Below are 57,671 nucleotides of genomic sequence, written 5' to 3' on the forward strand. Positions count from 1 at the left end.
CGACCTGTTCGCGGTTGTCGAAGCCAAGTGATTTTGCGGGACGGACCGCGCCGGTGCGAAGCGCCGGACTGCTCTGTCCCCAGGTGATTAATTAAATTCTGGAGTAATTCAACATGGCAGCAAAAGACGTAGTCTTCGGCGGCGAAGCCCGCGCACGCATGGTCGAGGGTGTCAACATCCTGGCCAACGCAGTCAAAGTGACCCTGGGCCCCAAGGGCCGCAACGTGGTGCTCGAGCGTTCGTTCGGCGCCCCCACGGTGACCAAGGACGGCGTGTCCGTCGCCAAGGAAATCGAACTCAAGGACAAGCTCCAGAACATGGGCGCCCAGCTCGTGAAGGAAGTGGCCTCCAAGACCAGCGACAACGCTGGTGACGGCACCACGACCGCCACGGTCCTGGCACAAGCCATCGTTCGCGAAGGCTTCAAGCTGGTCGCAGCGGGCATGAACCCGATGGACCTGAAGCGCGGCATCGACAAGGCCGTCACGGCCCTGGTCGCCGAGCTGAAGAAGGCTTCGAAGGCCACCACCACCTCCAAGGAAATCGCGCAAGTCGGCTCCATCTCGGCCAACAGCGACGAAACCATCGGCCAACTCATCGCTGACGCGATGGACAAGGTCGGCAAGGAAGGCGTGATCACCGTGGAAGACGGCAAGTCGCTGGACAGCGAACTTGACGTCGTCGAAGGCATGCAGTTCGACCGCGGCTACCTGTCGCCCTACTTCATCAACAACCCGGAAAAGCAATCGGCGATCCTGGAAAACCCGTTTGTCCTGCTCTTCGACAAGAAGATCAGCAACATCCGTGACCTGCTGCCGACGCTGGAGCAAGTCGCCAAGGCTGGCCGTCCGCTGCTGATCATTGCCGAAGAAGTCGAAGGCGAAGCCCTGGCTACTTTGGTCGTGAACACGATCCGCGGCATCCTGAAGGTCGTGGCCGTCAAGGCTCCTGGTTTCGGCGACCGCCGCAAGGCCATGCTGGAAGACATCGCCATCCTGACAGGCGGCAAGGTCATCGCCGAAGAAGTCGGCCTGACGCTCGAGAAGGTCACGCTGGCCGACCTGGGCCAGGCTGCACGCATCGAAGTGGGCAAGGAAAACACGATCATCATCGACGGCGCCGGCGCTGCTGGTGACATCGAAGCCCGCGTCAAGCAAGTGCGCGTCCAGATCGAAGAAGCGACCAGCGACTACGACCGTGAAAAGCTGCAAGAGCGCGTGGCCAAGCTGGCTGGCGGTGTTGCCGTGATCAAGGTTGGCGCTGCCACCGAAGTCGAAATGAAGGAAAAGAAGGCTCGCGTCGAAGACGCCCTGCACGCCACCCGCGCTGCAGTGGAAGAAGGCGTCGTGGCTGGCGGCGGCGTGGCGCTGCTGCGTGCCAAGCAAGCTGTGGGCGACTCGATCAAGGGCGACAACGCTGATCAGGAAGCCGGCATCAAGCTGGTGCTGAAGGCCATCGAAGCGCCCCTGCGCGAAATCGTGAACAACGCCGGCGGCGAAGCCTCGGTGGTCGTGAACGCCGTGTTGGCCGGCAAGGGCAACTTCGGCTTCAACGCTGCGAACGACACGTACGGCGACATGCTCGAACTGGGCATCCTGGACCCGACGAAGGTCACCCGCACCGCACTGCAAAACGCAGCATCGGTCTCCTCGCTGCTGCTCACGACCGAAGCCATGGTCGCCGACGCACCGAAGGACGAAGCCGGCGCTGGCGGCGGCATGCCTGACATGGGTGGCATGGGCGGCATGGGCGGCATGGGGATGTAACTTTCGCTCGCCCCCAGGCTGCGGCGCACGCTGTGCGCCTCCGCCAACCCCCCTACCGGGGGCGACACCAGAGGCCCGGCAAAGCCGGTTCCTCGGTGTCTTGCGAAAAGAAAAAAAGAGGTCGCTTCGGCGGCCTCTTTTTTTTGTGATCGATGATCCGGTCTTCGATGCGGCAATCGGCAACGGCTCAGGCCAAGCGCCCGCGGCCCGAGTCTGGGGGCACATCGCTTTCCGGCCGCCGTTTTAGCGCTTGATCGATGGCATTCACGTCAAGCCCTTGTGCATTCTGTGATACCGACTTGATCAACTCCTGATTCATATTGTTCAGGAGCGGGCGAAGTTCCTTGTTGACTCGTGCGGCAAGCGACAGCCAATCGCCATTCCTTCTCTTCTGATCGTCAATGATCTTTTCGTAGAAGTCGATCTGATCGCGCAGCATGCTTGCGAGGTGAAGGAGTGCGTTCAATCGACTTTCCTGCTGCATTGCGGCCCTTTGGAGCCTCAACTGCCAAAGAGCAACGCCCAGCGCAAAGACGGCAATGGTGAGTTCCATGTGGACACCATCAGGAGGCAGCGCCGCCCGCCAACGCACCCTTGGCGCCACGCGTCACGAAGTACATCCCCACCGACACTGCGAAAGCCAGCAAGCTCAGATAGAGCTGCGAGGCAGTCTCGGGGTCCGCACCCATCTGCACCAGCAGGCCCACCATCGCAGCAATCGTCGCCAGCGTGAGCCAGGGGAAGAGCCACATCTTCACCAGCCGCGTCTTCTTGGGCTCCCGCATCCGCAGGATGAGTTGCGAAAGGGCGATGATGATGTAGACAAACAGGATGATCGCGCCCGACGAATTCAGCAGGAACATGAACACCGTATCGGGCGAGATGTAGGCCGCGATCACGCACAGGAAGCCGCCGATGCTGGAGACCAGGATCGCGGTCGTCGGCACGCCCTTGGCGTTGACGGCCGTGAAGCTCTTGGGCGCCTGGTTGCGGCCCGACAGCACGAAGAGCATGCGCGACGCGGTGTAGATGCCCGAGTTCAGGCACGACAGCACGGCCGTCAGAACCACGGCGTTCATGATGTGGTCGGCGCCGGGTATGCCCATGACCTTGAAGGCGCTCACGAAGGGTGAGGCGCCGAGCACCAGCGAATCCCACGGCAGGATCACGGCCAGCAGGAAGATCGAGCCCACGTAGAAAGTGCCCAGCCGCACCACCACCGAGTTGGTCGCGTGCTTGATGGCCTTGACCGGGTCGTCCGACTCGGCAGCGGCGATGGTGGCGATCTCGGCGCCCACCATCGAGAACACCACCACGACGACGCTGCTGAAAATCGCCAGCCCTCCCTTCGGCAAAAGCCCGCCATTGGAAACGAGGTTGCTGAAGTCCATCTTGTGGTTGGGCCACGCGCCGAAGACGTACAGGCCGCCCAGCACGATGAAGACCACGATCGCCAGCACCTTGATGCCCGCAAACCAGAACTCGAACTCGCCAAAGGATTCGACAGAGAACAGGTTGGTGGCCACCATCACGATCATCAGGCCGAAGGCCAGCGGCCACAGCGGCACGTCGCCCAGCAGTAGGTGAGGATCTTGGCGCCGGCGACGGCCTCGAAGCCGACGACCACCACCCAGAAGTACCAGTACAGCCAAGCCACCGAAAAGCCGGCCCAGCCGCCCAGCGCATCGTTCGCATAGTCGCAGAAGGAACCCGTCGATGGCTTGGTGGTCGCCATCTCGCCGAGCATGCGCATCACCATGACGATGAGCAGGCCGGTCACGGCATAGGTCAGGAAAGCGGCTGGCCCAGTGTTCTTGATGACCGCGGCGGACCCCACGAAAAGCCCCGCACCGATCACGCCCCCGATGGCGATCATGGTGAGATGGCGTTGCTTGAGCCCCTTCTTGAGCTCTGGCGAACATGTACTCATGTCTGTCTCCCTGATGTTGTTGCAGTCGCAGGCATTTCCGTTCGATGCGGAAAATCGATCGTCTGCGACCGTCAAGGGCCGACTCTAAGTACTCTGGGCTTTTGGGCAATATGCCCGGATCTTTTTTACGCGTGCGGTTGTGTTTGACCAAGGCGATGGAATGTCACCCTGGACCGCCCGCCGTGCTCCAGGCGCAAGCGCTGTCAATGCGCGCCGCTGAAGCGACTGTCGGACTGCCGCCGGAATTCGGTGGGCGTCATGCCCTTGATTTCCAGAAAACGGCGATTGAAGTTGGCGACGTTGTTGAAGCCGACCTGATAGCAGATGTCGGTCACGAAGTGATCGGTCTGCATCAGCAGATGGCAGGCGCTGTTGATGCGCACGTGGTTGACGAAGTCGGTGAAGCTGTTGCCCGTTGAGCGCCTGAAAAAGCGGCTGAAGCGGCTTTCGCTCATGCCCAGTTCGGCCGCCACATCCGCCATGCTGATGGGCTCGCCGACGTTGGCGACGATGCGGTTGACCACGCCATTGATCTGGTCGACTTGCGCATCGCCCTCCGCGCCCTGCATCTGCACGTTGGACAGGAGCCGGTAGTCCGTGCATTGCGCCAGGTCGGCAAGGAACTCGCAGAACAGGCCGAAGCGACGCAAGCCGCGCGAGCCCTTCACGTGGTCCCAATGCGCCCGCGCACGTTCGGACATGCCGAAGAATTCGATGCCGTTGCGCGCGCGTTCCAACAGTTGCATTACCTCGCGCAGTTCGGGGATGTCGCCCGCGGCCCGCTCGAAGGGCTGATGATGAAACTGGATGACAAGGTCGCGTTCTGCCACACCGCTTTCGGGCACGTCGAAAGACACCCAGTTGTGCGGCAGCCGCGGACCGCACAGCACCAGATGTCCCGGCTGGAAGGGACCGATCCAGTCGCCAATGAAGGCCTTGCCCGAGGTCTCGGTGATGAGGTGCAGTTCGTATTCGTCATGAAAATGCCAGCGCGCGAGCGGCGTCGGGTAGCCATGCACCAGGCAACGCACGAGGCCGGCTTCTTCCGGCGTTTCGTAGCCCAGCGCAGGCGAGCGCGAACAGTCGCGCTCCATCTCGGGCTGACGCTGGCGGGGCACTTGGCGATGACGCGCGGCGATGGTCATGGATACGACGGCTTTCAGCTCATGACATTACCACCGTCGACATTCAGTGTCTGCGCGGTGATGTACCGGGCCTCGTCGCTCGCCAGGAACACGGCCGCGTCCGCAATGTCGGCAGGCGTGCCCATGCGGCCCAAGGGCACGTCGAGGCCCACCTGGCGCTTCTTCTCGCCGGGCTTCAGGTTCTCGTATTTGGCGAACAGGCCGTCGACCTGGTCCCACATCGGGGTGTCGACCACGCCGGGCGAAATCGCGTTGACGCGGATGCCGTGCGGCGCCATCGCCAGCGCGGCGCTTTGCGTGTAGCTGATGACGGCTGCTTTGGTGGCGCAATAGTGAGCGACCAGCGCTTCGCCGCGCCGGCCTGCTTGCGAGGCAAGGTTGATGATGCTGGCTCCGGCCGTTCCCACGTCGGTCATGTGACGAAGCACCGCCTGCATCACGAAGAACATGCCCTTGACGTTGACGGCGAACAAGCGATCGAAGGACGCTTCGTCCGCCTCCAGCAAGGGCGCCATCTCGAACACGGCCGCGTTGTTGACCAGCGTGTGCACGTCGCCGAATCTTGCGAGCGCCGACCGCAGCATGCCGGCAATGTCCGAAGTGCGCGTCACGTCCGCGGCGATGTAGTGCAGCGCCTCGGGGTACGCTTGCGCGAGCGTTCGAACATCCGGGGGCGCCCCGGCGTTGCGATCGACCACGCTGCAGCGCGCGCCCTCGGCAATGCACGCCCGGGCGATGGCCAGGCCGATGCCGCCTCCGGCGCCGGTCACCAGCACGTGGCGGTCTTTCAGTCGATGGCTCATGGCGCGTCGTCTCCCATCAATGCCGCATTGCGGCGGCTCGCTTGTCGTATGGCGTCCACCAGTCGCGGGTCACTTGCGTTCGCGCCCCACAAGGACGCGTTGGCGCAAAAAGCCGCCACTGGATCCGCCGCTTCGCAGATGGCATGCGCCGCGGCCGGGTCCATGGCCTGGTCTTCATAGGCATAGGGCAGCGCACCGCGATGCCAGCGGCGCAGGAAGGCGAGGAACAGGGCCGGCAGCACCGCGACGCTGGCAACGGATCCACCGGCCGCGAGCCGCTCGCGCACCGTCGGCGCGATGAAACCCGGGATCTTGGAAAAGCCATCCATCGCCACGCGCTGGTTGGTGTCGCGCACGGCGGCGTTGCCGAAGCGTTCGAGCACCACGTCGCGATAGGCCGGCAGGTCGACCGGGCTGGGCGCGCCCGGCACGTTCAGGCAGGGAATCACGTCGTCGGTGACGTAGGCGTACGCGAGCCGCCGGATCGCAGGTGTGAGCGCACCCTCGTGGATGTATTGCATGCCGGCAAGCGTGCCGGCCCATGCAATGCAACTGTGCGAGGCGTTGAGCACCCGGATCTTGGCCTCTTCATAGGGCTGGACCGATTCGACCATCTGCACGCCGACGCGCTCCCACGCGGGTCGGCCGGCGATGAAGTTGTCTTCGATCACCCACTGGATGAAGCTTTCGCCGCTGATGGGCGCAGCGTCGTCCCAGCCCGTGGCCTGGCGAACGCGCTCACGCAACTCGGGCGGTGGCCGTGGCGTGATGCGATCGACCATCGCGTTGGGACTGGTCGTGTTTGTCTGGACCCATGCTTTCAAGGCGGCGTCGCCGCTGCGCTCGATGAACTCGAGCAGGCCCTTGCGGGAGCGCTCGCCGTTGTGGCGCAGGTTGTCGCAGTTGAGCAGCGTCACGGGGCCGCTGCCCGCCGCCATGCGCGCACGCAGGATGGCGCAGATCGCACCGTAAATGGTCGTGCCCGGCTCTCCCTTTCGCGCGCGTTCGATGTCGCCGGCCAAGTCGGCGAAGCTCAGGTCGAGCTGATCCTTGGCGTCGAGGTAGTAGCCCGCCTCGGTGACGGTGAAAGAGATGATGCGCGTGGACGGGTCGGCGCCGCGCTCGATGACGGATGCCAGCGTCGGCTCGAAGGGCAGCACCTCGCGAATCGATTCGATGCGCTGATAACGGAACTGACCCGCGGGCGACACTGTTTCGAGCGTGTACGCACCTCCTTGGGCTTTCAGCGCAGCCAACACATCGGCCATGTCGGGCCGAAGGTTGGCACCGCTGATTGCCCAGGTCTTGTCGCCGGTGTCGCGCAGCGCTTGCACATAGACCGCCTGGTGTGCACGGTGGAAGGAGCCGAGGCCCAAGTGGAGCACCACGGCGTTCGTGTCCGGGACTGCTGGGAGTGTCACTTCAGGCTTTCGTGTGGAGGGTCAGGCGGCGAGCGTCTGGCCTTCGCGATTGAACAGATGCAGCACCGACGGGTCGAGCTCGACCGCCACGTCGTCGCCCACGCGCAGCGGCGTGCGTTCGTTCTGCCGCGCGATGAGCGGCACACCGCCAACGTCGACGTGGATGAGCGTGTCGGCGCCCAGTGCCTCGATCAGGTCCACCTTGCCCGCCACGCCATTGCCGCTTTGCGGATGCACGACGAGGCCCTCCGGGCGCACGCCCAGGAAGCCATCGCTCGGCAGCTTGCCACCGGTTTGCGAAGAGAAGCTGGGAATGGCGGAAGCCGGCACCAAGTTCATCGACGGCATGCCGATGAACTGTGCGACAAAGCGATTCACCGGACGGTCGTAAAGCTCCATCGGCGTGCCGACCTGCTCGATGAGGCCGTCCTTCAGCACCACCACGCGATCGGCCAGCGTCATGGCCTCGACCTGGTCGTGCGTCACGTAGATGCTGGTGGCGCCCAGTGAGACGTGCAGCTTGTGGATCTCGACGCGCGTGTTGCCGCGCAAGGCTGCATCGAGGTTGGACAGCGGCTCGTCGAACAGGAACACCTTCGGCGCGCGAACGATGGCGCGGCCGATGGCCACGCGCTGCCGCTGCCCGCCCGACAGTTCCTTGGGCGTGCGCGTGAGGTACTGCGTGAGGTTCAGCTGCTTCGCGGCGTAGTCGACCTTTTTCTTGATCTCTTCCTTGTTCACGCCGGCCAGCTTGAGCGCGAAGGACATGTTGTCGGCCACGCTCATGTGCGGATACAGCGCGTAGCTCTGGAACACCATCGCGAGGTCGCGCTTGCCGGAGGCGAGGTTCGTGATGTCCTTGCCGTCGAGCATGATCTGCCCGCTCGTCGTCGGCTCCAGCCCGGCGATGAGGCGCAGCAGCGTCGATTTGCCGCAACCCGACGGGCCCACGAACACGATGAACTCGCCCTTCTGGATCTCCAGGTTGACGCCCTTGATGATGTGCGCGTCGCCAAAGCTCTTGGTGATGTTGCGCAGTTCGAGGTAAGCCATGTTGTGTCTCTCCTTGATTTCTTACTTGACCGCGCCGAAGGTGAGGCCTTGCACCAGTTGCTTCTGGCTGAACCAGCCGAACACGACGATGGGCGCGATGGCCATGAGCGATGCCGCCGACAACTTGGCCCAGAACAAGCCTTCAGGGCTCGAGTACTGCGAGATCAGCGTGGCCAGCGTGCCCGCCTTGGCCGACACCAGGTTCAAGGCCCAGAAGGCTTCGTTCCAGCTCAGCACCAGGCACAGCAGGCCGCAGGATGCGAGCCCCCCCACCGACAGCGGCATCACCACATGGCGGAACTCGGTCCAGATGCTGGCGCCGTCCATGCGCGCCGCTTCGAGGATCTCGTTGGGAATGTCCTTGTAGCTCGTGTAGAGCATCCACACCATGATCGGCAGGTTCGACAGCGTGAACACGATGATGAGCGCCGGGATCGAGTCGAGCATGCCGGCGGTCTGCGCCAGCACGTAGATCGGCACCAGTGCGCCGACGGCCGGCATCATCTTGGTCGACAGCATCCACATGAGGATGTCGCGCGTGCGCTTCGTGCGAAAGAAGGCCATCGAATAAGCCGCGGGCGCCGCGATCAGCAGGCCGAGGATGGTCGAGCCCACGCTCGTGATGAGCGAGTTGCGCGCATACAGCAGGTAGTCGCTGCGGCGCTGAACTTCGCTGAAGTTCTCCATCGTCGGCTCGAAGATGAAGAGCGGCGGCACGTGGATGGCCTGCAGCTCGGTCTTGAACGCGGTGAGGAAGAGCCAGCCCAGCGGAAAGAACAGCAGCAGCGCCGCGCCCCAGGCCCCAACGGCGCGCAACACGGTGAACAACGGATTGGGTTGCATGATGTTGTTCTCCGCTCAGTCGAGGTTCTTGCCGATGATGCGGACCAAGAAGGCCGCCACGATGTTCGCCAGGATCACCGCGAACAGCGCCCCTGCCGAAGCCACGCCCACGTCGAAGTTCATCAGCGACTGCTTGAAGATCATGTAGGTGAGGTTGGTGCTCTCGTTGCCCGGCCCGCCGTTGGTGGTGATGGCGATCTCCGCGAACACGCTCAGCAAGAAGATCATCTCGATCATGATCACGACCGCCATCGGCCGGCCGAGGTGCGGCACCGTGAGATAGAAGAAGCGCTGGAAGGCATTGGCGCCGTCCATGCGCGCCGCTTCCATCTGCTCGCGGTCGAGCGACTGCAGCGAGGTGATGAAGATGAGGCAGGCAAAGGGCAACCATTGCCAGGCCACCATGATGATCACCGACAGCAGCGGCACGTCGGTGAGCCAGTCGATCGGCTGCGCGCCGAAGGCTCGCCACACGTCGGCCAGCACGCCGTAGATCGGGTTCATCATCATGTGTTTCCACAGCAGCGCGTTGACCGTGGGCATGACGAAGAAGGGCGAGATCAGCAGCACACGCACGATGCCGCGTCCCGGAAAGGGCTCGTTCACCAGCAGCGCCAGCAGCACGCCGAAGATCACGGTGATGAGGATGACGCTGCCGATCAGCGTCATCGTGTTCGCCACCGCCGGCCAGAAATCCGGGTCGGTGATGAAGTAGTGGAAGTTCTCCAGGCCAGCGAACGGGCGGTCGCCGGGTTGCATGAGGTTGTACGTCACGAAGGAGAAGTACAGCGTCATCACGAGCGGCACGATCATCCACAGGAAGAGCGTGAGCACGGCTGGCGCCATCAGCGCCCGGGGCAGGAGTCTTGTCATTTTTCGATCCCTTGGTGTGGTCTCTGGCTCCTTCCCCCTCCGGGGGAAGGCAGGGATGGGGGCTGCGCGTTTTTTACCGCTGCATCGCATTGGATGCGCAGCGCGCCCCCACCCCGACCCTCCCCCGGAAGGGGAGGGAGAGGGAAGAAGTCGGGCTACTTGTAGTAGCCACCCTTCTTCATCTCACGCTCGGCCGCGGTCTGCGCCGTCTTCAGCGCCTGGTCGACCGTGACCTTGCCCGACAGCGCCGCACTCATCTGCTGGCCCACGGCCACGCCAATCGCCTGGAACTCCGGAATGGCCGCGTACTGCACGCCGACATACGGCGACTTGGGCAGCGTGCTGTCGTTAGGGTTGGCCGAGTCGATCGCCTTCTTCTCTGCATCCGCAAACTTGGCGACCTTCTGGAATTCAGGATTCGCATAGGTCGACTTGCGCGTGCCAGTGGGCACCGTGTTCCAACCGGTTTCCTTGGCAACGAGCTGGATGTATTCCTTCGACGTGGCCCACTTGATGAACTTCTGCGCCGCTTCGTCCTTGGTGGAACTGGCCGGGATCGCGAGGTTCCACGACCACAGCCAGTTCGCACCCTTGGGCGTGACAGCAACCGGTGCCTGCGCGTAGGCCACCTTGTCGGCGACCTTCGACTGCTTGGGATCTGAAATGAACGAGGCCGCGATGGTCGCGTCCACCCACATCGCGCACTTGCCTTCGTTGAACAAGGCCAGGTTCTCGTTGAAGCTGTTGGCCGACGCGCCGGGCGGGCCGTTCTTCTTCATGATGTCGACGTAGAAGGTGATCGCGTCCTTCCACGGCTTGGTGTCGATCTGCGGCTGCCACTTCATGTCAAACCATTGGCCGCCGTTGGTGTTGACCAGCGTCGTCAGGAAGGCCATGTTGTCGCCCCAGCCCGGCTTGCCGCGCAGGCACATGCCGTAGACGCCGGCCTTCGGGTCGTTGGCCTTGTCGGCAAATTCCTTGACCTGCGCCCAGGTCGGCTGGTCGGGAATCTTGATGCCGGCCTTGTCGGCCAGGTCCTTGCGGTACATGAGCATCGAGCTCTCGCCGTAGAACGGTGCGGCGTACAGCTTGCCGTCCATCGACAGGCCACTGCGGATGGCCGGCAGCAGGTCGTCCACGTCGTAGGCGGCGTCGGTGGTGATGGGCTTGAGCCAGCCCTTCTTCGACCAGATCGGCGTCTCATACAGGCCGATGGTCATCACGTCGAACTGGCCGCCCTTGGTGGCGATGTCAGTGGTGACACGCTGGCGCAGCGTGCCCTCCTCCAGCGTCACCCACTTGATCTTGATGTCAGGGTTGGCCTTTTCGAAGAAAGGCGTGAGCTTCTGCATCTCGATCATGTGGCCGTTGTTGACGGTCGCGATGACGAGTTCGGTGGCGGCGTTGGCAGCGAAGCCGGCGCCGGCGATCGCGAGCGCAACACTCGCCTTCAGGAATTGCTTCATGGACTGGTCTCCTTGTTGTCGGCGGCTTCGGTGAACGCCGTGGCCGAATTCTGGAGACTCGTCCTTCAGGATTTGGTACTTACATGGTCAATGCCGATACTTCTATGCACCGATTGACTAGTGAATTCCCTGATGTCAGCAATACAGGATGTGACAAGGGGCATCACGGGGGCAGCGCACCGAAGGCGTTGCCCTCGGCTTGCGCGGGCTGCACCCAGAAATAGATCAGCACCAGGATGCCGATGACCGGGACCAGGTTGATCAGCAGGAACCAGCCACTCTTGCCGATGTCGTGAAGCCGCCGCGCTCCGACCGCCAGCGAAGGCAGCACCAGCGCCAACGCGACGATGGTGTAGATCGCTTTTCCCAGGAAGGAGGCGATGACCAGCACGATGAACTGGAACAACGCGAACCACCAGAACTCGGGCCGGGACGCTCGCCCGGAAAAATCAACGTACTTGCGCAAGCAGGTCTGGACGGCCTGAAGATAGTTCATGTGCCAACTCCTCTTTTTGATTCCCCAGGGGCAAATCCCCCGGGTCATCATATCGGCGCAGACACAATATTTGACAAAGTCTTTAAGCCGCGGCGCAGGCGGCTGCGGCCGGTCAGGCCTTGCGAAGGCGCGCCAGGAGGCCCGCGGTTGACGCGTCCAGTCCGGAGACATCGCCGGAACCCAGCCGCGGCTCGATGTTCGTGGCGAGCACCTTGCCGAGTTCCACACCCCACTGGTCAAAACTGTTGATGCCCCACAGCGCGCCGCTGGTGAACACGCGGTGTTCGTACATCGCCAGGAAAGCGCCCAGCGATTCCGGCGTGAGTTTCTCCAGCACGAAGAAGGTGCTCGGCCGATTGCCGGGAAAGTTGCGGTGGCCGCCTGCGTCGTGCTTCCCGACCATCAGCGCCTGCGCCTGCGCCAGCGCATTGGCCAGCAACTTGGGGTGATGGCCCGGCAGGTCATGCGCGGCGTCTCGCACGGCCACGAATTCCAGCGGCACCACGTCCGTGCCCTGATGCAGCATCTGGAAATAGGCGTGCTGGCCATTGGTGCCAGGCTCGCCCCACAACACCGGCGAGGTGCCGAAGGGCAAGGCATCGCCATTCAGGTCGACGCGCTTGCCGTTGCTTTCCATTTCAAGCTGCTGCAGGTAGGCCGGCAGGCGCTTGAGTGCGCTGTGGTACGGCGCAATGCTGCGGCTCGTGAAGCCGTGGAAGTTGCGATACCAGACGTCGAGCAGGCCCAGGCGAACGGGCAGGTTCTGCTCCAGCGGCGCGGTGCGGAAGTGCTCGTCCATTGCGTGGGCACCAGCCAGCAGCGCCCGGAAGCCGTCCGCGCCAATGGCCAGCGCGATGGGCAAGCCGATGGCGGACCACATGGAATAGCGCCCGCCCACCCAGTCCCAGAAGCCGAAGGTGGTGTCGATGCCGAATTCGTTGGCCGCTGCCACGTTGGTGGTCAGGGCCGCAAAGTGGCGGGCGATGTCGGTGCCGCCCGACTGCTCGAACCAGCGCTTGGCCGAACGCGCATTGGTCATGGTTTCGGCCGTGGTGAAGGTCTTGGAGGCGATGAGGAACAGCGTGTGCTCCGGCGCCAAGCCCTTGAGCACGCCAGCCAGTTCATGGCCGTCGACGTTCGAAACAAAGTGAAAGCGCTTGCCCGGCGCCACGAACTCGTCGAGCGCCAGCACCGCCATCTGCGGGCCCAGGTCGGAGCCGCCAATGCCGATGTTCACCACGTCGGTGATGGTGTGGTCGGCGCGCACCGTTTCCGCGTAGGCCAGCATGGCATCCAGCGTGGTACGCACCTGGGTCAGATCTGCGCCCAGGCTCTTGATCGTGCCGTGGGCGAGGCTCGTCGGAAGGGCCGCCTCGGCGCGCAGCAAGAAATGCATGACGGCACGGTCTTCCGTAACGTTGATGTGCTCACCGGCAAACATGGCGTCAATGCGCGCCTGCAGGCCGGACTGCCGGGCCAGCTTGAACAGCAGGTCTTGCGCCTTGCCGTCGATCAGGTTCTTCGACAGGTCGGCGAAAACCTGGGGCGCCTTCTGGCTGAAGGCGTCGAAACGCGATGCTTCCGCCTTGAAGGCCTCTCGCACGTCAAAGTCTTTGGCCGTTTCATCGAAATGGGCGCGCAATTCTTTCCATGCGGGGGTGCGGTCGCATCGAACGGTCATGAAGCCTCCATCAGCTTTTCAAGTTTGACGGCGTCCGCCGCAAAGGCCCGGATGCCTTCGGCGAGCTTTTCGGTCGCCATCGCGTCTTCGTTGAGCGCGAAGCGGAATGATGCCTCGTTCAGATCGACGCGGGCAATGTCCTGATCCTTGGCCGCCTGCGGGTCGAGGGCGTGGGTCAGGGGCGCGTTGCTCGCCGCCAGTTCCGCCAGCAGTTCGGGGCTGATGGTCAGCAGGTCGCAGCCGGCCAGTGCCGCGATCTGGCCCGTGTTGCGAAAGCTCGCGCCCATGACTTCGGTCGCGATGCCGTGGTGCTTGTAGTAGTCGAAGATCTGGCGCACCGACTTCACGCCGGGGTCGTTGGCGCCGGCGCTGGCCGCTTCGTCCCACTTGGCACCCGCGGACTTCTTGTACCAGTCGTAGATGCGCCCCACGAAAGGCGAGATGAGCTTGACGCCCGCCGCGCCGCACGCCACGGCCTGCGCAAAGGAGAACAGCAGGGTGAGGTTGGTGTGGATGCCCTTCTTCTCGAGCATGCGGGCCGCCTCGATGCCTTCCCAGGTCGATGCCACCTTGATGAGCAGGCGCTTTTGCGTATCGATGCCCTCGGCGCGATAGAGCGCCACGATGCGCTCGGCGCGCGCCATGGTGGCCTCTGTGTCGAAGCTCAGGCGCGCATCGACTTCGGTGGACACGCGGCCGGGAATGATCGAGAGGATTTCGGTGCCGAATCGGACCAACAGGCGGTCGATGATCTCGTCCATCGGCTCGCCGCGGTGTTTCTTGAGCGTTTCATCCAGCAGCGGCCGGTAGTCGGCCTTCTGCACCGCCTTGAGGATGAGCGACGGGTTGGTGGTCGCATCCTGCGGCTTGAAGGCGTCGAGTTGGCGAAAGTCACCGGTGTCAGCAACCACGGTGGTCCATTGGCGGAGGGCTTCGAGCTGGTTCATGCGAACCATTATCCCGCCGCAAAACTACAGCGCGTGTCGTCCCCGGCTGACGACCCTGAGACGGGCCGGCAGATACCTTGAAAGCTTGCATTCACCGGGAGATTGATCCATGCCTTTCTACAAGCAAGACCCCCTGATGCTCGCGCACGACGACAAGCCTGTGGCGCGGGGCGCCTCGATGGGCACGCTGGCCACGGCCTTCGCCGTGGGCGGAGCCGTGGCACTGGTGGCGCTGGGCAGCAGTCGGGCCGCAGCGCGCAGAGCTGTCGACCCCGTGGGCCCCGCCGACGGTTCACCCTTGATGCGGGCACCTCTGCAAGCTGTCGCGCCGGTGGACCTCATCCGCTACGCCGGGCTCTGGCATGAGCAGGCGCGGCTGCCCAATCGCTTCGAAAAGCAGTGCGCAGGGTCCGTGACGGCCGAATACACACCGCTGCCCGATGGCACCGTGCAGGTGCGCAACCAGTGCGTCGTCGATGACGCGGGAACCGTGGACGAATCCGTGGGCGTGGCGCGCGTCGTGCGCGTTCCGGGACAACCGGGCGCAGGCCAGTTGAAGGTGCGCTTTGCGCCTTCGTGGCTGGGCTGGGTGCCGATGATCTGGGGCGACTACTGGATTCTCAAGCTCGACCGCGACTACCAGGTCTCGCTGGTGGGCACGCCCGATCGGGAGTACCTGTGGGTGCTGTCGCGCGTACCTCAACTGGATGAAGCAACGATTTCCGCCGAACTCGAATACGCGCGGACGCTGGGTTTCGACGTGGACAAGGTCATTCGCACGGGTCGATAGCGTTTTGCCCGGCGCTAATGGGCGAGAGTGTCGCCTCCGGGGAACAGGTTAGCCCGCTGCTACGGGTCAGGGCGTCGGCGCAAGTACCATTGCGCCGACGCGGCTACGCGAAAGCTGGAAGCCGGCCCCCTGACGACGACACAACGGATGACCCGCATGAGTTTCGATCTCGTTCTCTTTGGTGGTACCGGCGACCTTGCATGGCGCAAGCTGATGCCGGCCTTGTTCCAGGCCTTTCGCCACGGCAGCTTGCCCGAAGGTGGGCGCATCATCGGCGTGGCGCGCGACGATCTGTCCGACGACCAATACCGCGAGCTGATTCAGTCGCGCTTCAAGGCCGTCGAAGGCTCCAAACGGCCCAGCCCGGAGGAGTTCAAGGCATTCGCCTCGATGTTGTATTTCCTGCGACTGGACGTGACCAAGCCGGAGGACTTCGCCCATCTTGCGGAGATGCTCAACTCGCGCAATGCCGACACGGTGGTGATGTATGTGGCCACCGCACCCGCCTTGTTCACAGCGGTGGTCGAGCAAGTGGCCGCGGCTGGCCTGAACACCGCACGCACGCGCGTCGTGCTCGAAAAGCCGCTGGGCCACGACCTGAGGTCCAACCGCCAGATCAACGACACCGTGCAACGGGTGCTGAGCGAAAACCAGATCTTTCGCATCGACCACTACCTGGGCAAGCCGTCTGTCCAGAACCTGTTTGCCATGCGATTTGGCAACGCCTTGTTCGAGCCCATCTGGCGGCGCGAGCACGTTGCCAACATCCAGATCACCATCGCCGAAGACCTCGGCGTGGAAAAGCGCGGCGCGTTTTATGACCAGACCGGCGCCTTGCGCGACATGGTGCAAAACCACGCGTTGCAGCTGGTGTGCGCGATCGGCATGGAGCCGCCCATCAATTCGCACGCCGATGCCATTCGAGACGAGAAGCTCAAGGTGCTGCGCTCGCTGCGGCACTGGACCCCGGAATCGATTGGCCTGCACGCCATTCGCGGTCAGTACGCGACGGGCACGGCCTACGGCGAGCGCGTGGTCGGCTACCGCGAAGAACCCGGCGTCGATCCTGAAAGCAAGACTGAAACCTTCGTGGCCTTGCGCACGGAAATTTCCAACTGGCGCTGGGCGGGCGTGCCGATCTACATCCGCACCGGCAAGCGTCTGGCGTCGCGCGATGCGCGCATCGAGGTCAACTTCCGTGCGGCGCCGCACGCCATTTTCCGGGTGCCCACGGGCAACGCCAATAAGCTGGTCATCAACTTGCAACCGAAGGACGGACTTGAACTGCACCTGCTGGCGCAAGCACAGGACAACCGGCAACGGAGCGGCCGCAGCGCAACGCCGCCGCTCGCGCCAGTGCAACTCGACCTGGACTTCGACAAGCGCTTCGGCGGCGAGCGCGTGGGCGCCTACGAGCGCCTGCTGCTGGACGTGATCGATGGCCGCCTCAATCTTTTCGTTCGCCGCGACGAACAGGAAGAAGCGTGGCGCTGGGTGGAACCGCTGATCGATTCGTGGGGTGTGGATGGCGGTCCGCGGCCGTATGCGGCGGGGACCTGGGGCCCCAGTGCGTCGAGCGCGATGATTGCGCGCGACGGGTTCGCTTGGGGCGAAGAACAGTAGGACCTGCTGGGCCGCTTGGGCAGACGCCTTAGATTCGGCCTTCTTCCACCGCGTGACAGGCCACGCGAACGCCGTCGATCGTCAGCAACTGCGGCCGCTCGGCTGAGCAGCGTGTGTTCGCGTGCGGGCAGCGCGGATGAAACGCGCAGCCCGTGGGCGGCGACAGCGGATTGGGCACCTCGCCCTGCACGGGCGTCCGTGCCTCGCCGGTGGCGTGCATCTTCGGAATGGCCGCGAGCAGCATGCGCGTGTAGGGGTGGCGCGGCGTCGTGAACAGGTCATTCTTGGCCGCGATCTCGACCACGCGCCCGAGATACATCACGCCCACGCTGTCGCTCACGTGGCGCACGACCGCCAGGTTGTGCGAAATGAAGAGGTAGGTCAGGCCGCGCTCGCGCTGCAGGTCCTTCATGATGTTGAGCACCTGGGCCTGCACGCTCACATCCAGGGCAGACGTCGGCTCGTCGCACACCAGGAACTCCGGCGCCGTGGCCAGCGCACGGGCGATGGAAATGCGCTGGCGCTGCCCGCCCGAGAACTGGTGCGGGTACTTCGCCATGTCCTGCGGGCTGAGGCCGACGGATTTCAACAGCGCGCCCACGCGCGCACGCAGGGCCTCGCGTTCGGTCACCAATCCATGCTCGATCAGCGGTTCCGCGACGATGTCCTGCACCTTCCAACGCGGGTTGAGGCTCGCGTAGGGGTCCTGGAAAATCATCTGGATGCGCTTGCGCAACGCGCGTCCCCTGGGTGACGCAAAGGTTGCATGCGCATCCATGCCGTCGAACTGCACCGTGCCTCTTGATGGCGCGTACAAGCCGACCAGCAAACGCGCCACCGTGCTTTTGCCGCAACCGGATTCGCCCACCAGCGCCAGCGTCTTGCCACGTTCGATGGAAAAGCTGACGCCGTCCACCGCGTGCAGCAAGGCGCGCGGGCGCCGCTCGATCACGCGGTTGAGCCAGGGCGGCGAGACGTCGAAGGTCCTGGAGAGGTCGTCGACCTGCACCAGCGATTGCGCGTTGCTCATCGGGCTCCCACCTGGTTCCCCAGGCTCTCGTGGCCATGCTCCGCATCATGCAGCCAGCACGCCGCGCGCGTCGCGCCGGCGTTCATCAGGTCGGGCCGCTGCTGGGTGCATCGCTCGAAGACGCGCGGGCAACGCGGGTGGTAGGCGCAGCCCGCCGGAATGGCATTGAGGCGCGGCATGGCGCCATCGATCTGGTTGAGGCGCTCACGGTCCACGCCCAGATCGGGAATGGACGCCATCAGGCCTGCGGTGTAGGGATGGGCCGGCGCGTGGATGACCTCGCGCACCGGCCCCATCTCGGCAATGCGCCCGGCATACATCACAGCCACGCGATCGCAGGTTTCGGCGATCACGCCCATGTCGTGCGTGATGAGCATCACCGCTGCGCCGCGCTCGCTGCACAGGCGCTTGAGCAGGGCAATGATCTGGGCTTGGATCGACACGTCCAGCGCCGTGGTGGGCTCATCCGCGACGATGAGCGTGGGCTCGGCCGCCAGCGCCAACGCAATCACGACGCGCTGTCGCATGCCGCCGGAAAACTGGTGCGGGTAGTGATCGACGCGCTGCGCCGCGGCGGGAATGCCGGTGTCCTCCAGCAGGCCGATGGCACGCCGGCGCGCTTCGGCAGGCGTCACCGGCAGGTGGGCACGGATGGTTTCTTCCAGCTGCCGCCCGATGGTGTAGAGCGGGTTGAGCGAGGTCAGTGGATCCTGGAAGATGGCGCCAATGCGCTTGCCTCGGATGTGGCGCATCTGCGCGTGGCTGAGTCGGTCGATGCGCTGGCCTTCCAGCCAGATCTGCCCGTCCGCGATGCGGGCCGGCGGCTCCAGCAAGCCGATGATCGCCGCGCCGGTGAGCGACTTGCCGGCACCCGATTCACCCACCACGCCCAGCACTTCACCCGGCTCGATCGACAGCGAGATGTCATCGATGGCGCGCAAGTTGCCGCGCCGCCCCGGTATGTCGACGACGAGGTTGCGCACTTCAAGCAGGGGCATGGGGACGTGTTCGATGGAGGGTCAGCGCAGGCGCGGATTGAGCGCGTCGCGCAACCAGTCGCCCAGCAGGTTGACGCTCAGGGCGATCAGCACGAGCGTGGCACCGGGAAACACCGTCATCCACCACTCGCCTGAAAAAAGAAACTGGTTGCCATTGCTGATCAGGGTGCCCAGCGACGGCGATGTCGGCGGCACGCCCACGCCCAGGAAAGACAGCGTGGCCTCGGTGATGATGGCCGTGGCCACCTGAATGGTCGAGAGCACGAACACCGGGCCGAGCACGTTGGGCAACACGTGCTTGCGCATGATGCGAAAGGACGAGACGCCGGTGACGCGCGCCGCCTGCACGTACTCCTTGTTGCGCTCCACCATGGTCGAGCCGCGCACGGTGCGCGCGTAGTCCACCCACTTGGTCAGCGAAATGGCCAGAATCAGCACACCGAAAGCCACGGTGTTCGGCGCGTTGGGAAACAGCGCGCGCCCCACGCCCGCGATCAGAAGTGCAACGAGGATCGGAGGGAACGACAGCATCACGTCGCACAGCCGCATCAGGAAGGCGTCGACCCAGCCGCCCCGAAAGCCCGCCAGGAGCCCCAGCGAAACGCCGGCGACCATCGACAGGAGCACAGACACGATGCCCACGACCAGCGAAATGCGGGCGCCGTACATGAGCGTCGAAACGATGTCGCGGCCCTGCTCGTCGGTGCCGAGCAGGTACTTGCGCGAACCTTCGTCGAACCACGCGGGCGGCAGGCGCGCGTCCGACAGCTCGAGCGTCGAGAGGTCATACGGATTGTGCGGCGCCACCCATGGCGCGAACACCGCACAGAACAGGCACACGAAGCCGATCACAGCCGCCGCCATCGCCACAGGCGACGTGCGGAAGCTGTAGCCGATGTCGCTGTCGAACCAGCGAAACAATGCGCCCTTCACCGCAACAAGCCCCGCGGTGAAGTCAGTCCGAAGACTTGATGCTCATCCACTTGAAAGGCATGTAGTTGTCGGCCAGTTGCGTCAGCGAGACCTTCTTGCTCACACCCCAGGCCAGGGATTGTTGATGCAATGGCAGATGGCCCACGTCGTCGGCATGCACGGCGAAGGCTTCCTTGATCATCGCGTTGCGCTTGGTCGTGTCGGTCTCCGACTGGATCTGCCTGGTGAGCGCATCCAGTTTCGGATTGCAGTACGCACCGAGGTTGAACTGCCCCGCACCCTTGTCGTCCACGCAGGCCATCAACGCATTGAGCGCGTTGTGGGCGTCGTAGGTCGAGGGTGTCCAGGCCAGCATGTAGAAGCTCGTGTCGCGACGCAGGATCTTGGGGAAGTACGTGCCCTTGGTCTCCACCACCAGGTTGACCTTGACGTTGATCCGCGCCAGGTTCGCAGCCACCGCCTGGCAGATCTGCGCGTCGTTCACGTAGCGGTCGTTGGGGCAGTTCATCGATACTTCGAAACCTTGCGGATATCCCGCGTCAGCCAACAATTTCTTGGCCGCCTCCGTGTCGAAGGGCAGGCGCTTGTCCTGCGCTTCGGTGAAGCCATTGATGCCGGGGCCCACCATCAAGGCCGTCGGCCGCGAGGCGCCGCGCATGACGGTGCGCTTGATGCCTTCGACGTCGATCGATTGATAGAAGGCCTGGCGAACGCGCTTGTCCTTGAATGGGTTCTTGCCCTTCACGCTGGAGTACTGCAGTTCGTCGCGCTTCTGGTCCATGCCGAGGAACACCGTGCGCAATTCGGGGCCGACGATGACGCGGGCTGTGGTGGTCGCGTTGACGCGCGCAATGTCCTGAACCGGCACCGGTTCCATGACGTCGATCTCGCCCGACAGCAAGGCCGCCACGCGCGTGGCGGGACTGGCGATCGGCGTGAAGATGATTTCCTGTGCGTTGCTTTCGACCTTGCCCCAGTAGCTGGGGTTGCGCACGAAGACCGTGCGCACGTTGGGCTGCCGTTCACGGACGCGGAACGGACCGGTGCCGTTGGTCTTGAAAGAGGCCGTGTTCTCGATGCCCTTGCGGCGGTCGACCGGCTTGGTCGCGCCATTGGCCTCGCACCACTTCTTGCTCATGATCGCCACTTGCGACAGCACATCCGGCAGGATGGGGAACGGCGCCTTGGTCTCGATGTCGACCGTGAGGTCATTGACCTTGCGCACTTCCTTGATGTCGTTGGTGTAGCTGTTCATGTCCGAGCCTTCGCCGGCGGCGCGGGCCAGGCTGAACAACACGTCGTCCGCCGTGAAGGGTGTGCCGTCATGAAACTGCACGCCCTTGCGCAATTCGAATCGCCAGACCGTGGGGCTCGTCTGCTTCCAGCTGGTTGCGAGAAGTGGCGCCAGGCTCAGGTCCTTGTTGCGTCCAGCCAGCGTCTCGTAGACGTTCTGCGTGGAGCTCAGCTGCATCGCCTCGTTGAGGGAGTGCGGATCGAGCGACAGCATGTCGCCCTGGTTCGCGACCCGTATGGTCTGTGCGTGGGCCGCCATGCCGGCGGCGGCGAGGGCTGCAAACAAGGACGCAGCAAACAGTTGTCGCTTGAAACTCATACAAGTCACTCCTCGGGTTGAAAACACGAAAGGCTCAAGTCCCTCGCGCGATCATGCGGGCATTCCTGATGCGTGCGCGTCGGCGTTTTCCTGTGCCTGTGCAGGTGTGCCCAATGGCATGCCCTGCTCGATCAGGCTGGCGTGGATGGCTGCCCCCAAAGGCAGGATCTCATCGTTGAAGTCGTATTTGCTGTTGTGCAGGAAAGCGCCGCCCTTCGCACCCTGGCCGATGCGCAGATACGCGCCCGGTTTCTTCTGCAGCATGAACGAGAAGTCTTCCGCACCCATGCTCGGGTCCATGTTGCGATCGACGTTGCGCCCGCCGACGAGGGCCTCCGCGACGTCGCCGGCGAACATGGCCTCGGTGGCCGTGTTGATGGTGGCGGGATAGATGCGCTCGAACTTCACGGTTGCTGTGGCGCCAAAGCCCGAAGCCACGGCCGTGCACAACTCGTGCAGGCGCCTTTCGATCTCGGCCTGCAGGTTCACGTTGAAGGTGCGCACCGTGCCTACGAGCGTCGCCTTGCCGGGCACCACGCTCATGGCGCCAAGGTCGCCGGCCTGCACGGCGCAAACGCTGATCACCGCCGCATCGATCGGCCGCACATTGCGCGAGACGATGGTCTGGATCGCCGTGATGATGTGCGCCGACACGACCACGGGATCGACGGTGAGATACGCATGCGCGCCATGTCCGCCCTTGCCCACGACCTCGATCGTGACGCGATCGGCCGCCGCCATCATCGGACCCGAATTGATGCCGACGGTGCCCGCGGGCATGGCCGGCCAGTTGTGCATGGCGTAGATCGACTGCACCGGAAAGCGGTCGAACAGTCCGTCTTCGATCATGACGCGGGCGCCGGCAAAGCCCTCTTCGCCGGGCTGGAAGACCAGCACCGCCGTTCCGTCGAACTGCCGCGTTTCGGCGAGATAGCGCGCCGCGCCCACGAGCATGGCGGTGTGGCCGTCGTGACCGCAGCCGTGCATCAGGCCGCCCTTGCCCGAGCACCAGGCGAAGTCGTTGTCCTCGTGCATTGGCAAGGCGTCCATGTCGGCGCGAAGGCCGATCATCCGGCCGCTGGCGGTCGAACGGCCGCGAATCACGGCAACCACGCCGGTCTTGCCGATGCCGGTATGGATCTCATCGACGCCACAGGCCTTGAGCGACTCCTGCACGCGGGCCGACGTGTAGACCTCCTCGAAGCCCAGTTCCGGATGCGCATGCAGGTCGCGCCTGAAGGCCGTCATCTCCGGATAGAAACGCGCAATGTGGGCAAAGGCCCGACCCGAAACCTGCAAGCGTGGCAATGACATCAATGACCTCCCCGCGCCGAGATGCGCAGCCGCGGATCAACGGCGAAATAAAGCAGATCGACGATCAGATTGATCGTCACGAAAATGAGCGCGATGAGGCACAGGTAGGCCGCCATCACCGGGATGTCCGCGTAGTTCACCGCCTGGATGAAGAGCAGGCCCATGCCGGGCCACTGGAACACCGTCTCGGTGATGATGGCAAAGGCAATCAGCGAGCCCAGTTGCAGACCGGTGATGGTGATGACCGGCACCATCGTGTTGCGCAGTGCGTGGCCGAAGTGAATGGCGCGATCCGACAGGCCCCGTGCGCGCGCAAACTTGATGTAGTCAGTGCGCAGCACCTCCAGCATTTCGGAGCGCACCAGCCGCATGATGAGCGTCAGTTGGAACACCGCCAGCGTGATGGCCGGCAGCACCATGTGGCTCCATCCATCGCGCGTGAGCAGCCCCGATTGCCATCGGCCGACGTTGACCACTTCGCCGCGCCCGAAACTGGGCAGCCAGCCAAGCCACACCGAGAAGATGAGGATCATCAGGATGCCGATCAGGAAGGTCGGCAGGGAGACGCCCAGCAGCGAGAGCGCCATGAGGGTCTGGCTGAAGAAGGAGCCGCGACGCAGGGCCGCATACACGCCCATCGGAACGCCCACCGCGAGTGCGAGGACGGCTGCGACGATCGACAACTCCAGCGTCGCCGGCAGCCTTTCGACCATGAGGCGAGACACCTTTACGCCTTGGCGCAGGCTGAGGCCGAACTCCCCTTGCGCCGCCTGCACAAGGAAGTGCCAGAACTGCACATAGAAGGGGCGATCGAAGCCCAGATCGGCCCGCAGCTGTGCGATCTGCTCGGGCTTGGCGTCCTGCCCCAAAAGGAACACCACGGGATCGCCAACGTACTGGAAGAGCAGAAACGCAATGAACGCGACGACCACCATCACGATGACGGCTTGGACCAGGCGACGCAGAACAAATGCGAACATCGCTTCAAATTGTGTCTATTGATGCTAACAGAGCAAGGCTTGTGCCGCGGCCCTTTGACACCTCACGCGTGCATGGAAATGAAAAAAGCCACCCGACTTTCGTCGAGTGGCTTTTGATCATTCGATCTGAACTGGCTAGGCCAGCATCAGATTAGAACGAGTGACGGATACCGAAGTCGTAGCCCCACGACTTTTCGACCGGCAGGCCCAAGGCCGTGTTGGTGGCGATCGCTGGGCTGCCACCGATCGTCAACGTAGCGCCGTTCTTGTTCTTCAGGTAAGCAGCGGTAGCGTACAGAGCCGTGCGCTTCGACAGGTTGTGGACATAGCCCAGTGCGAACTTGTCCGAAGCCGGATCATCAACCACAGCCGAATTGGTGTCGATGTCGGTGTGCGAATACGCCACGCGGATCAAACCAGGGCCGACCGGGAAGGTCGCGCCGATCAGGTAACCACGGTAGGTCTGATCAAGAGCCAGCAACGGCAGATTCGACTTCGCGTCGACTTGAGAATACTCACCCATCAGCTTCATGAAGCCGAAGTCCCACGATGCACCCAGGTTGCCAGTGTTGACCTCTGCCGAACCGCCACCCTGGAAGTTCGAAGCGACCGTGTTCTCGCCGTAGGCAACAGCAACGTCCAGAGGACCGTTGGCGTAGCCGAAGCGGCCACCAGCGTAGCGACCACCGAGGAACACGCCAGTCGGGGTGGCGGAGGCCGGATCGAATTCGGTGCGCTCAGCAAGCCCAAACATCACTTGACCATAGAAGCCACCCAGGTTGGACGGCAGGAAGTAGCCAATGGTGTTGTTTGCGCGAACGTAGTTGGGAGCGTTGCTTGAGCCGCCGGCGGCAACAGCACCCACCGCGCTGGAGATAGCGTTCGTGCCCACGCCGTTCGTGCCGAACGGATCGAAAATCGTGTCGTTCCAGAAGGTCGGCACATAGTCGCGGCCAAGGCGGACTTCACCGAAACCACCCGACAAGCTCACCGTCGAACGACGATTGAACAGCTGACCCGTGATGGGGTTCGTCGCACCCGGATTCGCACCAGCGCCGCCAACGTCATTGGCCAAACCGGCTTCGAGCCAGAAGCTGGCAGCCAAGCCACCACCGAGGTCTTCCGTGCCACGGAAGCCAAGGCGGCTCGAGTTGTAGCCCGAGTTCGACAGAGCCGTCTGGTTGGCCTTCACGCCGTTGTAGCTTTCGTTCGAGTAGTAGCTGACTGCCGCGTCAACAATACCGAACAGCGTGACCGACGACTGAGCCGAAGCAGCACCGGCAACAGCCAGGGCAGCCAGAGCAACTAGAGATTTTTTCATTGCAAGTTTCTCCAAGGTTAAACATAGGGCTCCGGTGCAGAGGGCTCACTGTGACTGGCACTTTTGTGCTCCCACCGGACCCCGGGCCAACCTCCTTTTGGGAAGTTGATGCTATTGCACCAGAGCAGGTGGCTCAGGGCAAAGCAATTCAGCTGAAATATCTATGGGTTGCGGCGTTTCGTTGCAGTGGTGCAACAAAGGGCAGTTATCGACAGATCATTCACGATGTGGAATGCCTCTCGTCTCGAAAATCGCAGCCACGGAATGGGTTCAAATCGCATCATGAACCGCCCGATCGACACCCTTCTCACCCTCGCTGATGAGGCCCTGCGAACTGTTTTTGTGCGGCCTTCAGCCTCTCGCCCGATACCAAGGCCGGAAGCGCGCGATGAACCGCTCAGCGAAGCGCAGCGTCGCGAGGCTGGGGCCCTCATGCGGGTGAATCATGTCGGGGAGGTGTGTGCCCAAGCCCTCTACACGGCACAGGCGGCGGTTACGCGTGACCCGGCGCTTCGAAAACACTTCCTGGAGGCGTCCCGCGAGGAAACGGATCACCTCGCCTGGACGCGCAGTCGGCTCGACGAGCTGGGTGCACACCCCTCGCTACTCAATCCGCTTTGGTACGCGGGAGCATTCGGCGTTGGACTTGTCGCCGGACGGCTCGGCGACAAATTGAGCCTTGGATTCGTCGCTGAAACCGAGCGCCAAGTCGAAGCGCACCTGGATGGGCACCTGGACCGACTGCCGCGTGAAGACCAATCATCCCGCGCCATCGTCCACCAGATGAAACTGGATGAGGCCCGTCACGCCGCCCAAGCATGGAGCGCAGGCGCGGCCGAGTTGCCGGGCGTGGCCAAATCGCTGATGCGCGTTGCCTCCCGAGTGATGACGACGGTCGCGCACCGCATCTAGCCTGGGAAGCACTCGGATTCAGGACTCAATGAGTTCGTAGCTCGTCGTAATTTCAGCGGTTTTACCGAGCATGATCGTTGCCGAGCAATAGGTTTCGTGGCTAAGGGCAATTGCCCGCTCCACTGCAGTGGGGGGGATGCCCTTGCCGGCAACGACGAAATGCATGTGGATCTTTGTGAAGACTTTCGGGTCTTTTTCGGCGCGTTCGCTGGTGAGTTTGACGCTGCAACGCTCGACCTGATGACGGCCCCGCTTGAGGATCAAGACCACGTCGTACGCCGTACAGCCCCCTGCGCCGGCCAGCACGGTTTCCATTGGGCGTGGCGCCAGGTTGCGCCCCCCGTTCTCAGGCTTGACCGTGTCCGGCGCGCCGTCCATGGCCAGGACATGTCCCGTTCCGGTTTCGGCGATGAAGCCCATGGACGATTGGGCTCCGGACGCGCCCGTCCAGCTGACTGTGCATTCCATATTGCGATTTCGTGAGTAACGACGTGGGAAGAGTCGTCGATTTGTTGGCAAAAAAGCACGTGTAACTTGTTGCAATGCAGCAAGCACTGGGTATACTTTATTTCATCGCACAGCCAGTCGCTGTGCCCCAGTTGTCTCCTCCACCCTCCCAATTGGTGGATTTAGCCCCCGAACCGCAAGGTCCGGGGGCTTTTTTCTTGGCGCGCCCGCGTCTATCCCGATGCCTCTTAATATCGCTGGCTCACCATGAAAACTCCTCCCACGAAGAACGCGCCGCAGCCGGTCGATGCCGCGGCACTCACGCCCGCCGACTACCTCAAGAAAATCCTCACGGCCCGCGTCTACGACGTGGCTGTCGAATCACCGCTTGAACCGGCCCGTGCATTAAGTGCGCGCTTGGGAAACACGGTGCTGCTCAAGCGCGAAGATCAACAGCCGGTGTTCAGTTTCAAGTTGCGCGGAGCCTTCAACAAGATGGCGCAACTTTCGGCCGAGCAACTTGCGAATGGCGTGATCTGCGCATCGGCTGGCAACCATGCGCAAGGCGTTGCCTTGGGTGCTCACAAACTTGGCGCGCGTGCGGTCATCGTGATGCCCGTGACGACGCCGCAACTCAAGATTGACGCTGTGCGGGCGCTGGGTGGCGAGGTCCACTTGCATGGCGACAGTTACTCCGATGCATACGTCCATGCGCTCGAGCAACAGAAGCTGCACAACCTCACTTTCGTGCACCCATTCGATGACCCGGATGTGATCGCCGGACAGGGCACGATCGCGATGGAAATCCTGCGGCAACACCAAGGCAAGCTCGACGCCGTGTTCGTCGCCATTGGTGGCGGTGGATTGATCTCCGGCGTCGCCAACTACATCAAGGCAGTGCGTCCAGAGATACGCGTTGTCGGCGTTCAGATGAACGATTCCGACGCAATGATCAGATCGGTCGCAGCAAAAGAAAGAATTTCCCTGGCCGACGTCGGCTTGTTTTCCGACGGTACGGCGGTCAAGCTGGTTGGCGAAGAGACCTTTCGAATCGCGAGCAATCTCGTCGACGAGTACCTCACGGTCGACACCGACGCCGTGTGTGCCGCGATCAAGGACGTGTTCATCGACACGCGCAGCATCGTCGAGCCTGCGGGCGCTCTCGCCGTCGCGGCGATCAAGCAATACGTCGAAGCGCGCGGCACGCGTGGCGAGACCTATGCGGCGATCCTTTGCGGCGCCAACATGAACTTCGACCGGCTCCGCTTCGTGGCCGAACGCGCCGAAGTGGGCGAGGAACGCGAGGCGCTGTTTGCCGTGACGATTCCCGAAGAGCGCGGCAGCTTCAGGCGCTTTTGCGAACTGATCGGCGAGTTGCCCGGCGCCTCACGCAACGTGACCGAGTTCAACTACCGCATCAGCGACGCGTCGCAAGCCCATGTGTTCGTCGGCCTGACCACCACCACGCGCGGCGAGTCGAGGACCATTGCCGACACCTTCACGGCACACGGATTCGGCGCACTGGATCTCACGCACGACGATCTTGCCAAGGAACATTTGCGCCACATGGTCGGCGGGCGAACCGGCCTGGCACACGAAGAACGCCTGCTGCGCTTCGTGTTTCCGGAGCGGCCGGGCGCGCTGCTCAAGTTCCTGAGCCTCTTGCGGCCGAACTGGAACATCAGCCTCTTCCACTACCGCAATCAGGGCGCGGACTACGGCCGCATCCTCGTCGGCCTGCAGGTGCCGCCGGCCGATCACGATGCGTTCACGAGCTTCCTCGAAGCATTGGGCTATCCGTTCGTCGAGGAAACGGACAACCCGGCTTATCGCCTCTTCCTCCAAGCGTGAAGCCCTGCGGGCGCGAAGACCTGCGGGCGTGAAGGCCTGCGGGCGTGAAGGCCTGTGAGCCTTGAGGGTCAGCCCCCGTCCGCAGGCAACGTGGGCGTCGCAGGCACCACAGGCGCGATGGCCGGTCCGACGCCGGGCCCCATGTTCGGCACGACCGATGGCACCGTGCCCGGCGCCATTCCGGGCGCCATGACCGGCGCGAAGTTGGGCACCCTGGGCGGTGACGCAGCCAAAGAGGCCGACGAAACACCCGTCGCCGCAGCGGGCTTGGGCAGCTGAAGCGTCAGCGACGTGGGCGCACCCACGCGCGTGCCGAGCGCAGCTGCACGCTTGTTCACCGATTGCAGCACATAGCCATCGCCTATCACCTGGCCGACACGGAAGGGCCGCGGCGGCTTGCCGTCGACCGCGATCAATGCCGCGCCACGCTGGTCGCCATCGGACACCACGCCCAGCAGGACGAAGCGACTGCCCGCTTCAGGCGCAAGCGCAGTCGGGCCGCGCGTCACCGCACCAAGGCCCTTGGCCACGTCGGCTGAATCCACCGCCACCGGCCCATTCGCCACTGCAGGCGGCGCCGCTGAATCGGGCGGTGCGCCGAGCTTCAGCCCCCAATAGGCGACGCTGGCCGCGGCAAGGGCCCAGACAAACGCCGTCGCAACGGGCGCTGGCCAACGGGCGGGAACATAAGATGCCGACATGGGGCCGGATTATCATTCAGCGCGCCCGGCGCTTCATGCGTCGCCATCACCTTTTGTTGCCTCCCTACCCGCCACCCATGACTTCAGCTACACGCCCACAGCGCCGCACCTTGCAACGCGGCTTCACGCTCATCGAGTTGATGGTGGTGCTGGTGATCATCGGCGTCCTTGCGGCATTGATCGTGCCCAACGTGATCGGGCGGGCTGACGACGCGCGCGTCACCGCCGCCAAGACCGACGTCAACAACCTGATGCAGGCCTTGAAGCTCTATCGCCTGGACAACCAGCGCTACCCGACTTCGGAACAAGGCCTGCAAGCCCTCCTGGCGCGACCCACCACCGGCCCCGCGGCGCCCAACTGGAAGCCCTACGTCGAAAAGCTCCCCAACGACCCTTGGGGCCGCCCCTATCAATACCTGAATCCGGGCATCAAGGGCGAGATCGATGTGTTCTCGTTCGGTGCCGACGGCCAACCCGGCGGCGAAGGCAACAATGCCGACATCGGCAGCTGGCAATAACCATCACCAGCGCTGCGCCCAAGCCCGCGCGAGCGTCTGGCGCGCGCCGCAAGACCCAGCCGGCCCCGGTCGGAAGACGCGCGGTTTCACACTCATCGAACTGCTGGTCGTGATCGCGATCATCGCGCTGGCCATGTCCGGCGTGGGGCTGGCGTTGCGTGACAGCGGTCAGGCCACCATCGACCGCGAGGCCGAGCGCTTGGCCGCCCTGTTCGAGTCCGCCCGCGCCCAGTCGCGCGCCAGTGGCATGCCGGTTCGCTGGCATGTGACGGAGGACGGCTTCACTTTCGAGGGCGTCGACCCGGGCGCGTTGCCAAGCCAATGGCTCGCCAGCGGAATGAGCGCGCAGGCCGCCATGGCCAACGGCCGGCGCGTGCCGGCCATTCAGCTCGGGCCCGAGCCCATCATTGCCGCGCAGCAGGTCGTGCTCACGTCGGACGGACCGCCTGCGCGCACCCTCGTGATCGCCACGGATGGCCTGCGGCCCTTCGCCGTGACGAACCCACCTTGAACCCAAGGCCCATGAACCGCGGCAGGCAATTTGGCTTCACGCTGATCGAGGTGCTCGTGGCGCTTGGCATCGTCGCGATCGCCCTTGCGGCGGCATCGCAAGCCACCTCGGCGCTGGTGCGCAATGCGCAACGCGAATCCGACATGCTGTTGGCCCAACTGTGCGCGGAAAACGAGCTCACCAAGGCGCGGCTGGCGGTGCAGATGCCCGCCATCGGCGAGGCCGGCATGGTGTGCTCGCAAGTCAACACCGACTTCAACCTGACGGTGTCGACCACGCCCACGCTGAATCCGAATTTCCGCCGCGTCGACGTGCAGGTGCGCGACATGGCAGATGCGCCGATCCTGCGCCTGTCGACCGTCGTGGGGCGCTATTGAACATGACGCGCCATCGCCGCAGCCGCACCCGCCTTCGCGGCTTCACGCTCATCGAGCTGCTGGTCGCCATCGCCGTGATGGCGCTGCTGGCGATCATGAGCTGGCGCGGACTTGATGGCATGGCACGGACGCAGTCCCAGTTGAAGGGGCGCGCCGACGCCGTGCTGACGCTGCAAGCCACGCTGTCGCAATGGGGCGCCGACCTCGACGCGGCCGTGCCCTTGGCTTCAACGCTGCCGATCGACTGGGACGGCAGGGCCTTGCGCATCACCCGCCGCGGCAGCGACGGCCCGGCGGCAACCGTCTTCGTCGTCGCATGGACCTTGCGCACGGACGACACTGGCACGCGCTGGCACCGCTGGCAATCGGCTCCGGTGACGACGCGGGGCGATTGGCGGCTCGCATGGAACCAGGCCGCGGCGTGGGCGAACAACAGCGCCGAAAACGCGCAAGGAACCGACGTCGCGCTCATGCCGGTACAGGAGTGGCAGATCCAGTATTTCCGCAATGGGCAATGGGGGCCGGCGCAGAGCAGCGACGCCACGTCGGGCACGGCGTCTGCTCCAGCATCGACCACGACAAACGCCCTGCCCGACGGCATTCGACTGTTGCTCGTGCTCCCACCGGGCCCCGCGCTCAGCGGCACGCTGACGCGCGACTGGGTCCGCCCCACCCTTGCGACTGCAAAATCATGAGGACGTCGCCACCCAAATTGCGCGAGCGCGGCGCGGCGCTGCTGACGGCCATGCTCACCGTCACCCTCGTGGCGACCTTTGCCGCCGCAGCAATGTGGCAGCAGTGGCGCGCCGTCGAGGTCGAGGCGGCCGAGCGCTCGCGCGTGCAATCGGCATGGGTGCTGGTTGGCGCGTCGGACTGGGCGCGCCTGATCCTGCGCGAAGACGGCCGCGCGGGTGGCGCGGATCATCTTCAGGAGCCATGGGCCATTCCGCTGGAAGAAGCGCGCCTTTCCACCTTTCTGGCGGCCGACAAGAACATCGCGAGCGACGCGCTCGAAGGGCTTCCTGACGCCTTCATGTCGGGGCGCATCATCGATGGGCAGTCCAAGCTGAACGTCACCAACCTGGTGGTCGGCGGAAAACCGGTGCCCACGGCTGTCGCTTCATTTACGAAACTGTTCGAGTTGATCGGCGTGCCGACGCAGGAAGTCGCGGTGCTGGTCGCGAATCTGCAGCGTGCGACTGCCGGCCTTGCCCCTTCGAACCCAACTGGCGCCACCAATCCGGCAGCAGGTGCAGCAGTTTCCGGCACCACTCCATCGACCGGCACGCAGACCACTTCCAGCATGTCGGACAGCGATTCCGCCGGTGCGCCGCTGATGCCCCAGCAACTCGAGCAACTCACGTGGCTGGGCCTCTCCGCATCGACCGTCGCGGCCATCACGCCCTATGTGACGGTCCTGCCCGTAAGCACACCGCTCAACATCAACACGGCCACCGCCGAGGCCTTGTCGGCCAGCCTGCCTTCTCTGGACCTCGCGAGCGCGAAGCGATTGGTCGCGCAGCGCACCAACCGTTTCTTTTCGAGCCTGGCAGACGCCCAGAAGCTGATGCCCGAAAGCAGCGCGCAGTTCGCTGAAGGACAGCAAAGTGTGAGCACAAGCTATTTCGAATTGCACGCACGGCTGCGCCTGGACAAGATCTGGGTGGAGGAACACTCGCTGCTCCGGCGTGACGGCATGCAGGTTTCCGTCGTGTGGCGCAACCGTGGCGCCGGCGCCACGTTTACGCAGGCCAAACCCTGAAACTATAGGGAACGGTTCACATTTGTTGAATATATAGGGGCTGCAACGCGCACCCTGCTTGTCGACCACGCTATCAATTCTGTAGCGACGTGAATGGTCGGAACCTACAATAGCCACCCCTTCGCCTGCCAAAAAATGCCCTTGATGCTCGTTTGCCCCCCGCTGTCGCCGGCCTCCTCCGGCGCGGAATACGGCTGGGTGCGCGCCACGGATGACGGCCATGGCGTGGCGGCCCACGGCAGTGCGCCGCTGGCGCTGCTGCCCGCGGCCAGCGAGGTCGTAATGCTCCTGCCGGCCGCCGCGCTGTCATGGCACAGCGTCACGCTGCCGCAGGGCACGCTGGGCAATGCCGTGCGTGTACGTTCCGTGCTCGACGGCCTGCTCGAAGACCGTTTGCTCGACGAGCCGGAAAGCCTTCACTTCGCGCTCGAACCCGGCGCCAAGGTCAACGAGCCCATCTGGGTGTCGGTGTCCAGCCGCATTGCGCTGCGCGCTGCCGTGCAGGCGCTGGAAGGGTCGGGGCGTCGCGTGGTGCGCATCGTTCCGGAATTCGCGCCGCAGCCCGACGGTGCGCCGGCCCAAGTTTTTGCCACCGGCGATGCGGAAAACGCGCAACTCACGGTATGCGATGCCAATGGCGTACTGAGCTTGCCGCTGGGTGCCGCCAGCCTGGCGGTGGCCGTCAACGCCCCGATCGACACCGTCATTGCCAGCGCCGAGCCCGCGGTCGCGCAGCAGGCGGAAGCGCTGTTGGGCATGCGCCTGCCCATCGTCCAGACGGCAGAGCGGTGGCTGCAGGCCACACGTGGCCCTTGGGACCTGGCGCAGTTCGACTTGGCCAGCAGCAACCGCGTGCGTGCCGGCAAGAAGTTCGCCTCCCTCCTCCAGACGCTGCGTCACGCGCCGCAATGGCGCGCCGCCCGATGGGGCGCGGTGGTGCTGGTGCTGGCGCAACTCATCGGCCTCAACGCGTGGGCCTGGAAAGAGCGAAGCGCACTCGAGTCCAAGCGCAGCACGGTGAACAGCATCCTGACCCAGACCTTTCCCTCGGTGAAGCTGGTGGTGGATGCGCCGGTGCAAATGGCGCGCGAAGTCGCGATGCTGCAGCAGGCCACCGGCGGCGTGGCGTCGCTCGACCTCGAACCCATGCTCGGGGCCTTGGGTCCCCACCTGCCGCCGGGCCGCGTGCCGACAGCCATCGACTACAGCGGCGGCCAGTTGCGCCTTCGCGGGCTTGGCTTGTCGCCTGAACAAATCACCGAACTGGCCACCAAGCTGGCACCGCGCGGCTACCAGGCCCGCGGCGAAGGCGACATCCTGCTGGTGCAATCGGAGGCCGCACGATGAATACCGCGCAACTGCGCACGTACTGGACGGAGCTTGCCCCGCGCGAGCGCCGCATGGTGAGCATTGCCGTGACGGTGATCGTCGTGGCCTTGCTGTGGTGGGTGGCGCTGGCGCCGGCGATTCGCACCCTGTCAGCCGCCCCCGCCGAGCACGCCCGGCTCGACACCCAGCTTCAGCAAATGCGCACGCTGCAGGCGCAGGCCAAGGACTTGCAGGCGCAACCGCGGGCCAACCGGGCCGATGCGGTTCGCGCGCTGGAAACAGCGGTGAGCGCTGGCCTCGGCCCCACGGCGCAAGTCCAGAATTCAGGCGGTGGCGAAGCCGTCAGCGTCAGCGTGCGTGGCGCGTCAGCGGAAGCACTGGCCCAGTGGCTGGCCCAGGCGCGCGGCAACGCGCGTGCGGTGCCGCGCGAAATCCACCTCACCCGCTCGAAAGAAGCGCCAGCTGCCACAGCCAAAGACGCAGCTGCGGATGACAGTTCCTCCTCCAAAGTTCGCTGGGACGGCACGCTCTCCATGAGCCTGCCGGCGGCGCGCTGAACAACGCAAAGATGGCATCGCGCGCTCCACGCTCCTCCGGCACAGCCAGCCACGGCTGGCGCTGGGCTGTCGTAGGCGCCATCGTCGGCGCGCTCGCCACGCTGACGCTCTTCGCACCCGCGCGCTGGCTGGCGGATGTGCTGCGCGAACAAACCCAAGGGCATCTCGTGCTCGTCAATCCGCGCGGCACGGTGTGGAACGGTGTTGCCGGCGTGGTGTTTTCCAGCGGTGTGGGCGGCAATGAATCGATTTCGCTGCCCGGCCTGCTCACATGGAAGCTGCGCCCCGCATGGAACGGCATGTCGGCTGCGCTCGACCTGCCCTGTTGTGCAACGCAGCCCCTGGGCTTCGTGGCGCAGCCCCAAGCCAGCGGCTTGCGACTGGCCTGGCGCGATGGCCAGTCGCGCTGGCCGGCGGCCATGCTGACGGGTTTCGGCGCGCCTTTCAACACCCTCAAGCCCGAGGGCGTGCTCGACCTGTCGACGCGGGCCTTCACGATGCAGGTCAAGGCGGACCAGCTCGCACTGGACGGGCGCGCCACGCTGGACGCCACCGACATTTCCTCCAGCCTTTCAACGCTCAGGCCGATGGGAAGCTATCGCCTCATCCTCGAAGGCGGACCCGCGCCAAGCCTGATCCTGGCCACGCGCGAAGGCAGCCTGCAATTGAGCGGCAGCGGGCAATGGAATGGCAGGGCATTGCGTTTCAGCGGCGAAGCCAGCGCCGCACCGGGCCGCGAAGCGGCGCTTTCGAATCTCTTGAACATCATCGGGCGGCGCGACGGCGCACGCTCGCTCATCACACTGGGTTGAACATGAAGCCTCTGTCACACGGCGTTCGCATCGGCGTTCTCGCACTCGCGGCGCAACTGCTGATCGCCACCTGCCTGCCATCGGCCATTGCGCAGGAACCCGCTGCGGCGCCCCAGCGCGGCGAGCCGATCACGCTGAACTTCAGCAACGCCGAGATCGAATCCGTGGCGCGCACCATGGCGGTGGTCACCGGGCGCGACGTGGTCGTCGATCCGCGCGTCAAGGGCACCATCAACCTGGTCACCGACCGCGCCGTGGCGCCGGCGGTTGCCTTCAACCAGTTCGCCGCCGCGCTGCGCCTGCAGGGCTTTGCCATCGTCGAAGCAGACGGCCTCTACAAGATCGTGCCCGAAGCCGACGCCAAGCTGCAGACCAGCACCGTCACCACATCGACGGGCGCCACGAACCGCGTGGCGGGCAACCAGATCGTCACGCAGGTCTTCAAGCTCAACTACGAATCGGCCAACAACCTGCTGCCGGTACTGCGTCCGCTGATTGCGCCCAACAACACCATCAACGTGAACCCGGGCAACAACTCGCTCGTGATCACCGACTACGCGGAAAACATGCGGCGGCTGGCGCGCATCGTGGCGGCACTGGACGTGCCCAATGCGTCCGACGTGGAAGTGATCCAGTTGCGCAATTCCATTGCCACCGACCTCGTGCCGCTGATCACGCGCCTGATCGAAGGCGGCAGCACGGCGGCACCCGGCGCCCCGGCGCCCGGTCAGGCCGATGCGTCGTTCCGCACCACGCTGCTGGCCGAGCCGCGCAGCAACACGATCATCCTGCGCGCGGCCAACCCGGCACGCGCGCAACTCGTGCGCACGCTGATCGACAAGCTCGACCGTGCACCGCTGGAAACGCCCAACGGCGCGGCGGGCAACATCTACGTCGTGTACCTCAAGAACGCGGACGCGGTGCGCCTGGCCACCACGCTGCGCGCTGCGATGGCCAGCGGCGGCACGGCCGGTGCAGCGGGCGGAGCCGGCGCGACGGCGCCAGGCCAGGCCCAGCAACAACAGAACCAGCAACTGGGCAACCTGCAAGGCAGTGGCGGAACCACGCCCGGCAACACGCCCCTGAACAACGCCAACCAGCCCTCGACCGGCGGGCAGGTGCAGGCCGACCCTTCGACCAACTCGCTGATCATCACGGCGTCCGAGCCGCAATACCGGCAACTGCGCGCCGTCATCGACAAGCTCGACGGACGGCGCGCACAGGTGATGGTCGAGTGCCTGATCGTCGAGGTGAATGCCGACAAGGCGGCCCAGTTCGGCATCCAGTGGCAGGGCTTGCTCGGGGGCAGGTCCAACCAGCTCATTGGCAGCAACTCCAGCGTGACGGGCGCCAATATCCTTGGCGTCACCCTGGGCGCCAATGGCACTCCCGTCGGGCTCGCCCCCGGTTTGAACATCGGCATCACCGCCACGCTCAACGGCCAAACCATCCTTGGCTTCCTGGCCAACTTCCTCCAGAGCAACGACGAAGGAAACGTCCTCTCGACGCCCAACCTGCTGACGCTGGACAACGAAGAGGCCAAGATCGTGATCGGCCAGAACGTGCCCTTTGTGACCGGCCAGTACACCAACACCGGCAGCTCCACAAACACGGTCAACCCGTTCCAGACGATCGAGCGCAAGGACGTGGGCCTGACCCTGCGGGTGCGCCCCACTATCAACGAAGACAACACCGTGAAGATGCAGATCTTCCAGGAGGTCTCGACGATCCAGGCCAACACCACGAACAACATCAACGGCCCGACCACCAACAAGCGCTCGATCGAATCGAACGTGCTGGTCGACGACGGCAACATCATCGTGCTGGGCGGCCTGCTGCAGGACGAATACGGCAACCAGACCGACAAGGTTCCGCTGGCCGGCGACATCCCGGTGGTGGGCGCCCTGTTCCGCAACGAATCGCGCACGCGCAAGAAGACCAACCTGATGGTGTTCCTGCGGCCGGTGGTCGTTCGCGACACCGCCGTCGGCGACACGCTGACCTACGACCGGTACGACACGATCCGCTCGTTGCAGCAGAAGACGCAGCCCGACCAGAACATCTTCCTGCGCGGGGTCAGCGAGTCGGCCGTCTTGCCGCCGATGGTGGGGGCCCCTCCAGCCGCGCTCAAGCCAACGACCCCGGGCACAGGCAGCAGCGACCGCCGCATCGAGGGCACCCGCCTGGTCCCGCCGCCAGAACCGCTGTCGACCGGCGATGTCACGCCGCTGCGCCCCAGCCCGCTCAAGGGCGCGCTGCCGCCCACCGCAGACCCGTCTTCGCGACGCGAACTGCCCTAAAGTATTGGCGATGCGCTATCCCCTGCCCTACGCCTTTGCACGCGGCCAGCAACTGTTGCTCGAACAGTCGGACGACGGCACCTGCACGCTGTGGATGCCGCAGTCGCCGGCCAAGAGCGCGCTCAGCGAGGTCGCGCGCAAGTACAAGGTCACGGCCTTCGAACCCCTGCCGCCCGCGGCCCTGGCACAACGCATCAGCGCCGCTTATGCGCAAGGCGAATCGAACGCGGCCGCCGTGGTCAGCGAGGTGCAGAGCGACGCCGACCTCTCGCGCATGATGCAGGAGTTGCCGGCCGTCGAAGACTTGCTGGAAAGCGCGGGCGACGCGCCCATCATCCGCATGCTGAACGCGCTGCTCACGCAGGCGGCGCGCGACGGCGCGAGCGACATCCACATCGAGCCGTATGAACGCACGTCGTCCGTGCGCTTCCGCATCGACGGCACATTGCGCGAAGTGGTGCAACCCAATCGTGCGCTGCACGCGGCGCTCATCTCGCGCCTGAAGATCATGGCCGACCTCGACATCGCCGAAAAGCGGCTGCCGCAAGACGGCCGCATTTCGCTGCGCATCGGCACCCGCGCGGTGGACGTGCGCGTGTCGACGCTGCCCAGTGCACACGGCGAGCGCGCGGTCCTGCGCCTTCTGGACAAGAACGAAAGCCGGCTCACGCTCGAGGCCGTTGGCATGCAGGGCGACACGCTGTCGCGTTTCGAAAGCCTGATCGGCCAGCCGCACGGCATCATCCTGGTGACGGGGCCCACCGGCTCGGGCAAGACGACCACGCTCTATGCCGCGCTGAGCCGCCTGGACGCCACGCGCAGCAACATCATGACGGTCGAAGACCCGATCGAATACGAGCTGTCGGGCGTCGGCCAGACGCAGGTCAACGCCAAGATCGACCTGACCTTTGCCAAGGCCCTGCGCGCGATCCTGCGGCAAGACCCGGACGTGATCATGATCGGCGAAATCCGCGACTTCGAAACCGCGCAGATCGCCATCCAGGCCTCGCTCACCGGCCACCTGGTGCTGGCGACGCTGCACACCAACGATTCGGTGAGTGCCGTGACGCGCTTGACCGACATGGGCGTGGAGCCTTTCCTGCTGAGTTCGTCCTTGCTGGGCGTGCTGGCGCAGCGCTTGGTGCGCAAGGTGTGCACGGTGTGCCAGGGTGCGGGTTGCGACACCTGCGGCCTGACGGGCTACCAAGGGCGCACCGGCATCTTCGAACTGCTGGTGGCGGACGACCAGGTGCAGTCGCTCATCCACAGCCGTGCGCCGGAGAGCCAGCTCTTTGTCGCGGCCGAGCGTGGGGGGCTGCGATCCATGCGGGAAGACGGCGAGCGGTTGGTGCAGGCCGGCGTCACATCGCGCGCCGAATTGCTCCGCGTCACGCGCGACTGAAACCTGTCTTCACTCCTTCCCCCTCCGGGGGAAGGTTGGGATGGGGGCATGGGCGGTGGATGCGCTGTCGCAGCGCAAAGGCCCGGTGCCCCCACCCCAGCCCTCCCCCGAAGGGGAGGGAGAAAAACCCAGTCAGCGCTGCGCCTTGTCCTTCGCGTTCTGCGCCTCGATGCGTTCACGCGCCGCCTGCCAGTCGGCGTCGTTCCACTCACGCAGCGCATAGAAGTTGCCACCCGTGGCCGCGGCCTGGCCGCCGTCCATCATGATGCTCTGGCCGGTCAGCCAGTCGCATTGACCCGGCGACATGAGGAAGGTCGCAAGGTTCTGCAGTTCGCTCATCTCGCCGGTTCGCGCCATCGGGTTGCTCTCACGCGTGCGCTGCCCCGGCTCTTCACCCGGATTGAGCCGCTTGCTCATGCCTTCAGTCGGAATCTCGCCCGGCCCGACGGCGTTGAGCCGGATGCCATAGCGCGCCCACTCGAGGGCCAGCGACTTGGTCATCACCTCGATGCCGGCCTTGCTCATGGCCGAGGGCACGACATAGGGCCCGCCGTTGTCCACCCACGTCACGATGATGCTCATGACGCTGCGGAAGGGCGATCCGGCCTTCCACTTGCCGGCACGCGCCTCCTCGATCCAGCGCTTGCCCACGGCTTGCGTCACGTAGAACGTACCGTGGAAGACGATGTTGGCAATCGCGTCGAATGCGCGCGGCGACAGGCTTTCCGTCGGCGCGACGAAATTGCCGGCTGCGTTGTTGACCAAGCCCGTCAGGCCACCCGATTCCCACAGGCTCGTCACCATCTCGTCCACGCTCTGCGCGTTGCGGATGTCGACGCCGAAGGTGTCGATGCGACGCTCTGGAAACTGGCTGCGCCACTGCGCCGCGGTCTCTTCGCATACCGACACACGCCGGCCGCAGATGGCGACGTCAGCGCCCAGCCCAAGAAAGCGCTCGGCCATCGAACGGCCCAGGCCGGTGCCGCCGCCCGTCACCAGGAAGCGCTGGCCGGCCAGAAGTTTGTCCTGAAACATCTGCTGTCTCCTCTAAAGTAATGGAAACCCGCCCGACGGCGAAGCTTGCGGACCGTCGACAATGCGGCAGACAGCCATTCTGGCGCCAGATTCCATGCCCGCCTATTCCTTTGAAGCCATCGATCAACAAGGCCAGCCACGCAAGGGCGTGCTCGAGGCCGACACCGCACGCGCAGCGCGTGGGCTGCTGCGCGCGCAGGCGCTGATTCCGCTCTCGGTCGAATCGGTCGGCAGCGAGCGCGACACGGGCGTCAAGCCCGGCGGATGGCAACGCCACTTTGGTGGCGGCCGGGTCTTCAACGCCACGGGCCTTGCCGTCTGGACGCGCCAGCTCGCCGGGCTGGTTTCCTCGGGCTTGCCGCTGGAGCGGGCCCTCACCGCCCTCACGGACGAAGCGGAAACGGAGAACCAGCGAAACCTGGTGGCATCGCTGCGCGCCGAAGTCAACGCGGGCTCGCCGTTTGCACGCGCCATGTCGGCGTTCCCGCGGGAGTTCTCGCCCATCTACACGGCGGTGATCGGCGCGGGCGAGCAAAGCGGCAACCTCGGCCTCGTGCTGGAGCGCCTGGCGGACGACCTCGAACAGCGCCAAGCCTTGCAGCAGAAGCTGGTGGGCGCAGCGCTGTACCCGGCCATCGTCACGCTGGTGGCCATTGCCATCGTCGTGTTCCTGGTGACCTATGTGGTGCCGCAGGTCGCGAACGTGTTCGCCGGAACGAAGCGGGCCCTGCCCTTTCTCACGGTGGCGATGCTGGGGCTGAGCAGCATGGTGCGCAACTACGGCTTCCTGATTTTGGGGGTGCTCATCGTCTTCGCAATTGCGGCGCGCGTGGCGCTGGCGCGGCCCGCCTTTCGCGAGAAGTTCGACGCCGTGTGGCTGACGCTGCCACTCATTGGCAAGCTCGCGCGTGGCTACAACGCGGCACGCTTTGCCAGCACGCTCGCCATGCTGGCCACGGCGGGGGTGCCGATCCTGCGGGCGCTGCAGGCGGCGTCGGAAACGCTGGGCAATCGCGCCATGCGGGCCGACGCGCTCGACGCTCTTGTGCTCGTGCGCGAAGGAGCGCCGCTGGCCTCTGCGCTGGCGCAGAAGAAGCGCTTTCCCGGCCTGGTGTCGATGTTCGCGCGCTTGGGCGAGCAGACCGGCCAGTTGCCGCTGATGCTGCAGCGTGCCGCCAATCAGTTGGGCGCCGAAGTGCAGCGCCGCGCGATGCACCTGGCCACGATCCTCGAGCCATTGCTCATCGTCGCGATGGGCGCGGTGGTGATGATGATCGTGCTGGCGGTGCTGCTGCCCATCATCCAGCTCAACCAGTTCGTCAAGTAACACCATGCCCGTCACCCTGGACGACAAGCTCGTGGTCGCGATTTCCTCGCGGGCGCTGTTCAATCTGGAAGAAGAGAACAAGCTGTTCGAGACCGGCGACAACGAGGGCTACATGAAGCTGCAGCTCGAGCGGCTCGACACACCGGCCGCACCGGGCATTGCCTATTCGCTCATCCGCAAGCTGCTGCGCTTCAACGACGACGGCGTTCAGCGGGTGGAGGTCGTCATTCTTTCGCGCAACGATCCGGTGTCGGGCATGCGCATCTTCAAGTCCAGCGAGGCGGCGGCCATCAAGCTGCAGCGCGGCGTCTTCACGCAGGGCCGGCCGCCTTTCGGCTATCTGCGGCCGTTGCGGGCGCACCTGTTCCTGTCAGCCAATGCGCAGGATGTGACCGAAGCATTGCGGGCCGGCTTTCCAGCGGCACGCGTGCTGGTCGAATCGGTGCACGCCAGCGACGCCTACCCCAACGAAGTGCGCATCGCTTTCGACGGCGACGCGGTGCTGTTCAGCGACGAAGCCGAGCGCGTGTTCCAGTCGCAAGGCCTGGACGCCTTTCAACTGCACGAGTCCAGCAAGGCCGCGCTGCCCTTGCCGGAAGGACCCTTCAAGCCGCTGCTCACCGCCTTGCAACGGTTGCAACAGGCGGGCAATGCCGACATGCGCATCCGAACGGCCCTCGTCACGGCCCGCAGCGCGCCGGCCCATGAACGCGCCATCCGCACGCTGATGAACTGGAACATCAAGGTCGATGAGGCCATGTTCCTGGGCGGCCTGCCCAAGGGCGAGTTCCTGCGCGAGTTCGAGCCCGACTTCTTCTTTGACGACCAGACAGGCCACGTCGACGCCGCGGCGCGGCACGTTCCCTCGGGCCACGTGTCCAGCGGCATCAGCAACCCTTCCTGAGCGCCTTCGCGGCTTTGCCAGCAGCCGGGCAAGTCCTGGAGTTGCGTCGCGCGCCGCAATTTCTTCAGCGCCATTTAAGCGCCACGTCAGCCGCGCCGATACGATCGGCGCACAGCGCCCGGCGCGCGCCAACCCACGCTCACACCCATGAATGCTGTCTACACACGATCCAGGAGCATGCTCGCGACGCTGCGCCGCGTCGGTGCCCTCTCGGCCCCCTACTTTCGATCCGAGGAGAAGTGGAAGGCCCGAGGCCTGCTCCTCGCCGTTGTCGCGCTCAACCTTGGAACGGTGTATGTCACCGTGCTGCTCAACGACTGGAGCCGCGTCTTCTACGACGCCTTGCAGAACAAGGACCAGCCCGTGTTCTGGACGCAACTGTTGCGCTTCACGTACATCGCGATGGCCGGCATCGGCGTGGCGATCTTCAAGTTCTACCTGACGCAACTGTTGCAAGTGCGCTGGCGCGCCTGGATGACGCGCAGCTACATGAGCCGCTGGCTGGAAAACCGCACCTTCTACCGGATCGAGCTCGCGCGCTACACGCAGCGTCCGCAGGAAGGCGGCACCTCGCAGGGTGCCAATCCGGACAACCCGGACCAGCGCATCCAGGAAGACATGCAACTGTTCACCGACTACACGGTGACGCTGTCGATGGGCATCCTGAATTCGGTCGTGACGCTGGTCACCTTCATCGGCATCCTGTGGGGCCTGTCGGGCGCCTTTGCGTTCAACATCAGCGGACACGAGTTCAGCATCCCCGGCCTCATGGTGTGGGCGGCTGTGGTCTATTGCACCGTCGGCACCGTCATCACGCACTACATCGGACGGCCGCTGATCGGGCTGAACTTCCAGCAGCAACGCTTCGAGGCCGACTTTCGCCATCACCTGGTGCGGGTGCGCGAATACAGCGAGGCCATTGCGCTGGACAAGGGCGAAGCCGTTGAACACAAGCAGCTCGACACGCGCTTTTCCAGCGTGCTGCGCAACTACCTGGCCCTCATCAAGCAGCAGAAGAACCTGGTGGCCTTTACTGCTTCGTTCGGGCAACTGGCGGTGGTGTTTCCCTTCTTCCTGGCCGCGCCGCGCTTTTTCAGCGGCGCCATCCAGTTCGGCGAGGTGATGCAGGTCGCCCGCGCCTTCAACACGGTGCAGGACGCGCTCTCCTGGTTTGTCGACAACTACGACCGGGTGGCAGTGTGGCGTGCCACCGCCGACCGCCTGACGAGTTTTGACGACGTGATGCGCGCGCATGCGCAGCCGGAGACCGGCCTGGTCAGGGACGAAGCAAGCGCACTGGAAACCACCGGCCTGAACGTGGAGCTGCCCGATGGCACGTCCCTGCTCGCCAACGCCGCATTGCGCGTGAACCCCGGCGACACCGTCTTGCTGCAAGGACCTTCGGGCAGCGGCAAGTCGACGCTGTTCCGCGCCTTCGCCGGCATCTGGCCCTTTGCGCGCGGCAAGGTGGCGATGCCCGACAGCGCCATGTTCATCCCGCAACGCCCCTACGTGCCGGACGGCAGTTTGCGCGATGCGCTCGCCTATCCGGAGCCCGCGACCGACTACAGCGACGATCAACTTCGCCAGGCCTTGACCGATGCCCTCTTGCCCGACCTGACAGGCCGGCTGGACGACAGCGATGCGTGGAGCCAGAAGCTGTCGGGCGGCGAACAGCAGCGCCTGGCCATCGCGCGGGTGCTGCTCAAGAAACCCGCGTGGCTTTTCGCGGATGAGGCCACGAGTGCGCTCGATGCTGAAGCAGAGCGCACGCTTTACCAGCGGCTGGCGGCACAAGTCCAGGCCGCCGGAGGCGCGATGGTGTCGATTGCGCATCGCGCCGCGGTGGGCGAGCACCACGGCAAGCGCTGGATGCTGGTGCCCGAGCCCGCCGGCTCGGCCTCGCGCTACCGCGTGGCGGCGTCCGAGGCGGCGTAGCGTTCCCAGCCGCGCGCCCGGAGCGCGCAGGCCGGGCAGGTGCCGCAGCCATAGCCCCATGCGTGCAGTTGGCTCCGGTCGCCTTCGTAGCAGGTGTGGGTTTCTTCGACGATGAGTCGCAGCAAGGCCTCGCCGCCCAGCCGCTGTGCCATGGCCCAGGTGTCGGCCTTGTCGATCCACATGAGCGGCGTCTCGATGACCAGGCGCCGGTCCATTCCGAGGGACAGCGCCAGTTGCATCGCCTTCATGGTGTCGTCGCGGCAATCCGGGTAGCCGGAAAAGTCCGTCTCGCACACGCCCGTGACGATGACGTCGAGCCCGCGCCGGTAGGCCAGCGCGCCGGCCAGCGTGAGGAACAGCAGGTTGCGGCCGGGCACGAAAGTGTTGGGCAAGCCGTTGGCCTGCATCGCGAAGGCGATGTCCTGCGTCAGCGACGACTCGCTGACCTGGGCCAGCACGTCGAGCTTGAGCAGATGGTCTTCACCCAGCCGCGCCGCCCACTGCGGGAAGGCTTCTCGAAGTTTTTTCAGCACCACCAGCCGCACATCGAGTTCGATGCTGTGGCGCTGGCCATAGTCGAAGCCGATGGTTTCGACGCGCTCGTACTTTGACAGCGCTTTGGCCAGGCAGGTGGTCGAATCCTGCCCGCCGGAAAAAAGCACGAGGGCGCTGTTGTGCATGGCGTGGGCTCAGAGGAAGCGTTCGAGCAGCTTGCGCGAAGGCCGGTCCAGCTCCGCGGGCTTCGGAACGCGAAACAGCACGCCCGCCGCGCTGGCGATGAGCAGCGATCCATCTTCCAGCCGACGGATGTCTTCCTCGGCCTTGAGCACGAAGCTCGTGTCGCCGCGGTCGGTGCTGACGGTCCAGGTGCTCGGCACGCCGAAGGACGACACCTTGTGCAGCTGGAGCAACGTGGGCGCGAAGTCGCGCGTGGCAAGGAATTCGTCCAGCATGCTGCGCGCATCGGGTGCCAGCCCGTCGAGCCGGTCGATCCACAGGAGCTCCTTGCCATCGGCGCCGACCAGCGAGATGCCGTCGTCAGGGGCCGTGAGCGGAAACGCGCGCACCGGCACCACCGGATGACGTTCACCCGTCTCGCCGACCATCGCCAGGCGGCCCAGGGCGTCGCGTTCAAGTTGCAGGGTCGTGTGCGCCATCATGCGTCTCCGGCCGGGTGGGCGGCATGCGTGGGCGCGGGCACCGAGGGTTGCACCTCGCCGTCGTCATCGACCTGCCGGGCCTGCGCCTGGTACAGCCGCCAGTACGCGCCTTCGCGTTCCATGAGTTCGTCGTGCGGGCCGACTTCGACGACCTGGCCGCGGTCCATGACCACGAGCCGGTCGGCCTTGCGCAGCGTCGAGAGCCGGTGGGCGATGGCAATGGTGGTGCGGCCTTGCACCAGGTTGTCCAGCGCCTTCTGTATTTCCTTTTCGGTTTCGGTGTCCACCGCCGAGGTCGCTTCGTCGAGGATGAGAATGCGCGGGTCGATCAGCAGCGCCCGCGCAATGCTGATGCGCTGGCGCTCGCCGCCCGACAGGCCCTGTCCGCGTTCACCCACCAGCGAGTCGTAGCCGTGCGGCAAGCGAAGGATGAAGTCGTGTGCATGGGCCGCACGCGCGGCAGCCACCACTTCCTCGCGCGTGGCATCGGGCTTTCCGTAGGCGATGTTCTGCGCGATCGTTCCGAAGAAGAGGAAAGGCTCCTGCAGCACCAGCCCCACGTGGCGCCGGTAGTCCGCAACGGCGAAGCGGCGGATGTCGGTGCCGTCGACCTTGATGGCGCCATCCGTCACGTCATAGAAGCGGCAGATCAGGTTGACCAGCGTGCTCTTGCCCGATCCGCTGTGGCCAACCAGGCCGATCATTTCGCCGGGCTCGATGACCAGGTCGAGGTCGCGAATGACCGCGCGGCTGCCGTAGCGGAAGCCGAGATCCTTCATCTCGATGCGGCCCTGCACCGAATCGAGCTTCACCGGATTGGCCGGCTCCGGCACGTTGCTCACGTGGTCCAGGATGTCGAAGATGCGCTTGGCACCGGCGGCCGCCTTCTGCGTAACCGAGACGATGCGGCTCATGGAATCGAGCCGCGTGTAGAAGCGCCCGATGTACGCAATGAAGGCCGTGAGCACGCCCACCGTGATGCGGCCACGCGCTACCTGCCAGATGCCGAAGCCCCACACGACCAGCAGGCCGATTTCCGTCAAGAGCGAGACGCTGGGCGTGAACAGCGACCAGGTCTTGTTGAGCCGGTCGTTGACCTTGAGGTTGTACGCATTGGCCGTGCGGAAGCGGTCGGCCTCGCGCTTTTCCTGCGCAAAGGCCTTGACCACGCGGATGCCGGGAATGGTGTCGGCCAGCACGTTGGTGACCTCGCTCCACACGCGGTCGATCTTCTCGAAGCCGGTGCGCAGGCGGTCGCGCACCACATGGATCATCCAGGCGATGAAGGGCAACGGCACCAGCGTGACGATGGCCAGAAGCGGGTTGATGGAGACCAGGATGACGGCCGTCATCACGATCATCAGCACGTCGGTCGCGAAGTCGAGCGCGTGCAAGGACAGGAACACGTTGATGCGATCGGTCTCCGAGCCGATCCGCGCCATCAGGTCGCCAGTGCGCTTGCCGCCGAAGTAATCCAATGGCAACGTCAGCAAGTGTTCGTAAGTGCTGGTACGCAGGTCGGCGCCGATGCGTTCGGACACCAGCGCCAGCAAGTAGGTGCGCGCCCAGCCCAGGGCCCAGCCGGCCAGCGCGGAAAGCAGCAACGCGCCGAGGAACAGGACAACCTTCTGCACGGCGATCTGCTGCCCGTTCTGGAACGGGATGAGGATGTCGTCCATCAGCGGAATCGTCAGGTACGGCGGCACCAGCGTGGCCGCCGTCGAGGCGAGCGTGAGGATGAAGCCGATGATGAGCTGCTTGCGATAGGGCCGCGCAAAGCGGCCGAGCCGCAACAACACCCAGGTGCTTGGCGGCGTCTGGAGCTCGGTTTCGATCGCTTCGTCGCCTGCCGGCAAGGCTTCGACATCCGTCAAGGCTGTCGCCTCCGCGACAGGCGTGGCGCGCTGACCGAAGAGCTTGAGCAAGCGCAGCGCCGCCGCCTGGCCTGAAAGCGTGTAACGCCAACGTTCCAGAAGCGAGCGACCATCGGTCAGGTCGAGCGTGCCAACACCCGCGTGATCGCTTACATGCAGTTCCAATCCCGGCGTGCCGAGCGGCCAGGCCTGCCATTGTCCTGATGAAGATCCGGAAAGGATGCGTTGATCCGTCAGCGCGACCAGCCCCGCCCCGAAGCAAAGTTTTACATCAAGGTCAACCATGAGCACTGCGAGAACGTTTTCCCCCGCAATGAGCTGGTTTTTCAGCGCTTCCGAAGCGGTTCCTGCTTCGCCCTCCGGGGCGCCGGTTGAATCGTGATGGTGCATGTTTTTATAGATTGCGGGCCGCAAACCGAGACGTGTCGCCAGATGGCAAGGCGTCCCGCAAGCGCCGATTTTGACCGATACCCAAAGGCGTTTTTATTCTTTCCGACGTGCATGAAGCCGCCAAGGAACGCCCTACGAACGTTTCCATGACCCGTTTCGACGACATTCAACTCCTACGCGTTAACTACCTGCGCGGCCCCAATCTCTGGACCTACCGCCCGGTGCTCGAGGTCTGGCTCGACTTGGGCGAGCTGGAGGACTACCCCTCCAACAAGATCGAAGGGTTCACCGAGCGCCTCACCACCTTGCTGCCGGCGCTCATCGAGCACCACTGCGGCGTGGGCGAGCGCGGCGGGTTCATCCAGCGCCTGAACGAAGGCACCTGGTCCGGCCATGTGCTGGAGCACGTGGTCATCGAACTGCTCAACCTCGCCGGCATGCCGACGGGCTTTGGCCAGACGCGAAGCACCTCGCGCCACGGCGTCTACCGCATGGTTTTCCGCGCGCGCGACGAACAGGTGGCGCGCGTGGCACTGACGCAAGGCCACCGGCTGATGATGGCCGCCATCAACAACGACCCCTTCACCGCGGCCGACGTGCAGACCGCCGTCGGCGCCGTCAAGGCCATGGTCGAGGACTGCTACCTCGGCCCGAGCACGGCCTGCATCGTCGGCGCCGCCACCGATCGCGGCATCCCGCACCTGCGCCTGAATTCCGGCAACCTCGTGCAGCTGGGCTATGGCGCCACGCAGCGCCGCATCTGGACCGCCGAGACCGACTACACCAGCGCCATCGGCGAATCGATCGCCAGCGACAAGGAACTCACCAAGTCGCTGCTGGCCAGCTGCGGCGTGCCGGTGCCCGAAGGCCAAGTGGTCGAAAGCGCCGAAGAGGCTTGGGAAGCCGCCGAAGACATCGGCCTGCCCGTGGCCGTGAAGCCTTCGGACGCCAACCACGGCCGCGGCGTTTCGCTCGAACTGACGACGCGCGAGGAAGTCTTGGCGGCCTTTGCGGTCGCCGAGCCGGAAGGCAGCGACGTCATGGTCGAGCGCTTCGTGCGCGGATCGGAGCATCGGCTGCTGGTGGTCGGCGGACAGGTGGTGGCCGCGGCGCGCGGCGAAGTCATCACCGTCACCGGCGACGGCGAGCAGACCGTGGCGCAACTCATCGAGAGCCAGCTCAACAGCGACCCGCGCCGTGGTGCGGAAGAAGAATTCCCGCTGGACGTGATCCTGCCGCACACCGACATCAAGCTGCAGCTCGAACTCAAGCGGCAGGAGCTGGACAGCCATTCCGTGCCGGCTGACGGCCGCGTGGTCACCATCCAGCGCAACGGCAACCTGGGCGTGGATTGCACCGATCAGGTGCATCCTGAAGTCGCGCACGCCGCGGTGCTGGCCGCACGTGTGGTCGGCCTGGACATCGCGGGCATCGACCTCGTGGCGCAGGACATCAGCCGGCCACTCAGCGCGCAGGGCGGCGCCATCGTCGAAGTCAATGCCGGCCCGGGCCTTTTGATGCACCTGAAGCCGGCCGTGGGTTCGCCCCGCCCGGTGGGCCGCGCCATCCTCGATCACCTGTTCCCCGACGCCGACAACGGCGCCGCCGCGGGCCGCATTCCCGTGGTGGGCGTGGCCGGTTCGCGCGACACCGCCGTGCTGGCACGCCTGGTGGCCTGGCTCATCGGCCTGGGCGGCCGGCACACGGGCTTGGCCTGCCGCGACGGCCTCTTCCTGGAGCGCCGCCGCGTCGATGCGCGCAACAGCGCCAACTGGGAGGCCGGCCATCGCCTGCTTGTCAACCGCTCGGTCCAGGCCGTGGTCATCGAAAACGGCGCCGAGGCGATCCTGCGCGACGGCCTGCCCTACGACCGCTGCGAAGTAGGCATCGTCACCGACCTCGAAGGCGCCGAAGCGCTGGCCGAGTTCGACGTGACGGAGAGCGACCAGATGGTCAAGGTGCTGCGCACGCAAGTGGACGTGGTGCTGCCCGAAGGCACGGCCGTGCTCAATGCGGCCGACCCGCGCGTGGCGGGCCTGGCGCCGCTGTGCGATGGCGCCGTCATTCTCTACAGCGTGGATCCGCAGGCGTCCGCACTCAGCGCGCACCAGGCCACCGGCGGCAAGGCCGTGCTGGTTCGCCAGGACCGCGTCGTGCTCGCCACCGGCAGCAGCGAATCCTTCCTGCCGGGGCTGGCCCGCCTGACGATCTGGCGCGCCAGCCATATCGGTGTCAGCATCGAGAGCCTGCTGGCTGCCGTCGCGGCCGCGTGGGCGCTGGGCATTCCGCTGAACCTCATTGGCGCGGGAGTGCAGGCCTTCGAAGCCGACCTCCAGGCCGCGCTGGCCTCGCTGCAACTCACGCAGACTGCGCCGCAAACCGAACAACAACTCGCCTGACCACCGATCGCACAGCGTCGTCGGCACACCCACATCCATGGACGTCACCCGAATCCGCGCCCTTCGCGGCCCCAATCTCTGGAGCCGTCACACGGCCATCGAAGCCATTGTTTCCTGCAAAGGCGCTGAAAACAGCATCGGGCAACTGCCCGGCTTCGAGCCGCGCCTGCGCGCCCTCTTCCCGAACATCGGCGAGCTTCATCCCATCGCGCTGGGCCAGCCGCTCGCACTGGCGCATGTGCTGGAAAACGCCGCGCTGTCATTGCAGACGCAGGCTGGCTGCTCCGTCAACTTCGGGCACACCACGGGCACGACGGACGAAGGCGTCTATCAAGTGGTGGTGCAGTACAGCGAAGAAGCCGTCGGCCGGCTCGCCGTCAAGCTGGCGGAGCAGCTGATCAACGCTGCGCTGAATGACACCGCCTTCGACGCCGCCGACGCGGTTGCACAGCTGCGGGACCTGGACGAATCCGAGCGCCTCGGCCCGAGCACCGGTTCCATCGTCGATGCGGCCGTGGCGCGCAACATTCCGTTCCGCCGGCTGACGCGCGGCAGCCTGGTGCAGTTCGGCTGGGGTTCCAAGCAGCGCCGCATCCAGGCCGCTGAAGTGGACAGCACCAGCGGCGTGGCCGAAGCCATTGCGCAGGACAAGGAACTCACCAAGCAGTTGCTCAACGCCGCCGGCGTGCCCGTGCCGCTGGGCCGCCCCGTGAGCGGCGCCGAGGACGGCTGGGCCGCCGCGCACGAAGTCGGCCTGCCGGTGGTGGTGAAACCGCAGGACGGCAACCAGGGCAAGGGCGTCACCGTCAACATCACGACGCGCGAGCAGTTCAATGCGGCCTACGACTCGGCTGCCGAATACGGCGAAGTCATGGTCGAGAAGTTCCTGCCGGGCTTCGACTTCCGCCTGCTGGTGGTGGGCGACCGGCTGGTGGCCGCCGCACGGCGCGATCCGCCGCAGGTGATCGGCGACGGGCATTCCACCGTTCGGGCGCTGGTGCACACCGTCAACCTCGATCCGCGGCGCGGCGAGGGGCACGCCACCTCGCTCACCAAGATCCGGCTGGATGACATCGCCGTCGGGCGACTCGAAGCACAGGGCCTCACGCCCGACAGCGTGCCGGCCTTGGGCCAGCGCGTGGTGCTGCGCAACAACGCCAACCTGTCCACCGGCGGCACCGCGACCGACGTGACCGACACCGTGCACCCCGAGATCGCCGCACGCGCGGTGGACGCGGCGCAGATGGTTGGCCTGGACATCTGCGGCGTCGACATGGTCTGCGAAAACGTGCTGGTGCCGCTCGAAGAGCAGCACGGCGGCGTGGTCGAGGTCAACGCCGCGCCCGGCTTGCGCATGCACATCTCGCCATCTTTCGGCCGTGGCCGCGCGGTGGGCGAGGCCGTCATGGACACGATGTTCGCGCCCGGCGACGACGGCCGCATTCCCGTGGTCGCGGTCACGGGCACCAACGGCAAGACGACGACGGCGCGCCTCATCAACCACCTGCTCGCTTCCAGCGGACTGCGCACCGGCATGACGAACACCGATGGCGTGTACGTCGACGGCCGCCAGACCGACAGCGGCGACTGCAGTGGCCCCAAGAGCGCGCGCAACGTGCTGCTGCACCCGGACGTGGACGCGGCGGTGTTCGAAGTGGCGCGCGGCGGCATCCTGCGCGAAGGGCTGGGCTTCGACCGCTGCAGCGTGGCCGTGGTCACCAACCTGGGCAGTGGCGACCACTTGGGGTTGAACTACATCACCTCGGTGGAAGAACTGGCGGTACTCAAGCGCGTGATCGTGCGCAACGTGGCGACGCGCGGCTATGCGGTGCTCAACGCGGCCGACCCCAACGTGGCGGCCATGGCGGCAACCTGCCCCGGCGGCGTCATCTTCTTTACGGCGGACCGTTCGCATCCGGTCATGGCAACGCATCGCGCGCAGGGCAAACGCACCGTCTACATCGACCAGGACTCGCTGATTGCGGCCGAGGGTTCGTGGCGCGAACGGGTGTCGCTGCGCGACGTGCCCATCACGCGCAACGGCACCATCGGCTTCCAGGTGGACAACGTGATGGCGGCAGTGGCGGCGGCATGGGCCGTGGGCCTGGACTGGGACACCATCCGCAGCGGCCTGGCCAGCTTCATGAACGACGCGGCCGGCGTGCCGGGGCGATTCAACGTCATGGAATACCGCGGCGCGACAGTGATTGCCGACTACGGCCACAACACCGACGCAATGCGGGCGCTGGTGGCAGCGGTGGACACCATGCCGGCGAATCGCCGATCGGTGGTGATCAGTGGCGCCGGCGACCGGCGCGATGAAGACATCCGCGACCAGACGGCCATTCTCGGCAGGGCTTTTGACGATGTGCTGCTCTACCAGGATGCGGCGCAGCGCGGTCGCGCCGACGGTGAGGTGATGGGGCTGCTGCGCCAAGGGTTGCAAGGCGCCACGCGCACCACCTACATCGACGAGATCCGGGGCGAATTCATTGCCATCGACAGGGCGCTTGCGCGCTTGCAGCCGGGCGATCTGTCGCTGATCCTGGTGGATCAGGTCGAGGAGGCGCTGCAGCATCTGGCGCAGCGCATCGCGCAGGGTTGATGAAAAGTAGAAAAGTCACTGGCGAAGCCGCTGAACGAGGTAGCGGCAATCGCATCGCGCACCACCGGACTGCAATAATCCTCTGAAACCATTTCCCGGTCCACCGGGAGCGATTTCAGGGGGGAATCAATATGTCCGCAATCGGCGCGGCAGCGTCACGCACGCTTCAAGTCAGCAGTCCTGCCATTCCAGTTTTCTTGGGTTGTCCCACCCTCGAGCCTGTTCGACTTGCAGGCCACGAAGGCATCAATAGCCTGTTCGAATACGAACTGCTCCTGAAGACTCCCGACGCTCTGAACCTTGGAGCCAGCGGCGCCGCCGACCTCGATCTTGATTCCTTCATCGGCCGCGAGATACGCTGCTCCATTGACCTCGACGGCATGGGTCAGTTTCTCGCTGGCGCAGTCGGGGCATCGGTGGACCACATCGGCGCAGGCGTTCGCGAAATCAACGCACTCATCACCGAGGCCCAACTCTGGGGCGAAGAAGGCAGGCACATCCAGTACCGGCTCACCCTGCGCCCCTGGCTGCACTTGGCCACGCTTACCATCGACTGCAAGATCTTCCAGAACAAGACCGTCGTCGACATCCTCGATGAACTGCTTGCCGACTATGCCTTCCCGGTGGACAAGCGACTCATTGAGACCTATCCCGTAAGGGACCATCAGACCCAGTACAACGAGAGCGACTTCGAGTTCTTCGTGCGTTTATGCGAAGAGTGGGCCATCAACTATTTCTTCGAGCACAGCGAGGGTAAACACCGGCTCGTCCTCATCGACAACATGGGCAGCCACACGAAGAACCATAGTGCGGCCTACCAGCAGGTCGAATATCACGCCGCTGGCTGGAAAGTCGATGCCGAATACGTCCATGCCTTCGCCCCCAATCATCGCCTCACCAGCGGCCGCTACATCACAAAGGACTACGACTACACGAGGCCCAGAGCCGACCTGACCAGTGGTCGCAAAGATCCGCGACCCACAGGCCACGCTGACGGCGAGGTCTACCAGTGGCACGCCGGAAATGCCGGGAGCCACTACGCTCAGCCTCGAGCAGGCAACGCCGATGCCAACGACCCGCAGGCCGAGGGCGACCAACTTGCCCGCGTGCGCATGGAGGCCCTGCGCACGCACGGAGCCCGGGCGCGCGCCAGCGGCAACCTTCGCGGCATGGTACCCGGCTGCACCTTCAGGCTCAACAAGCACCCACGCGAGAGCGCCAACGCCGAATACCTGATCCTCGGCACTGACTTCACGATTGAAGACGTGGCCCAAGACAGCCAGACGCCCGATGCAACAAGGGCACGCAGGCAGCAGTGGCGCGTAGCCGTGGACTTCACTGCCCACCCGGTCTCAGAGTCCCTGCGCCCAGAAACCACGCGTGGCAAACCCCTCACCCATGGCCCACAGGTCGCACTCGTGGTGGGTCCCGAAGGGCAGAATCTGTGGACCGACGAATTCGGCCGCATCAAGGTGCAGTTCCCATGGGATCGTATCGGCCAGAAGAACCAGCACAGCACTTGCTGGCTGCGGGTATCCAGCCCCTGGGCGGGCAACCAGTTGGGCGGCGTCCACATCCCGCGCATCGGCCAGGAAGTGGTCGTCGATTTCATTGGCGGCGACCCGGATCTGCCGATTTGCACCGGGCGAGTTCACAACCAGTTGAACCTGCCGCCATGGAGCCTGCCCACGCAAAGCGCACTCAGCGGATTTCGCTCGCGCGAACTGACGACTGGCGGCGGTGGCAACAGCGCCGCAGGACGAAGCAACCACCTGCTGATGGACGACACCAGCGGGAAGATCCAGGCGCAACTCAAGAGCGACCACCAGCACAGCCAACTGAGCCTGGGCTTCATCACCCGAGTCGAAGACAACGCCGGGCGCAAAGACCCACGAGGCGAAGGCTTCGAGCTGCGCACCGACGGGCACGGTGTGGTCCGTGCCAAAGACGGCCTGCTTATCAGCACCGAGGCCCGTGATGCGGCTGCGGGCCATGCGAAGGACATGAACGAGACAGTGGCGCGACTGGCGCAGGCGCGCGACCTGCACGAGTCGCTGGGCAGCGCTGCGCAGGAGGCCCAAGCGCAGAGCGCCGGCGATCAGGATGACGTTGCCACGGCCATCAAGCGTCAAAACGATGCCATCAAGGGCGCGGGCAAGCAGACCAATCCAGAAAGCGATGCTTTTCCCGAACTAGACGAGCCGCATCTCCTTGTCGCATCCGCCGCGGGACTCCAGTGCACCAGCACGCAAAGCACCCATGTGCACGCGGGCGAGCACGTGGCGCTCACCAGCGGCGCACACACCAGCTTATCTGCGGCCAAGAGTTTTCTGGCGAGCGCCCGTGAGGCGATTCGATTCTTTGCATACCGCACTGGTATTCGCATGTTTGCGTTCGGCGGTGACATCGACATCAAGGCGCTAGAGGAAAGCATCAGCATTCTTGCCAAGCTGAACATTGTTCAAGTCGCCAACAAGATCACCATCACCGCCAAGGAAGAACTCGTGCTCAACGGCGGCGGTAGCTTCATTCGCCTGAACGCATCGGGCATCGAAGACGCCACTGCGGGACGGCATATCGAATATGCCGCGACCCACATCATGGCCGGACCGAAAAACGCACCGACGCAGGAAGTTAGCGGAACGTCGAGCCTGAAAGACGTCAAGACGAGCCGAACCTTTGTGCTGCGCTCACATCCGGAAGACGGACGCCCCGTCGCCATCGAACCCTACACGCTCTACAAGGACGGCGCCGAAATCGGCAAGGGGGTCACGGACGCGCAGGGCCGGATTCTCATGGAAGACCACAAGCCGGGTACCCGCGCCTACAAGATCAAGCTGAGCAATGGCCATGAATTCGAGTTACCGGTAACCCCCCGCCTTGAAGGCCTTGACCAACACCTGAGCGCCAAAGGCTATCGCGCTGCGCAAGGCGACCCAAAGGACCGCAAGAACCACGCGCAGCACCGCCAGGGCAGCCCTGACGAGATCTGACGCCGCGAATGCCACGAGTCATACTATGTCCACACCTCCCCAAACCCAGCAAAAGTCCGTCATACCGCTGAGCGATGAGACGTGCAGCGCCACAGGCAGCATGCAATGGAAATTGGAGCAGAACATCGATGCGAAGACGCCGGTTTTTCACTTCAACAACCTGTCGGTCTACATCTGCGGGAAAGACAGCTTCAACAAGATCGCCGAAGACATCCGGAACGCCGAGGAAAGCATCGACATCATTGCCTGGGGGTTCGACCCCGCCATGGAACTGGAGAATCGCACACTTGGGCCATGGCCTCGTGGCGCCACATACGGCGACCTACTACGCGATGCGGCCCAAGGCGAGCTCAACAGCGGCAAGAAGGTCCGGGTGCGTCTGCTGTGCTGGCACAGCGACCTCGCCGTTCTTCTCGCGGGCAACAACATGCCGGGCTACAAGCTGGCGTCAAATTACGAAGTCCAGCTCGGGTCATTTGACAGCTTTGGGTCTGCGCTACACCAAGGAAAACCAAACACGTCGCTTCATGTGGCAACTCGTGTCCAAGACAGGCGCGCACTCTTCAACGCTCGCTGGTTCCGTGACGTCGTTGCCGGCAACATCGAGAGCCTTTCCTTGCGCACGCGCGGCGGTGTGCATGCGGACGTTGTGGCTGACTTGAAGAAAGAAGCCGAGCGCGGCATACACGTCTCCGGCATCGAGCGGCTCGGCCTGGAGCTAGTTGCAACCCATCATCAAAAGACCATCGTCATCGACTACGGAGGAAAAAACCCCCGAGCCTACGTGATGGGCCTGAATAGCGTCACCGACTATTGGGACACAGAGGAACATGTCTACAACGACCTGCGGCGCGGCGAGAACTTCGAAGGCGACGACAAGGACCACTCCGTGGGCAAGGACTGGACGCATGCCAGTTCGGGCCAGCCGACATTGAAGCCATACCAGGACTATGTGTGCCGGATCGAAGGCGATGCGGTCGCGGGTGTGTACAAGAACTTTGTCGAAGCGTGGAACAAAGCCGAAGCGAAAGGCAAGGGCGCCGGCAGTCCCGCCGCTGAAGAAGTTAATCTGAACGCACCGTCCAAGCACCTCTCACGCAATCTCAAGGCTGCATGCAGCCGGGCGCAAATCCTGCGCACCCTGCCCGACCAAGAGGGTGGCGAGCGCTCGATCGAGCGCCTCTACTACCAAGCCAGCAGCTTTGCGCGTCACTACCTCTACATCGAGAACCAGTACTTCCAGCACACCGACTGGGCCCGTGCCCTGAAGGCTGCGCGTTTGAAGTTGGTAAATGCCTGCACACAAGGCAAACAGCCTGTGGCGATGGCGGACATACCGGTTCTGCATGTGATGGTCGTCATACCGACCCCCGAACGCGGGCTGATGGTGCCGCGCACACACGACACTGTGGCTGAGTTGGGCTATGGCGATTCGGCGCCCAAACAGGACGCGATGATCCGGCAGGAACTGGAGCAGCACGCCCAATACGAGCGGGATTTTGCCAACTACACGAATACGAACAAGACGCACCGAGTGCGCAAGGAGGTCTACCCTGTCTCACCGCCGAGAACGCCGCCGCCGATGTCTGAGCTTGCACAATCTCACCTGGCGGCCAGCAAGGGCAAGGAGAGCCAAGCCGTGCGTGACACGCTGGCCAGTACCCTGGGCATGCGCACGCTGGTGGCCAGCTTGTGGACCTATGACGGCAATTGGAGCCAAGCCAATCTACCGATTGCCAAACTCATCGAGGAAGAAAAGCAGCGCTACACGCGCCAGACAATGGAGTGGGACCGGCTCTACGCCGGCCAATCCAGGTCCATGCCATCCTCAATGCCGCCCCGCCCTGAGCCGCCGCCCAACCGCAGCCAGAAGCTCAGGAACGCCGTGGCCCAGCGCTATCGCGAGGTCTACATCCACAGCAAGCTGATGGTGATCGACGACAGCATGTTCACGCTGGGCAGCGCCAACTTGAACCTGCGAAGCTTTGCGGTAGACAGCGAGATGAACATCGCCAGCGACGACGCGCGTCTGGCAAGGCGTTTGCGACAGCAGGTGTGGGCGCAGCACACCAAAGGACGGTTTGATGGGGGCGGGACTGCGACGGTGAAAACGGCGATCGAGGGGACATTTAAGGACTGGGAGAAGGAAGCCGCTGCCAATCTCGATAAGAAGATTGGCGGCAAATCCCTCACGAGTTTCCTTGTCCAGTTCCTCGACGAACGCACCAGCGCCATCCGGGGCGGCTGACCATGCGCCCACCATCGCGCTTCCAGCGCTGGCCAACTCACCTTCTGACTCTTTGCTTCCTTCTTCTCAATCTGACCGCCTGCAACATGAGCAACCTGCCCCGCAACATGAACTTGAAGGCCTTTAACCCGCACAGGGCGGAGTTCACATGCCAGTACGAGGCCGACGCCAATCCACCGATCACTGCCGAGGCCGATGCGCTGTTCCAGCATGGTATGGCGCTAACCAGCTATGACTTGCTGCCCAAGCAGCGTGACTACGCGAAGGCGGCCGAGCTTTGGAAGCAGGCTGCCG

Annotated in this window: 48 protein-coding genes and 1 pseudogene (2 of these 49 only partly in view); 24 read left to right on the top strand and 25 right to left on the bottom strand. The window is 64.6% G+C overall.

Features of this window, described 5'->3' with window-relative positions; translation table 11 throughout:
- Positions 1–31: the final stretch of a co-chaperone GroES gene (groES, locus tag QTI66_RS20095; RefSeq protein WP_286561624.1), read on the top strand. The gene continues 263 nt to the left of window position 1, outside the view; only the last 31 of its 294 coding nucleotides appear in the window; its start codon lies beyond the left edge, outside the window; the stop codon is at positions 29–31.
- Positions 32–113: 82 nt separating this feature from the next.
- Positions 114–1,766, top strand: a complete 1,653-nt coding sequence (groL, locus tag QTI66_RS20100) for a chaperonin GroEL (protein ID WP_286561625.1) — start codon at positions 114–116, stop codon at positions 1,764–1,766.
- 187 nt (positions 1,767–1,953) lie between these two features.
- Here groL and QTI66_RS20105 read toward each other — a convergent pair whose 3' ends face one another.
- The 12 genes and pseudogenes from QTI66_RS20105 to tal form a co-directional block, all read right to left on the bottom strand.
- Positions 1,954–2,319, bottom strand: a complete 366-nt coding sequence (locus QTI66_RS20105) for a hypothetical protein (RefSeq protein ID WP_286561626.1) — start codon at positions 2,317–2,319, stop codon at positions 1,954–1,956.
- 10 nt (positions 2,320–2,329) lie between these two features.
- Positions 2,330–3,688: pseudogene (locus QTI66_RS20110) on the bottom strand (amino acid permease); the annotation flags it as partial.
- Between the two features lie 211 nt (positions 3,689–3,899).
- Complete coding sequence (locus QTI66_RS20115; protein ID WP_286561627.1) at positions 3,900–4,841, bottom strand: AraC family transcriptional regulator; 942 nt, start codon at positions 4,839–4,841, stop codon at positions 3,900–3,902.
- A gap of 14 nt (positions 4,842–4,855) precedes the next feature.
- Entirely contained in the window at positions 4,856–5,644 is a 789-nt protein-coding gene (locus QTI66_RS20120; RefSeq protein WP_286561628.1) for an L-iditol 2-dehydrogenase, read from the bottom strand.
- Complete coding sequence (gene dalD, locus QTI66_RS20125; RefSeq protein WP_286561982.1) at positions 5,641–7,029, bottom strand: D-arabinitol 4-dehydrogenase; 1,389 nt, start codon at positions 7,027–7,029, stop codon at positions 5,641–5,643. Before dalD ends, QTI66_RS20120 begins: the two co-directional genes overlap by 4 nt.
- Positions 7,030–7,086: 57 nt before the next feature.
- On the bottom strand, positions 7,087–8,118 hold the full coding sequence (locus QTI66_RS20130) for an ABC transporter ATP-binding protein (protein ID WP_286561629.1): 1,032 nt from the start codon (positions 8,116–8,118) through the stop codon (positions 7,087–7,089).
- A 21-nt stretch (positions 8,119–8,139) separates the two neighbouring features.
- Complete coding sequence (locus QTI66_RS20135; RefSeq protein ID WP_286561630.1) at positions 8,140–8,961, bottom strand: carbohydrate ABC transporter permease; 822 nt, start codon at positions 8,959–8,961, stop codon at positions 8,140–8,142.
- A 15-nt stretch (positions 8,962–8,976) separates the two neighbouring features.
- The gene (locus QTI66_RS20140; protein WP_286561631.1) at positions 8,977–9,834 is read right to left on the bottom strand and encodes a carbohydrate ABC transporter permease; all 858 of its coding nucleotides are present in this window, start codon (positions 9,832–9,834) and stop codon (positions 8,977–8,979) included.
- 155 nt (positions 9,835–9,989) lie between these two features.
- Entirely contained in the window at positions 9,990–11,300 is a 1,311-nt protein-coding gene (locus QTI66_RS20145; protein ID WP_286561632.1) for an ABC transporter substrate-binding protein, read from the bottom strand.
- Positions 11,301–11,463: 163 nt separating this feature from the next.
- Positions 11,464–11,796, bottom strand: coding sequence for a DUF805 domain-containing protein (locus QTI66_RS20150; RefSeq protein ID WP_286561633.1), 333 nt, complete (start codon positions 11,794–11,796; stop codon positions 11,464–11,466).
- Positions 11,797–11,908: 112 nt separating this feature from the next.
- Positions 11,909–13,477, bottom strand: a complete 1,569-nt coding sequence (pgi, locus tag QTI66_RS20155; protein ID WP_286561634.1) for a glucose-6-phosphate isomerase — start codon at positions 13,475–13,477, stop codon at positions 11,909–11,911.
- Positions 13,474–14,424 (bottom strand): transaldolase, encoded by a 951-nt coding sequence (gene tal / locus QTI66_RS20160; protein WP_286561635.1) that lies wholly within the window; start codon positions 14,422–14,424, stop codon positions 13,474–13,476. Before tal ends, pgi begins: the two co-directional genes overlap by 4 nt.
- Before the next feature lie 136 nt (positions 14,425–14,560).
- Here tal and QTI66_RS20165 point away from each other — a divergent pair, with 136 nt between their 5' ends.
- Positions 14,561–15,214, top strand: coding sequence for a lipocalin family protein (locus tag QTI66_RS20165; protein WP_444815033.1), 654 nt, complete (start codon positions 14,561–14,563; stop codon positions 15,212–15,214).
- 156 nt (positions 15,215–15,370) lie between these two features.
- Positions 15,371–16,837 carry a glucose-6-phosphate dehydrogenase gene (gene zwf, locus QTI66_RS20170; protein ID WP_286561637.1) on the top strand — a complete coding sequence of 489 codons (1,467 nt, stop codon included), beginning with the start codon at positions 15,371–15,373 and terminating at the stop codon, positions 16,835–16,837.
- 28 nt (positions 16,838–16,865) lie between these two features.
- On the opposite strand, the gene QTI66_RS20175 is transcribed toward zwf, so the two are convergent.
- The 7 genes from QTI66_RS20175 to QTI66_RS20205 all read right to left on the bottom strand — a co-directional run bounded on the left by QTI66_RS20175 (position 16,866) and on the right by QTI66_RS20205 (position 25,025).
- Complete coding sequence (locus QTI66_RS20175) at positions 16,866–17,867, bottom strand: ABC transporter ATP-binding protein (RefSeq protein ID WP_286561638.1); 1,002 nt, start codon at positions 17,865–17,867, stop codon at positions 16,866–16,868.
- Positions 17,864–18,865 (bottom strand): ABC transporter ATP-binding protein, encoded by a 1,002-nt coding sequence (locus QTI66_RS20180; protein WP_286561639.1) that lies wholly within the window; start codon positions 18,863–18,865, stop codon positions 17,864–17,866. Before QTI66_RS20180 ends, QTI66_RS20175 begins: the two co-directional genes overlap by 4 nt.
- Positions 18,866–18,886: 21 nt before the next feature.
- On the bottom strand, positions 18,887–19,798 hold the full coding sequence (locus tag QTI66_RS20185) for an ABC transporter permease (protein ID WP_286561640.1): 912 nt from the start codon (positions 19,796–19,798) through the stop codon (positions 18,887–18,889).
- Between the two features lie 22 nt (positions 19,799–19,820).
- Entirely contained in the window at positions 19,821–21,410 is a 1,590-nt protein-coding gene (locus QTI66_RS20190; protein ID WP_286561641.1) for an ABC transporter substrate-binding protein, read from the bottom strand.
- Between the two features lie 51 nt (positions 21,411–21,461).
- The gene (locus QTI66_RS20195) at positions 21,462–22,724 is read right to left on the bottom strand and encodes a M20 aminoacylase family protein (protein ID WP_286561642.1); all 1,263 of its coding nucleotides are present in this window, start codon (positions 22,722–22,724) and stop codon (positions 21,462–21,464) included.
- Positions 22,724–23,704: an ABC transporter permease gene (locus QTI66_RS20200; protein ID WP_286561643.1), complete on the bottom strand. Its 981-nt coding sequence runs from the start codon at positions 23,702–23,704 to the stop codon at positions 22,724–22,726. Before QTI66_RS20200 ends, QTI66_RS20195 begins: the two co-directional genes overlap by 1 nt.
- A 151-nt stretch (positions 23,705–23,855) precedes the next feature.
- Positions 23,856–25,025 (bottom strand): porin, encoded by a 1,170-nt coding sequence (locus tag QTI66_RS20205; protein WP_286561644.1) that lies wholly within the window; start codon positions 25,023–25,025, stop codon positions 23,856–23,858.
- A 282-nt stretch (positions 25,026–25,307) separates the two neighbouring features.
- Between QTI66_RS20205 and coq7 the strand changes: the two genes are divergently transcribed.
- Complete coding sequence (coq7, locus tag QTI66_RS20210; RefSeq protein WP_286561645.1) at positions 25,308–25,937, top strand: 2-polyprenyl-3-methyl-6-methoxy-1,4-benzoquinone monooxygenase; 630 nt, start codon at positions 25,308–25,310, stop codon at positions 25,935–25,937.
- Between the two features lie 18 nt (positions 25,938–25,955).
- On the opposite strand, the gene QTI66_RS20215 is transcribed toward coq7, so the two are convergent.
- Positions 25,956–26,405, bottom strand: a complete 450-nt coding sequence (locus QTI66_RS20215) for an OsmC family protein (protein WP_286561646.1) — start codon at positions 26,403–26,405, stop codon at positions 25,956–25,958.
- 246 nt (positions 26,406–26,651) lie between these two features.
- On the opposite strand from QTI66_RS20215, the gene ilvA reads away from it, so the two are divergent.
- Complete coding sequence (gene ilvA, locus QTI66_RS20220; protein WP_286561647.1) at positions 26,652–28,235, top strand: threonine ammonia-lyase, biosynthetic; 1,584 nt, start codon at positions 26,652–26,654, stop codon at positions 28,233–28,235.
- Between the two features lie 68 nt (positions 28,236–28,303).
- On the opposite strand, the gene QTI66_RS20225 is transcribed toward ilvA, so the two are convergent.
- On the bottom strand, positions 28,304–28,936 hold the full coding sequence (locus tag QTI66_RS20225) for a hypothetical protein (RefSeq protein ID WP_286561648.1): 633 nt from the start codon (positions 28,934–28,936) through the stop codon (positions 28,304–28,306).
- Between the two features lie 77 nt (positions 28,937–29,013).
- Here QTI66_RS20225 and gspG point away from each other — a divergent pair, with 77 nt between their 5' ends.
- The 10 genes from gspG to QTI66_RS20275 all read left to right on the top strand — a co-directional run bounded on the left by gspG (position 29,014) and on the right by QTI66_RS20275 (position 38,504).
- The gene (gene gspG / locus QTI66_RS20230; protein WP_286561649.1) at positions 29,014–29,454 is read left to right on the top strand and encodes a type II secretion system major pseudopilin GspG; all 441 of its coding nucleotides are present in this window, start codon (positions 29,014–29,016) and stop codon (positions 29,452–29,454) included.
- Complete coding sequence (locus tag QTI66_RS20235) at positions 29,429–29,965, top strand: GspH/FimT family pseudopilin (RefSeq protein WP_286561650.1); 537 nt, start codon at positions 29,429–29,431, stop codon at positions 29,963–29,965. Before gspG ends, QTI66_RS20235 begins: the two co-directional genes overlap by 26 nt.
- Positions 29,966–29,976: 11 nt before the next feature.
- Complete coding sequence (gene gspI / locus QTI66_RS20240) at positions 29,977–30,342, top strand: type II secretion system minor pseudopilin GspI (RefSeq protein WP_286561651.1); 366 nt, start codon at positions 29,977–29,979, stop codon at positions 30,340–30,342.
- A 2-nt stretch (positions 30,343–30,344) separates the two neighbouring features.
- Complete coding sequence (locus QTI66_RS20245; RefSeq protein ID WP_286561652.1) at positions 30,345–31,037, top strand: prepilin-type N-terminal cleavage/methylation domain-containing protein; 693 nt, start codon at positions 30,345–30,347, stop codon at positions 31,035–31,037.
- Positions 31,034–32,104, top strand: coding sequence for a type II secretion system minor pseudopilin GspK (gene gspK, locus QTI66_RS20250; protein ID WP_286561653.1), 1,071 nt, complete (start codon positions 31,034–31,036; stop codon positions 32,102–32,104). Before QTI66_RS20245 ends, gspK begins: the two co-directional genes overlap by 4 nt.
- A 135-nt stretch (positions 32,105–32,239) precedes the next feature.
- The gene (gspL, locus tag QTI66_RS20255) at positions 32,240–33,451 is read left to right on the top strand and encodes a type II secretion system protein GspL (RefSeq protein ID WP_444815024.1); all 1,212 of its coding nucleotides are present in this window, start codon (positions 32,240–32,242) and stop codon (positions 33,449–33,451) included.
- Positions 33,448–33,990 carry a type II secretion system protein M gene (locus QTI66_RS20260; RefSeq protein WP_286561655.1) on the top strand — a complete coding sequence of 181 codons (543 nt, stop codon included), beginning with the start codon at positions 33,448–33,450 and terminating at the stop codon, positions 33,988–33,990. The genes gspL and QTI66_RS20260 overlap by 4 nt, the downstream gene beginning before the upstream one ends.
- Before the next feature lie 11 nt (positions 33,991–34,001).
- Entirely contained in the window at positions 34,002–34,802 is an 801-nt protein-coding gene (gene gspN, locus QTI66_RS20265) for a type II secretion system protein N (protein ID WP_286561656.1), read from the top strand.
- A gap of 2 nt (positions 34,803–34,804) precedes the next feature.
- On the top strand, positions 34,805–37,102 hold the full coding sequence (gene gspD / locus QTI66_RS20270; RefSeq protein ID WP_286561657.1) for a type II secretion system secretin GspD: 2,298 nt from the start codon (positions 34,805–34,807) through the stop codon (positions 37,100–37,102).
- Between the two features lie 10 nt (positions 37,103–37,112).
- On the top strand, positions 37,113–38,504 hold the full coding sequence (locus tag QTI66_RS20275) for a GspE/PulE family protein (protein ID WP_286561658.1): 1,392 nt from the start codon (positions 37,113–37,115) through the stop codon (positions 38,502–38,504).
- Between the two features lie 132 nt (positions 38,505–38,636).
- Here the strand turns inward: QTI66_RS20275 and QTI66_RS20280 are convergent, their stop codons facing one another.
- Complete coding sequence (locus tag QTI66_RS20280) at positions 38,637–39,539, bottom strand: SDR family oxidoreductase (RefSeq protein WP_286561659.1); 903 nt, start codon at positions 39,537–39,539, stop codon at positions 38,637–38,639.
- A 94-nt stretch (positions 39,540–39,633) separates the two neighbouring features.
- On the opposite strand from QTI66_RS20280, the gene gspF reads away from it, so the two are divergent.
- The 3 genes from gspF (at position 39,634) to QTI66_RS20295 (ending at position 43,708) form a co-directional block, all read left to right on the top strand.
- Entirely contained in the window at positions 39,634–40,866 is a 1,233-nt protein-coding gene (gene gspF, locus QTI66_RS20285) for a type II secretion system inner membrane protein GspF (protein WP_286561660.1), read from the top strand.
- Positions 40,867–40,870: 4 nt separating this feature from the next.
- Positions 40,871–41,770, top strand: coding sequence for a 5'-nucleotidase (locus tag QTI66_RS20290; protein ID WP_286561661.1), 900 nt, complete (start codon positions 40,871–40,873; stop codon positions 41,768–41,770).
- A 177-nt stretch (positions 41,771–41,947) separates the two neighbouring features.
- The gene (locus QTI66_RS20295; RefSeq protein WP_444815025.1) at positions 41,948–43,708 is read left to right on the top strand and encodes an ABC transporter ATP-binding protein/permease; all 1,761 of its coding nucleotides are present in this window, start codon (positions 41,948–41,950) and stop codon (positions 43,706–43,708) included.
- On the opposite strand, the gene queC is transcribed toward QTI66_RS20295, so the two are convergent.
- The 3 genes from queC to QTI66_RS20310 are packed head-to-tail and all read right to left on the bottom strand — an operon-like array spanning position 43,678 to position 47,132.
- A complete protein-coding gene (gene queC / locus QTI66_RS20300) occupies positions 43,678–44,388 on the bottom strand; it encodes a 7-cyano-7-deazaguanine synthase QueC (RefSeq protein WP_286561663.1) in 711 nt (236 codons plus the stop codon). The genes QTI66_RS20295 and queC overlap by 31 nt on opposite strands.
- A 9-nt stretch (positions 44,389–44,397) precedes the next feature.
- A complete protein-coding gene (locus QTI66_RS20305) occupies positions 44,398–44,868 on the bottom strand; it encodes a cyanophycin metabolism-associated DUF1854 family protein (RefSeq protein ID WP_286561664.1) in 471 nt (156 codons plus the stop codon).
- On the bottom strand, positions 44,865–47,132 hold the full coding sequence (locus QTI66_RS20310) for a cyanophycin metabolism-associated ABC transporter (RefSeq protein WP_286561665.1): 2,268 nt from the start codon (positions 47,130–47,132) through the stop codon (positions 44,865–44,867). Before QTI66_RS20310 ends, QTI66_RS20305 begins: the two co-directional genes overlap by 4 nt.
- A gap of 146 nt (positions 47,133–47,278) precedes the next feature.
- Between QTI66_RS20310 and QTI66_RS20315 the strand changes: the two genes are divergently transcribed.
- The 5 genes from QTI66_RS20315 to QTI66_RS20335 form a co-directional block, all read left to right on the top strand.
- Positions 47,279–49,531 (top strand): cyanophycin synthetase, encoded by a 2,253-nt coding sequence (locus QTI66_RS20315; protein ID WP_286561666.1) that lies wholly within the window; start codon positions 47,279–47,281, stop codon positions 49,529–49,531.
- A gap of 37 nt (positions 49,532–49,568) precedes the next feature.
- Positions 49,569–52,136 (top strand): cyanophycin synthetase, encoded by a 2,568-nt coding sequence (cphA, locus tag QTI66_RS20320; protein WP_286561667.1) that lies wholly within the window; start codon positions 49,569–49,571, stop codon positions 52,134–52,136.
- Between the two features lie 197 nt (positions 52,137–52,333).
- Positions 52,334–55,129: a type VI secretion system Vgr family protein gene (locus tag QTI66_RS20325; protein WP_286561668.1), complete on the top strand. Its 2,796-nt coding sequence runs from the start codon at positions 52,334–52,336 to the stop codon at positions 55,127–55,129.
- A 25-nt stretch (positions 55,130–55,154) separates the two neighbouring features.
- Positions 55,155–57,377 (top strand): phospholipase D-like domain-containing protein, encoded by a 2,223-nt coding sequence (locus tag QTI66_RS20330; protein ID WP_286561669.1) that lies wholly within the window; start codon positions 55,155–55,157, stop codon positions 57,375–57,377.
- An 86-nt stretch (positions 57,378–57,463) separates the two neighbouring features.
- On the top strand, positions 57,464–57,671 hold the 5' end (the start) of the coding sequence (locus QTI66_RS20335) for a tetratricopeptide repeat protein (RefSeq protein WP_286561670.1). It continues 1,340 nt past the right edge of the window; only the first 208 of its 1,548 coding nucleotides appear in the window; its start codon is at positions 57,464–57,466; its stop codon lies beyond the right edge, outside the window.

The organism is Variovorax brevis, assembly GCF_030317105.1.
GTDB lineage: Bacteria > Pseudomonadota > Gammaproteobacteria > Burkholderiales > Burkholderiaceae_C > Variovorax > Variovorax brevis.

Bases quoted from the DNA above. Each gene is read 5' to 3' on its own strand.
- QTI66_RS20200 (WP_286561643.1), bottom strand. From the start codon at position 23,704: ATGTTCGCATTTGTTCTGCGTCGCCTGGTCCAAGCCGTCATCGTGATG.
- QTI66_RS20260 (WP_286561655.1), top strand. From the start codon at position 33,448: ATGAATACCGCGCAACTGCGCACGTACTGGACGGAGCTTGCCCCGCGC.
- QTI66_RS20190 (WP_286561641.1), bottom strand. From the start codon at position 21,410: ATGAGTTTCAAGCGACAACTGTTTGCTGCGTCCTTGTTTGCAGCCCTC.
- ilvA (WP_286561647.1), top strand. From the start codon at position 26,652: ATGAAAACTCCTCCCACGAAGAACGCGCCGCAGCCGGTCGATGCCGCG.
- QTI66_RS20115 (WP_286561627.1), bottom strand. From the start codon at position 4,841: ATGACCATCGCCGCGCGTCATCGCCAAGTGCCCCGCCAGCGTCAGCCC.
- QTI66_RS20310 (WP_286561665.1), bottom strand. From the start codon at position 47,132: ATGCACCATCACGATTCAACCGGCGCCCCGGAGGGCGAAGCAGGAACC.
- QTI66_RS20165 (WP_444815033.1), top strand. From the start codon at position 14,561: ATGCTCGCGCACGACGACAAGCCTGTGGCGCGGGGCGCCTCGATGGGC.
- QTI66_RS20295 (WP_444815025.1), top strand. From the start codon at position 41,948: ATGCTCGCGACGCTGCGCCGCGTCGGTGCCCTCTCGGCCCCCTACTTT.
- gspF (WP_286561660.1), top strand. From the start codon at position 39,634: ATGCCCGCCTATTCCTTTGAAGCCATCGATCAACAAGGCCAGCCACGC.
- QTI66_RS20330 (WP_286561669.1), top strand. From the start codon at position 55,155: ATGTCCACACCTCCCCAAACCCAGCAAAAGTCCGTCATACCGCTGAGC.
- QTI66_RS20205 (WP_286561644.1), bottom strand. From the start codon at position 25,025: ATGAAAAAATCTCTAGTTGCTCTGGCTGCCCTGGCTGTTGCCGGTGCT.
- gspG (WP_286561649.1), top strand. From the start codon at position 29,014: ATGACTTCAGCTACACGCCCACAGCGCCGCACCTTGCAACGCGGCTTC.
- QTI66_RS20225 (WP_286561648.1), bottom strand. From the start codon at position 28,936: ATGTCGGCATCTTATGTTCCCGCCCGTTGGCCAGCGCCCGTTGCGACG.
- QTI66_RS20175 (WP_286561638.1), bottom strand. From the start codon at position 17,867: ATGAGCAACGCGCAATCGCTGGTGCAGGTCGACGACCTCTCCAGGACC.
- QTI66_RS20280 (WP_286561659.1), bottom strand. From the start codon at position 39,539: ATGTTTCAGGACAAACTTCTGGCCGGCCAGCGCTTCCTGGTGACGGGC.
- QTI66_RS20235 (WP_286561650.1), top strand. From the start codon at position 29,429: ATGCCGACATCGGCAGCTGGCAATAACCATCACCAGCGCTGCGCCCAA.
- QTI66_RS20120 (WP_286561628.1), bottom strand. From the start codon at position 5,644: ATGAGCCATCGACTGAAAGACCGCCACGTGCTGGTGACCGGCGCCGGA.
- QTI66_RS20150 (WP_286561633.1), bottom strand. From the start codon at position 11,796: ATGAACTATCTTCAGGCCGTCCAGACCTGCTTGCGCAAGTACGTTGAT.
- QTI66_RS20105 (WP_286561626.1), bottom strand. From the start codon at position 2,319: ATGGAACTCACCATTGCCGTCTTTGCGCTGGGCGTTGCTCTTTGGCAG.
- gspN (WP_286561656.1), top strand. From the start codon at position 34,002: ATGGCATCGCGCGCTCCACGCTCCTCCGGCACAGCCAGCCACGGCTGG.
- QTI66_RS20195 (WP_286561642.1), bottom strand. From the start codon at position 22,724: ATGTCATTGCCACGCTTGCAGGTTTCGGGTCGGGCCTTTGCCCACATT.
- cphA (WP_286561667.1), top strand. From the start codon at position 49,569: ATGGACGTCACCCGAATCCGCGCCCTTCGCGGCCCCAATCTCTGGAGC.
- QTI66_RS20140 (WP_286561631.1), bottom strand. From the start codon at position 9,834: ATGACAAGACTCCTGCCCCGGGCGCTGATGGCGCCAGCCGTGCTCACG.
- queC (WP_286561663.1), bottom strand. From the start codon at position 44,388: ATGCACAACAGCGCCCTCGTGCTTTTTTCCGGCGGGCAGGATTCGACC.
- gspD (WP_286561657.1), top strand. From the start codon at position 34,805: ATGAAGCCTCTGTCACACGGCGTTCGCATCGGCGTTCTCGCACTCGCG.
- QTI66_RS20290 (WP_286561661.1), top strand. From the start codon at position 40,871: ATGCCCGTCACCCTGGACGACAAGCTCGTGGTCGCGATTTCCTCGCGG.
- QTI66_RS20245 (WP_286561652.1), top strand. From the start codon at position 30,345: ATGACGCGCCATCGCCGCAGCCGCACCCGCCTTCGCGGCTTCACGCTC.
- groL (WP_286561625.1), top strand. From the start codon at position 114: ATGGCAGCAAAAGACGTAGTCTTCGGCGGCGAAGCCCGCGCACGCATG.
- pgi (WP_286561634.1), bottom strand. From the start codon at position 13,477: ATGACCGTTCGATGCGACCGCACCCCCGCATGGAAAGAATTGCGCGCC.
- QTI66_RS20305 (WP_286561664.1), bottom strand. From the start codon at position 44,868: ATGATGGCGCACACGACCCTGCAACTTGAACGCGACGCCCTGGGCCGC.
- gspI (WP_286561651.1), top strand. From the start codon at position 29,977: ATGAACCGCGGCAGGCAATTTGGCTTCACGCTGATCGAGGTGCTCGTG.
- QTI66_RS20145 (WP_286561632.1), bottom strand. From the start codon at position 11,300: ATGAAGCAATTCCTGAAGGCGAGTGTTGCGCTCGCGATCGCCGGCGCC.
- QTI66_RS20275 (WP_286561658.1), top strand. From the start codon at position 37,113: ATGCGCTATCCCCTGCCCTACGCCTTTGCACGCGGCCAGCAACTGTTG.
- QTI66_RS20135 (WP_286561630.1), bottom strand. From the start codon at position 8,961: ATGCAACCCAATCCGTTGTTCACCGTGTTGCGCGCCGTTGGGGCCTGG.
- QTI66_RS20130 (WP_286561629.1), bottom strand. From the start codon at position 8,118: ATGGCTTACCTCGAACTGCGCAACATCACCAAGAGCTTTGGCGACGCG.
- gspL (WP_444815024.1), top strand. From the start codon at position 32,240: ATGCCCTTGATGCTCGTTTGCCCCCCGCTGTCGCCGGCCTCCTCCGGC.
- QTI66_RS20315 (WP_286561666.1), top strand. From the start codon at position 47,279: ATGACCCGTTTCGACGACATTCAACTCCTACGCGTTAACTACCTGCGC.
- zwf (WP_286561637.1), top strand. From the start codon at position 15,371: ATGAGTTTCGATCTCGTTCTCTTTGGTGGTACCGGCGACCTTGCATGG.
- QTI66_RS20180 (WP_286561639.1), bottom strand. From the start codon at position 18,865: ATGCCCCTGCTTGAAGTGCGCAACCTCGTCGTCGACATACCGGGGCGG.
- QTI66_RS20215 (WP_286561646.1), bottom strand. From the start codon at position 26,405: ATGGAATGCACAGTCAGCTGGACGGGCGCGTCCGGAGCCCAATCGTCC.
- gspK (WP_286561653.1), top strand. From the start codon at position 31,034: ATGAGGACGTCGCCACCCAAATTGCGCGAGCGCGGCGCGGCGCTGCTG.
- tal (WP_286561635.1), bottom strand. From the start codon at position 14,424: ATGAACCAGCTCGAAGCCCTCCGCCAATGGACCACCGTGGTTGCTGAC.
- coq7 (WP_286561645.1), top strand. From the start codon at position 25,308: ATGAACCGCCCGATCGACACCCTTCTCACCCTCGCTGATGAGGCCCTG.